At 53.5% G+C, this 56,253-nt stretch carries 53 protein-coding genes, 1 tRNA gene and 1 pseudogene; 19 read left to right on the plus strand and 36 right to left on the minus strand.

From position 1 onward, the window contains the following. Positions 1-261: 261 nt before the first annotated feature. Genes VFG09_01765 through VFG09_01775 form a run of 3 tightly spaced genes read right to left on the minus strand, consistent with a single transcriptional unit; the run spans position 262 to position 1,852 of the window. Positions 262-1,242, minus strand: coding sequence for a 1-acyl-sn-glycerol-3-phosphate acyltransferase (locus tag VFG09_01765; protein ID HET6513859.1), 981 nt, complete (start codon positions 1,240-1,242; stop codon positions 262-264). 8 nt (positions 1,243-1,250) lie between these two features. Then, positions 1,251-1,595, minus strand: a complete 345-nt coding sequence (locus VFG09_01770; protein HET6513860.1) for a hypothetical protein — start codon at positions 1,593-1,595, stop codon at positions 1,251-1,253. Beyond that, positions 1,556-1,852 (minus strand): AMP-binding protein, encoded by a 297-nt coding sequence (locus tag VFG09_01775; GenBank protein HET6513861.1) that lies wholly within the window; start codon positions 1,850-1,852, stop codon positions 1,556-1,558. The genes VFG09_01770 and VFG09_01775 overlap by 40 nt, the downstream gene beginning before the upstream one ends. A gap of 457 nt (positions 1,853-2,309) precedes the next feature. Between VFG09_01775 and VFG09_01780 the strand changes: the two genes are divergently transcribed. Together VFG09_01780 and VFG09_01785 are read left to right on the plus strand one after the other, a co-directional pair. Beyond that, positions 2,310-3,449: an efflux RND transporter periplasmic adaptor subunit gene (locus tag VFG09_01780; protein ID HET6513862.1), complete on the plus strand. Its 1,140-nt coding sequence runs from the start codon at positions 2,310-2,312 to the stop codon at positions 3,447-3,449. After that, a complete protein-coding gene (locus VFG09_01785) occupies positions 3,446-7,858 on the plus strand; it encodes an efflux RND transporter permease subunit (protein ID HET6513863.1) in 4,413 nt (1,470 codons plus the stop codon). Before VFG09_01780 ends, VFG09_01785 begins: the two co-directional genes overlap by 4 nt. 417 nt (positions 7,859-8,275) lie before the next feature. Here VFG09_01785 and VFG09_01790 read toward each other — a convergent pair whose 3' ends face one another. The 5 genes from VFG09_01790 to VFG09_01810 all read right to left on the minus strand — a co-directional run bounded on the left by VFG09_01790 (position 8,276) and on the right by VFG09_01810 (position 9,925). Beyond that, positions 8,276-8,671, minus strand: a complete 396-nt coding sequence (locus tag VFG09_01790) for a putative toxin-antitoxin system toxin component, PIN family (GenBank protein ID HET6513864.1) — start codon at positions 8,669-8,671, stop codon at positions 8,276-8,278. Further along, positions 8,668-8,904, minus strand: coding sequence for a hypothetical protein (locus VFG09_01795; GenBank protein HET6513865.1), 237 nt, complete (start codon positions 8,902-8,904; stop codon positions 8,668-8,670). Before VFG09_01795 ends, VFG09_01790 begins: the two co-directional genes overlap by 4 nt. Positions 8,905-9,066: 162 nt before the next feature. Beyond that, the gene (locus tag VFG09_01800; GenBank protein HET6513866.1) at positions 9,067-9,333 is read right to left on the minus strand and encodes a PDZ domain-containing protein; all 267 of its coding nucleotides are present in this window, start codon (positions 9,331-9,333) and stop codon (positions 9,067-9,069) included. Then, positions 9,330-9,572, minus strand: coding sequence for a DUF2007 domain-containing protein (locus tag VFG09_01805; GenBank protein HET6513867.1), 243 nt, complete (start codon positions 9,570-9,572; stop codon positions 9,330-9,332). Before VFG09_01805 ends, VFG09_01800 begins: the two co-directional genes overlap by 4 nt. Beyond that, a complete protein-coding gene (locus VFG09_01810; GenBank protein HET6513868.1) occupies positions 9,572-9,925 on the minus strand; it encodes a hypothetical protein in 354 nt (117 codons plus the stop codon). Before VFG09_01810 ends, VFG09_01805 begins: the two co-directional genes overlap by 1 nt. 331 nt (positions 9,926-10,256) lie before the next feature. Between VFG09_01810 and VFG09_01815 the strand changes: the two genes are divergently transcribed. From VFG09_01815 to VFG09_01840, 6 genes are all read left to right on the plus strand, one after another. Further along, complete coding sequence (locus tag VFG09_01815) at positions 10,257-10,841, plus strand: D-sedoheptulose 7-phosphate isomerase (protein ID HET6513869.1); 585 nt, start codon at positions 10,257-10,259, stop codon at positions 10,839-10,841. Then, positions 10,819-11,355, plus strand: coding sequence for a crossover junction endodeoxyribonuclease RuvC (gene ruvC, locus VFG09_01820; GenBank protein ID HET6513870.1), 537 nt, complete (start codon positions 10,819-10,821; stop codon positions 11,353-11,355). The genes VFG09_01815 and ruvC overlap by 23 nt, the downstream gene beginning before the upstream one ends. 82 nt (positions 11,356-11,437) lie before the next feature. Continuing rightward, entirely contained in the window at positions 11,438-12,037 is a 600-nt protein-coding gene (ruvA, locus tag VFG09_01825; GenBank protein HET6513871.1) for a Holliday junction branch migration protein RuvA, read from the plus strand. Next, positions 12,034-13,062: a Holliday junction branch migration DNA helicase RuvB gene (ruvB, locus tag VFG09_01830; protein ID HET6513872.1), complete on the plus strand. Its 1,029-nt coding sequence runs from the start codon at positions 12,034-12,036 to the stop codon at positions 13,060-13,062. The genes ruvA and ruvB overlap by 4 nt, the downstream gene beginning before the upstream one ends. Before the next feature lie 346 nt (positions 13,063-13,408). Continuing rightward, positions 13,409-13,594: a hypothetical protein gene (locus VFG09_01835; GenBank protein ID HET6513873.1), complete on the plus strand. Its 186-nt coding sequence runs from the start codon at positions 13,409-13,411 to the stop codon at positions 13,592-13,594. Positions 13,595-13,639: 45 nt separating this feature from the next. Further along, positions 13,640-14,296 carry a class I SAM-dependent methyltransferase gene (locus VFG09_01840; protein ID HET6513874.1) on the plus strand — a complete coding sequence of 219 codons (657 nt, stop codon included), beginning with the start codon at positions 13,640-13,642 and terminating at the stop codon, positions 14,294-14,296. Positions 14,297-14,329: 33 nt separating this feature from the next. Here VFG09_01840 and VFG09_01845 read toward each other — a convergent pair whose 3' ends face one another. Further along, positions 14,330-15,796 carry a DUF438 domain-containing protein gene (locus VFG09_01845; GenBank protein HET6513875.1) on the minus strand — a complete coding sequence of 489 codons (1,467 nt, stop codon included), beginning with the start codon at positions 15,794-15,796 and terminating at the stop codon, positions 14,330-14,332. A gap of 300 nt (positions 15,797-16,096) precedes the next feature. Between VFG09_01845 and VFG09_01850 the strand changes: the two genes are divergently transcribed. Then, positions 16,097-16,720, plus strand: coding sequence for an HD domain-containing protein (locus VFG09_01850; GenBank protein HET6513876.1), 624 nt, complete (start codon positions 16,097-16,099; stop codon positions 16,718-16,720). A 94-nt stretch (positions 16,721-16,814) separates the two neighbouring features. On the opposite strand, the gene VFG09_01855 is transcribed toward VFG09_01850, so the two are convergent. The 3 genes from VFG09_01855 to mqnC are packed head-to-tail and all read right to left on the minus strand — an operon-like array spanning position 16,815 to position 20,093. After that, positions 16,815-18,056, minus strand: a complete 1,242-nt coding sequence (locus VFG09_01855) for an NADP-dependent isocitrate dehydrogenase (protein ID HET6513877.1) — start codon at positions 18,054-18,056, stop codon at positions 16,815-16,817. A gap of 16 nt (positions 18,057-18,072) precedes the next feature. After that, the gene (locus VFG09_01860) at positions 18,073-19,014 is read right to left on the minus strand and encodes an FAD-dependent oxidoreductase (GenBank protein ID HET6513878.1); all 942 of its coding nucleotides are present in this window, start codon (positions 19,012-19,014) and stop codon (positions 18,073-18,075) included. A 41-nt stretch (positions 19,015-19,055) separates the two neighbouring features. Next, the gene (mqnC, locus tag VFG09_01865) at positions 19,056-20,093 is read right to left on the minus strand and encodes a cyclic dehypoxanthinyl futalosine synthase (protein HET6513879.1); all 1,038 of its coding nucleotides are present in this window, start codon (positions 20,091-20,093) and stop codon (positions 19,056-19,058) included. A gap of 74 nt (positions 20,094-20,167) precedes the next feature. Between mqnC and VFG09_01870 the strand changes: the two genes are divergently transcribed. From VFG09_01870 to VFG09_01900, 7 genes and pseudogenes are all read left to right on the plus strand, one after another. Then, positions 20,168-20,308: a hypothetical protein gene (locus VFG09_01870; protein ID HET6513880.1), complete on the plus strand. Its 141-nt coding sequence runs from the start codon at positions 20,168-20,170 to the stop codon at positions 20,306-20,308. A gap of 126 nt (positions 20,309-20,434) precedes the next feature. Beyond that, positions 20,435-20,926, plus strand: a complete 492-nt coding sequence (locus VFG09_01875; GenBank protein HET6513881.1) for a roadblock/LC7 domain-containing protein — start codon at positions 20,435-20,437, stop codon at positions 20,924-20,926. Between the two features lie 11 nt (positions 20,927-20,937). Beyond that, the gene (locus VFG09_01880) at positions 20,938-21,525 is read left to right on the plus strand and encodes a GTPase domain-containing protein (protein ID HET6513882.1); all 588 of its coding nucleotides are present in this window, start codon (positions 20,938-20,940) and stop codon (positions 21,523-21,525) included. Between the two features lie 37 nt (positions 21,526-21,562). After that, positions 21,563-21,880: a carboxymuconolactone decarboxylase family protein gene (locus tag VFG09_01885; protein ID HET6513883.1), complete on the plus strand. Its 318-nt coding sequence runs from the start codon at positions 21,563-21,565 to the stop codon at positions 21,878-21,880. A gap of 125 nt (positions 21,881-22,005) precedes the next feature. Continuing rightward, a complete protein-coding gene (locus tag VFG09_01890) occupies positions 22,006-22,449 on the plus strand; it encodes a disulfide isomerase DsbC N-terminal domain-containing protein (protein HET6513884.1) in 444 nt (147 codons plus the stop codon). 12 nt (positions 22,450-22,461) lie between these two features. After that, positions 22,462-22,785, plus strand: a pseudogene (locus tag VFG09_01895) (thioredoxin fold domain-containing protein). A 69-nt stretch (positions 22,786-22,854) separates the two neighbouring features. Next, positions 22,855-22,941 (plus strand) — tRNA-Leu (locus VFG09_01900). Positions 22,942-22,984: 43 nt separating this feature from the next. Here the strand turns inward: VFG09_01900 and rsmI are convergent. The 4 genes from rsmI to VFG09_01920 are packed head-to-tail and all read right to left on the minus strand — an operon-like array spanning position 22,985 to position 26,330. Further along, the gene (gene rsmI, locus VFG09_01905; GenBank protein ID HET6513885.1) at positions 22,985-23,803 is read right to left on the minus strand and encodes a 16S rRNA (cytidine(1402)-2'-O)-methyltransferase; all 819 of its coding nucleotides are present in this window, start codon (positions 23,801-23,803) and stop codon (positions 22,985-22,987) included. 29 nt (positions 23,804-23,832) lie between these two features. Then, positions 23,833-24,303 (minus strand): ferritin family protein, encoded by a 471-nt coding sequence (locus VFG09_01910; protein ID HET6513886.1) that lies wholly within the window; start codon positions 24,301-24,303, stop codon positions 23,833-23,835. 37 nt (positions 24,304-24,340) lie between these two features. Beyond that, positions 24,341-24,598 (minus strand): hypothetical protein, encoded by a 258-nt coding sequence (locus tag VFG09_01915; GenBank protein HET6513887.1) that lies wholly within the window; start codon positions 24,596-24,598, stop codon positions 24,341-24,343. A gap of 1 nt (position 24,599) precedes the next feature. Beyond that, a complete protein-coding gene (locus tag VFG09_01920; protein ID HET6513888.1) occupies positions 24,600-26,330 on the minus strand; it encodes an NAD+ synthase in 1,731 nt (576 codons plus the stop codon). A gap of 316 nt (positions 26,331-26,646) precedes the next feature. On the opposite strand from VFG09_01920, the gene VFG09_01925 reads away from it, so the two are divergent. Continuing rightward, a complete protein-coding gene (locus VFG09_01925; protein ID HET6513889.1) occupies positions 26,647-27,939 on the plus strand; it encodes a hypothetical protein in 1,293 nt (430 codons plus the stop codon). A 19-nt stretch (positions 27,940-27,958) separates the two neighbouring features. Here the strand turns inward: VFG09_01925 and VFG09_01930 are convergent, their stop codons facing one another. The 5 genes from VFG09_01930 to VFG09_01950 all read right to left on the minus strand — a co-directional run bounded on the left by VFG09_01930 (position 27,959) and on the right by VFG09_01950 (position 32,777). After that, complete coding sequence (locus VFG09_01930; protein ID HET6513890.1) at positions 27,959-28,405, minus strand: thioredoxin domain-containing protein; 447 nt, start codon at positions 28,403-28,405, stop codon at positions 27,959-27,961. A gap of 89 nt (positions 28,406-28,494) precedes the next feature. Then, positions 28,495-29,262, minus strand: a complete 768-nt coding sequence (locus VFG09_01935; protein ID HET6513891.1) for a DUF1189 domain-containing protein — start codon at positions 29,260-29,262, stop codon at positions 28,495-28,497. 285 nt (positions 29,263-29,547) lie between these two features. Further along, positions 29,548-30,375, minus strand: coding sequence for a hypothetical protein (locus tag VFG09_01940; protein ID HET6513892.1), 828 nt, complete (start codon positions 30,373-30,375; stop codon positions 29,548-29,550). A gap of 174 nt (positions 30,376-30,549) precedes the next feature. Further along, positions 30,550-32,295 carry a cation:proton antiporter gene (locus VFG09_01945; GenBank protein HET6513893.1) on the minus strand — a complete coding sequence of 582 codons (1,746 nt, stop codon included), beginning with the start codon at positions 32,293-32,295 and terminating at the stop codon, positions 30,550-30,552. A gap of 29 nt (positions 32,296-32,324) precedes the next feature. Next, positions 32,325-32,777, minus strand: a complete 453-nt coding sequence (locus VFG09_01950; GenBank protein HET6513894.1) for a DUF2721 domain-containing protein — start codon at positions 32,775-32,777, stop codon at positions 32,325-32,327. Between the two features lie 238 nt (positions 32,778-33,015). Between VFG09_01950 and VFG09_01955 the strand changes: the two genes are divergently transcribed. After that, positions 33,016-34,077, plus strand: coding sequence for a mechanosensitive ion channel family protein (locus VFG09_01955; GenBank protein HET6513895.1), 1,062 nt, complete (start codon positions 33,016-33,018; stop codon positions 34,075-34,077). 118 nt (positions 34,078-34,195) lie between these two features. On the opposite strand, the gene VFG09_01960 is transcribed toward VFG09_01955, so the two are convergent. From VFG09_01960 to VFG09_02015, 12 genes are all read right to left on the minus strand, one after another. Continuing rightward, entirely contained in the window at positions 34,196-35,641 is a 1,446-nt protein-coding gene (locus VFG09_01960; protein HET6513896.1) for an efflux transporter outer membrane subunit, read from the minus strand. After that, the gene (locus VFG09_01965) at positions 35,634-38,798 is read right to left on the minus strand and encodes a multidrug efflux RND transporter permease subunit (GenBank protein ID HET6513897.1); all 3,165 of its coding nucleotides are present in this window, start codon (positions 38,796-38,798) and stop codon (positions 35,634-35,636) included. The genes VFG09_01960 and VFG09_01965 overlap by 8 nt, the downstream gene beginning before the upstream one ends. 6 nt (positions 38,799-38,804) lie before the next feature. Continuing rightward, a complete protein-coding gene (locus VFG09_01970) occupies positions 38,805-40,022 on the minus strand; it encodes an efflux RND transporter periplasmic adaptor subunit (protein ID HET6513898.1) in 1,218 nt (405 codons plus the stop codon). Positions 40,023-40,162: 140 nt separating this feature from the next. Further along, positions 40,163-40,513 (minus strand): antibiotic biosynthesis monooxygenase, encoded by a 351-nt coding sequence (locus VFG09_01975; GenBank protein ID HET6513899.1) that lies wholly within the window; start codon positions 40,511-40,513, stop codon positions 40,163-40,165. A 272-nt stretch (positions 40,514-40,785) separates the two neighbouring features. Beyond that, the gene (locus VFG09_01980) at positions 40,786-41,070 is read right to left on the minus strand and encodes a hypothetical protein (protein ID HET6513900.1); all 285 of its coding nucleotides are present in this window, start codon (positions 41,068-41,070) and stop codon (positions 40,786-40,788) included. Further along, positions 41,067-41,717 (minus strand): PqiC family protein, encoded by a 651-nt coding sequence (locus VFG09_01985; protein ID HET6513901.1) that lies wholly within the window; start codon positions 41,715-41,717, stop codon positions 41,067-41,069. Before VFG09_01985 ends, VFG09_01980 begins: the two co-directional genes overlap by 4 nt. A gap of 1 nt (position 41,718) precedes the next feature. After that, positions 41,719-42,723 (minus strand): MlaD family protein, encoded by a 1,005-nt coding sequence (locus VFG09_01990; GenBank protein HET6513902.1) that lies wholly within the window; start codon positions 42,721-42,723, stop codon positions 41,719-41,721. A gap of 30 nt (positions 42,724-42,753) precedes the next feature. After that, positions 42,754-43,527 carry an ATP-binding cassette domain-containing protein gene (locus tag VFG09_01995; protein HET6513903.1) on the minus strand — a complete coding sequence of 258 codons (774 nt, stop codon included), beginning with the start codon at positions 43,525-43,527 and terminating at the stop codon, positions 42,754-42,756. Positions 43,528-43,535: 8 nt separating this feature from the next. Continuing rightward, positions 43,536-44,696: an ABC transporter permease gene (locus tag VFG09_02000; protein ID HET6513904.1), complete on the minus strand. Its 1,161-nt coding sequence runs from the start codon at positions 44,694-44,696 to the stop codon at positions 43,536-43,538. Positions 44,697-44,734: 38 nt separating this feature from the next. Next, on the minus strand, positions 44,735-45,175 hold the full coding sequence (locus VFG09_02005) for a hypothetical protein (GenBank protein HET6513905.1): 441 nt from the start codon (positions 45,173-45,175) through the stop codon (positions 44,735-44,737). A 155-nt stretch (positions 45,176-45,330) separates the two neighbouring features. Further along, on the minus strand, positions 45,331-46,683 hold the full coding sequence (locus VFG09_02010; GenBank protein ID HET6513906.1) for a carbohydrate porin: 1,353 nt from the start codon (positions 46,681-46,683) through the stop codon (positions 45,331-45,333). Positions 46,684-46,971: 288 nt separating this feature from the next. Next, positions 46,972-49,257: a hypothetical protein gene (locus VFG09_02015; protein ID HET6513907.1), complete on the minus strand. Its 2,286-nt coding sequence runs from the start codon at positions 49,255-49,257 to the stop codon at positions 46,972-46,974. A 478-nt stretch (positions 49,258-49,735) separates the two neighbouring features. Here VFG09_02015 and VFG09_02020 point away from each other — a divergent pair, with 478 nt between their 5' ends. Then, positions 49,736-50,500 carry a hypothetical protein gene (locus VFG09_02020; GenBank protein ID HET6513908.1) on the plus strand — a complete coding sequence of 255 codons (765 nt, stop codon included), beginning with the start codon at positions 49,736-49,738 and terminating at the stop codon, positions 50,498-50,500. Between the two features lie 42 nt (positions 50,501-50,542). Here the strand turns inward: VFG09_02020 and VFG09_02025 are convergent, their stop codons facing one another. From VFG09_02025 to VFG09_02035, 3 genes are all read right to left on the minus strand, one after another. Then, positions 50,543-51,271, minus strand: coding sequence for a hypothetical protein (locus VFG09_02025; GenBank protein ID HET6513909.1), 729 nt, complete (start codon positions 51,269-51,271; stop codon positions 50,543-50,545). A 58-nt stretch (positions 51,272-51,329) separates the two neighbouring features. Then, complete coding sequence (locus tag VFG09_02030) at positions 51,330-52,619, minus strand: anaerobic sulfatase maturase (protein ID HET6513910.1); 1,290 nt, start codon at positions 52,617-52,619, stop codon at positions 51,330-51,332. Positions 52,620-52,896: 277 nt separating this feature from the next. Continuing rightward, on the minus strand, positions 52,897-55,404 hold the full coding sequence (locus VFG09_02035) for an arylsulfatase (GenBank protein HET6513911.1): 2,508 nt from the start codon (positions 55,402-55,404) through the stop codon (positions 52,897-52,899). Positions 55,405-56,253: the final 849 nt, after the last annotated feature.

Genomic DNA, 56,253 nt, shown 5'->3' on the forward strand with positions numbered 1-56,253 from the left:
GCAACTATACCCCCGAAAAAATATCCCTATATCCTGTAAGAAGACCGGAAGATTCTTATCGAAGCGCCATAATCGGCGCAGCGGCTTAGTTCTTCACGCGTCATTCATCAACTCGCGCAGATGAATGACGCTTACTCGTACAAGTTTGGCAATTTTCATGTTTGGATTACCCGATCATCTAATGTGTCCAGGGGAAACCTTGCTCTTGTGACAAAAGGTCACAGTGCGGTTTTCAGGAAGAAAGGTTGCATCTGAACCCGGCTATGCTCTTACGCTTTCGGTGTCTCTTTCTATGAACCTCATGCAGAGAAAACACAAGAGAGCCGCAATGAGGATGGCAAGAGGAGTTACCAGAAGGGCCCTTCTCAATCCCCAAAGATCGGAGAGCCATCCCAGAAGAGTCGGCGAAACAGCGTCGCCCTGTTTGATCGCGAGTATGCCTACGCCCTTTTTGAACGACATCATTTTCCCGTCAAACGAACGCCCACCCTCCGGGAATATGCAAAGGATTCGTCTGTTTCTCAAGACATAGGAAGAGAGTCTCAGGGCGTTGCCAAGGAAAGTTCCCGGATCGATTGGGATTGCGTGTGCAAGCCGCCCTAAAAGGGAAAGGCCCCATCCGGTGAAGTATGTCTGGAAGCCCTGGAAGAAGAATATCTTGAAGATCCCCCGGGGAATAGATGAGACAATAGCAAATCCGTCAAGGTTGCTTACATGGTTGGGAGCGATAATAAACGGGGGCTCAGGGAGGTTCTCGACCCCATTGACGCGGAGACCGAAGAAAATCTTGAAGATAACTCTTGCGATTGAAAGAAGTACCGCAACTACCGCCCGTTCAAGAGCTCCCTGCTTAAAACCGATCCGTCTCTTGTCCTTTTCGGTAATCTCTCCTGAGAAGAGGTCCTCTGCCGGAGGTTTTTCGCCCTCCTCAATCCCTTTCGCCCTTAAATCTTTGATCTTCCGGACAAGTTCGTCCACACTCTGAACGTCGATTGCGAATGCCTCGGGCAGCTTCATGGAAAAAGCCTTCTCCATCGACACGACGAGTTCTATCTTTTGCAGGGAGTCAAGGCCGAGGTCGAGTTCGAGATTATCGGACCCGCGAACGGGAACCGGCTCCTTCAGTAGTGGCATAACGCACGTCACGATTATCTTGCCGACATCGTCGCTCATTAAAATCTTATCTTCCTCTCTCTTTTCCGACGCCTGCCCTTCCTTTCGTTTCAAGAGATCTTTGATCATGTGCCGCTTCAATTTTCCGAGAGAGTTCTCGGCAGCGGATCATGGCTGATGGTAAAGCCCTTCAGTCTCATATAGGGAGGAAGCTTCGCCGAAACCTTATTTATGTCCCATCTTAGGGAATCATCTATATTGCCTATCCGTTCTTTTCGCGCATAATCGAAGTTCGGGACAATGAAGGCATGCAGAGATTCCACCGATCCTCTCTCTTCAACGCCGGTAACACATATCTCTTTGATGAGAGGGACCTTAAGATATTCCTTCTCCGTGTCCTCGGGGTAGACCTTCTTTCCCGAGCTTAAGACGATCACCTCCTTCACCCGCCCTGTAATAAAGAGATAGTTGTCTTTGTCCACGTATCCTCGATCGGATTGAAGGTCACGACCGGCGATGTCTCGGTAAGACCGTAACCCTCGAGGATCGTAAATCCGAGGGCCTCCAAATCCTCCATCACCAGGGGATCGAGGCGCGCTCCGCCGCTTGCAAAAAACCTGAATCTCCCGCCGAACGCCCTGTGGGCTGACCCGAAAATCAGCTTTCCCACGTTTATGCCTATCGTCTTCCTCAGTCCGCCGCTTACTCTGAGAAGACCCAGAAGGAATTTGGACAGCACCGCGGGTACCTCTTGAAACTTTCTCAAGAAACCGTTTCTTATCAGCCCCCGCGAAACGGTCTTTTCTCAACACAGAACAGCGCATAGCTCTTTCGAGGACTTCACCGACAACCCTCGTGGTTCAATTTCTCGCAAACTTCTCTGAGATGGCTTGTTCACCTAAAGGACAGTGAACAAATACTGATATGGCACCTAATTACTAAGGGTCTCAGAATAGTCTGCACATTCTTGGCCGTCATTCCCGCGAAGGCGAGAATCCACTTTGAACAGAATGGATGCCCGACTAAGGCTCTCGGGCATGACCAATAATAGGGAGCACATCTGTAAATATTATTTTGAGACTGTTAATAACTTAACAGGCTAAGAATTGACATACTTTAAAGTTGCCGTTACTATTTGAACAGGAACTGGGCTGCTTGCAGAAACACCGCCGGAATCGATCAAGAAGGAGGAGAACATGACGAAAAGATTAAGAGCAACCTTCATCATCGCTTGCCACTCAATTTTAGCAATTTCACTGATGGCGTGTTCGGCTGATACTCACAAGCAAGCGAACAGTTATCCTGTTCCGGTTATAGTGGGCAAAGTCCAAAAAGTGCAGGAGCGCGAAACGGTATTCGTAAGCGGGACGGTCTCCACCCCAGACTCACCGGCAGAAGTATCATTTCTCGTTTCAGGCAAAGTTATCTTCGTCGGGCCGCGAGAAGGTGACTATGTCAAAAGGGGGCAGAGACTTGCATCTATCGATCCGATAGATTACCAGCTGGCGCTAACAACAGCCACGAAGCAAGCCGACATGGCCCGAATAGCGTTCGAACGCGCCGAAGATGAGCATCGACGGATGAAAATGCTGTTCGACTCAAAGAGCCTGGCTCCGAACGATTATGAAAAATACAAGGCCACATATGAATCAGACAGACAACAGTACGAGCAGGCCATAGCTCAAGAAAAAATATCCCGGAAACGTCTTACCGATGCAGAGCTCCACTCGCCGGTAAATGGATTTATTTCAAAGCGGTCCATCGAACCTGGGGAAACGGCAAGCCCAGGCCGGCCGGTCTTTGAAATCGTCGAACTGGACACAGTGGAGGCGAACGTCGGCGTACCGGAAACGGATATACACCTTGTGAAAATAGGGCAAAAGGTGTTTATCACGATTCCTGCTTTTCCGAAACAAGCTTTCGAGGGCACCGTTCGCATCATCAATGTCTCAGCCGATCCGGGCACGAGGACCTATATGACCCGCATCAGGGTGCCCAACCCTGGGCACGTGATAAGAATCGGGATGGTGGCGGAGGCGAAGATTGTAGGCGACCAGAAGATATCGATGATGACCCTACCGGGTGAAGCAATCGTCCGCGACGATCAGGGAGCGACGATGGTATTCATTTACTTTCCCAAGCAGCAGCGCGTCTATAGTAAGAGGGTGAAGATAGGCAGATTTCGCGGCACCGAAGTGGAGATTAAAGAAGGTCTCTCAGGAGACGAATCGATCGTTATTGCGGGTCAGGATCATCTCCTTGACGGGATGTCTGTTACGATAGCACCCCCCTCCTCAGAAAAGGCTTCTGACAAGCAAAGGGAATCGGCACAATGAACCCCATCAAGAGTTCACTTCGGTATCCATCCGTTGTCCTTGTTCTTGCGGCCATGGCCGTCACTGCCGGGATTTACGCAATGATGAATATGCAGAGGACTGAAGATCCCACGGTCACCATCCGCACAGGCATTGTGATTGCTCAGTATCCTGGTGCTACCTCGGAGCAGGTCGAGAAGCAGGTTACAAAAACGCTTGAAAGACATATTTTCAAGTTTCCTGAAGTCAGGAAGGAGCTGACCTACTCCACGAGCCGGCCGGGTCTTGTCATTATCAATGTGGAACTGGAGGACTATGTCAAGAATTCGGATCTTTTCTGGGCAAAGCTCCGCCATGAAATGATTGAAACCGCAAAGACAGAACTGCCCTCCGGTGTCCGCGGGCCGATCGTGAACTCTGATTTCGGCGACACCGTCGCGCTGCTCGTCGCCATCCACGGGGAGCGGTACGGGTACAGGGAACTGCGCGATTATGTTGACACGATACAGGACCGGTTCCGGACCGTGCGTATCGTGGGCAAGATGATGCGTTACGGCGAGCAGACCGAGGAGGTGTGGGTCACAGGAAGCCTCGCCCGCCTTGCCCAGTACTTTGTGAATCCGGAGCGCATCATCCAGGCACTGGAGCAGAGGAACATGATCACGGATACGGGAAAGGCCGAGACCAGCCGTTCAAAGATCCCGATGAAGACAACGGGACCGTTCACCACGGAAGACCAGATCGCAAATGTTCTGGTCGATGTCTCAAAGACGGGCGAGCCTGTCTATATCAAGGACTTCGCAAGGGTCGAGCGGCGCTACCAAGACCCGGTCTTCCTTGCCCGCTACGATGGAAAGCCGAGTGTGTTGCTGTCGGTCGAAATGCAGAAGGGCAAAAATGTCACCGAGTTGGGTGATCGCCTTGACGAAGTCATGACCCAGCTTCGTTCTCTGCTGCCTCCCGATTTGAAAGTCGATCTTATCGCGGATCAGCCGCATATGGTGAGGGAGCGCATTACCCACCTCGGCCGTGAATTCATGCTTGCCATTGGCTCGGTCATCCTCGTCACCATCATCCTTCTGCCGTTTCATGTCGCCCTTATTGCGGCAGTGGCCATCCCGGTCACACTCACTACAACGATAGGGATCATGAACGCCGTCGGTATTCCCTTACACCAGGTATCGATTGCATCGCTGATCGTCGTCCTCGGTATCGTGGTCGACGACGCCATCGTAATCGCAGACAACTACGTCGAGCTCCTCGATCATAAGATGACAATCGCGGATGCAGCGTGGCGCTCTGCGACGGAAGTTTTCGTCCCCGTTCTCACTGCGACGGTGACCATCATCTGTTCGTTTTTGCCCCTGCTCATCCTCACCGGCACAGCCGGTGAGTTCATCATTGCCCTCCCGCTCACCGTGACCATCGCTCTTAGCGTCTCCTTTATCGTAGCCTGCATGCTCACGCCTTTCCTCTGCAGGTCTTTTATAAAAAAGGGACTCCATGACGACGGAGGCCCGGCCAAGAAGAAATCTTTCAATCTCCTTGACAGTCTCCAGAACGTCTACGGAAAGGCGATCGTCTTATTTATGAGAAGAAAAGAGCTGGCCATGGCCGTCGGACTCGGAGCCATCTGTGCCGGCGCTTTGCTTTTCAAAATGGTGCCGCAGCAATTCTTCCCTTCTGCCGAACGCAACCAGTTTGTGATTGATCTCTGGATGCGTCAGGGTACGCGCATCGAGGCAACGGATGCCGCCATGGGCCGGATCGAAAAGTATCTGGCCACTCGTCCTGAAGTGGTCCATTACGCGACCTCTGTCGGACAGAGCTTCCCGAGGTTCTACTACAATGTCAACCCCCAACAGCCCGATGGCGCATACGGCCAGTTCATTGTCAATACCAAATCGGCAAAAGGGACGCCTGGCTTGGTGGCAGACCTGCGAGTGAAGTTAGCCGCTGTCGTTCCCGAAGCCATGGTTATCGTGAAGGAATTGAAGCAGGGGTCGGTAGAGGAGGCCCCCATAGAGATCCGGATTTCAGGCGACGACATTGCCACGCTGAAACAGATTGGAACGGAGGTTGAGAAAATCGTGCGGGCAGTGCCTTTTTCCAGGTATGTCCATCGTGACTACTTTAACGACTCCCCCATGGTTGATGTGGATCTGGAAAAGGAACTGGCCAATCGTCTCGGCCTGACCCATGCCGGGGTCTCTCAGGTCCTGTCAGGCGGGTTTGACGGCAAGCCGGTCTCGACCTTCTGGGAGGGAGACCGAGGGGTGACCATCCTCCTTCGCCTCAACAAGGACGAGCGCTCTTCCTTTGACGATGTCCGTGATTCGTACATGGAATCCCAGCTCACCCGTGCGAGGGTGCCATTGCGGGCGATTGCCAATGTTAAGCCTGAATGGCAGACCAGCCGCATCGTGCGCCGGAACGGCGTCAGGACATTGACGCTGCGCAGTTTCGTCAAAAAGGGGTTTTACGGCTCTGCTCTGTTTGACGCCGTTGCCCCGAAGATCGCTGCGCTCAAGCTGCCTCCAGGGTACCGCATCTACTATGGAGGAGAAAAATTCAATACGGATGACAACATGCCTCAGCTGCTCGCCGCCCTGGGGATCAGCCTGGTCGCTATTTTCCTCGTGCTTCTCATCCAATTCCGGAATGTGTCGGAGCCACTCGTCGTCATGTCATCGATACCGTTATCGCTTCTTGGTGCGGCGGTCGGATTGCTTGTGACTCGTAACCCCTTTGGTTTCATGGCATTTATAGGCCTCATGAGCGTGTGCGGTATCGTGGTGCGAAACGCAATCATCCTCGTCGATTATATTAAGGAGAAGATGGCCGAGGGGCACTCCCTCGAGCAAGCAGCGACAGAGGCCGGGCAACGTCGTCTGCGGCCCATCTTTCTCACGACGATGGCCGCAGCGGTGGGGGTGACTCCAATGATTCTTTCCCGTTCTGCGCTTTGGAGTCCCCTTGCCTCCGTAATGGCCGTGGGACTTATTTTCTCCATGTTCTTCACGCTTCTCGTCGTACCGGTGCTCTACGTGGTCGTCAGATCGCGTATCAAGAAGGCTCCCGCGGCCGCCGTCGTGGTAATCTTCGCATATGCACTTTTCGGATTGGGCGGAGGGGCGTCGGCAGAAGACTCCAGGCAGCCTCTTACACTCCCCGAAGCAGTCGAAATAGCCCTGAAGCAGAATAAAGTTATAAAGATCGGCCGGGCGAAGGTGGAAGAGGGCGACCAGAAGATCTTCACCGCTCGTTCCCAGTATTTCCCCCAACTTTCCAACAGCTCGAAACTGGTCACCCTGTCGAACAGTGACCTGGTAAAGATACCGGCCGGCAGTCTGGGAAATGTAACCGGCACCGGCCCGTTCCCAAGCCAGGATGTTTCAATTAATCAAGGTTCCAACACTTTTTTCCTCAGCGAGACCACCCTCGGTCAGCCGACCACGCAGCTTTTAAAAATCCATGAAGCCAATGAGATTGCCCGGGCAGAACGCGGCATTTCGCATGCTGAACTGAAGAAATCCGAAGATGAGATTGTTCTTGCCGTACACCAGTTGTATTACGGATTGCTGGTAGCGTACAAGCAAAGAGAGACCGCCGAGGCCATGCTTATTGCAGCCGAGGAGAACCTCAAGGAGAATGAGGATGCTGTCAGGGCCGGCAATCTTCTCGATGTGGCGGTAACGGCAGGCAGGGCGAACCTGCTCCAGTCCAGACAAGAGCTTCTCACTGCGGAGAACAGGATTGCCGACCTGTCCTCGGAACTGAATGATCTGCTGGGCCTTCCAAGCGCCTCTCCCCTGGCAGTGGCCGAGGCCGGCCTCCCGGAGCTGTCGGTGCCGCCCAGGGAATGGTCTTACGAGGAGGCACTGTCCAGAAACCCGGAACTGCGTGGCGCACGCGAAACCGTAGAAAAGTCGCGCCACGCGGTGAACGCCGCCCATTACGAATACATCCCCGACATAACGCTGTTCGCCCGCCACCTCTACCAGGATGGTGCGTCGTTTCTGAAACATAATGTCGGGCTTTTTGGCGCAGAAATGACCTGGAACATTTTCGACTGGGGCAAACGAAAAGGTGAAATCGGCCAGAGGAGCGCTCAACTCTTACAGGCAGAAGAAAACCTCGCAAGAATAGACAACCGCATCAAGGTGGAACTCGACAAGGGATATCGAAAGCTTGAACGGACCAAAACGATGCTGGACGTTACCCATGAGACCCTTCTCTTGTGGAAGGAGAATGAACGCCTCAGCGGAGACCGGCTCAAGGCGGGGACTGTGACGACAGCCAGGCATGCGGAAACTGTTGCGGCGCTAAAGAAGGCGGAAATGGAGGCGCTTCAGGCCTCCCTTGAACATCGCCTCGCGCAAACCGAGCTTAACAAAACAATTGGGCTGCTTACGCCATCCCCAGATTAGGAGAACAAGAGGACAAGGTTAGATCATAACGAATGGGGCGGAGGATGAGAACCATGAAGATGAAAAACTCATTGCTGTCGTTGCTACTATTTCTTTTTGTAGCCGTAGTCGTAGGAGCTGTCATGCTGGCTATGCGCGGATCCTTGCCGCCAATCGCCTTGCCGGTTTTAGTAATTGCAGGTATAGTGACCTTGCTCTTGATATTCAGCGTCGGACAGTCGCGCGACTAAAAAGTTCCTTTTCACATAGGACTCCTGATGAGAGGGACAGGACTCGTGACCAGGACATAAATTTGAGATTCAGGAGGTAGATTTATGGAAGATATCAACCGAATTCCCACCACGGGGCTGCTCGATCCTGGAAAAATACTCGCCGTTCGGTGTTCCCCAAAAGAAGACCCACTATAGGCCTCGCTCACTAACCTCTTCTCAAGAACCCAGTGAGGGAAATGATCCTCACGTGCCGATACTTCCTCAACATAAGCATGGCCTTGTCGCCGGTTACAATTGCTTCGGCGTTGCCCGCAACCGCACATTCGAGAATACGGTTATCAGAATCACCGTCGAAAACCTTCAGCCATTCAGAAGGACGCACGATCTCCCCAATGCCCACAAGGTTGACGGCCACACGGCTTAATGCCTCTGCGTCTTTGCTGAATTTTTTGGCCAGCACAGTGAGGACTTCATCGATGATCTCTCGAGAGATAATAAGGGTATCTTTGCCGTCAATGACCCTCAGCACCGCAGCGTCCCCCTTGCCGCCGGGTAGGGTCAATGCGGAGATGAAAATATTACTATCAAAGACAACCCTCATTTCCTGAGATATCTTTCGAGGTCCTTCTCTGTCAGTACCCCCTTGTCTTTCGCCTTCTTGGACCAGTATCCCTGCATATCCCGGAATTCACCTTTCAGTCTCTTTTGCCTAGCTACCCTAAGGGCATCCTGGATGACCGCGCTTAGCGTCTTCCCCTCTTCCCTTGCAAGTGTCTCGGCATCGGCAGCGAGATCCGGTGGCAGTGATATTGTTTTCTTGACTGCTGTCGCCATTGGTTTGCTCCTTTCTCTGGTATGAATAAATACTACCAACAGACGGGCTGTGGTGTCAATGAGTATCGCTCACATTGGGCGTGGAGGAAACGTAAAAACTATTTATTGCCTGCGGTACTCCGGACATGTGCAAGAGCACGAAACGGTCCGGATTTCAGTAACCTATTGAACCTCCTCAAGTTTGACCGAAATAGTCATCCTCTTTTCATCGCGAATTATTCCGAGGTCTATCACATCTCCAATTCTGTACTTGTCAAATTCGTTCCTCAAGTCATCATATGATGATACAGGCTTATTGTTTACGCTTATAATGATATCGCCAAGTATTATCTCGCCCCCCCTCTGGCGCGTCCCTCTGAGACCAGCTGCCTCTGCGCTGGTCCCTTTCTGAACATTGATAATAAGAATCCCATCAATGCATTGTGTCAAGCATCAGGGGGGCTCTCGTCGCCGGCGATCTCGCCTCTTATCACCTTTTCCGCAGTGTCCTGCTCTTCCTTCTTTACGAGGATTGTAATCTCGCCCATCTTCCCGATATTGACCGGATAGGGACTCACCTTTGAAGACCTCAGGACGACGGATATACCGCCGCTTTCGAGGAGATCCTTGATCATCTCGGCTTCAAGGGGATCGTAGGTTATAAAGACTTCAGCCCAGTCTTCATCCATCAATCATCATAAAACCTTTCGGAGACCGAGAAGTAAATCTTCCCGGCCCGCTCATAGAGCTCAGGCTCTATCTCCTCTTTTCCAAGAACGTACCGGGGCTGTGTAAGCAAGTATCCTATGGTCTTACCTTTATACAGAACGCTCTGGACGTCTACATTCCTGTAGCCTGCTCCATGCCGCATAAAAGTCATCGCATCGTCGAAGGAGCCCTTCGTCATCATTATGTTGGAAGAGAAAGGAACAACCTCTAAGTCGCTTTCAGGACTCTTCAGAAATACGGCCCTGTACTTGTTATCACTTCCGGAACTATAGACGTAGGTGATATAACTCACCTTTGGTATAGCATCGATCATTCTGACGTCCTCCATCCGGATAGCCTGGGCACACGCTGTCGACAGGATCAAACAAAGAACGAACAAGGATTTCGGGCATTTCATCGTATTCGCCTCCTTTTCAAAGTCTCTGTCTCAGCCATCCACAAGCTAACTATAACGCCTTATGGTAGCGCTGTCAAACGACGCAGGTGTATCGCTGACTTGAACGTCGCAATCAGCTGTCAGGCAGGCATGGAAGATTTTGGCAAGGATATTGACTTTAAAATGATGCATGATTTAGTCTAACAATACTGTTCATTCCACCGTCAAACGAACCATGGATGGGAAGTTCGCTGGAGATACTGTCCGGATGGAAGAGAAGATACTCAAGTCCTTCGAAGAAAGCATAAGCGTAAAAGAAAAATTCATAAAGACACACCTCGGGGTGATCGTGGAAGCCTCAAAGATGATTGCTGAAGCCTTCAACGAAGGAAAGAAACTCCTTCTCTTCGGAAACGGCGGCAGCGCCACAGACGCCTCACATATGGCAGCGGAGTTTGTGAACCGTTTCAAGAAGGAGCGGCCAGGGCTTCCTGCAATGGCCCTGAACACGGATGTTGCCGTCATCACCTCCATAGCAAATGATTACGACTATTCCGAGATCTTTGCCCGCCAGCTCAAGTGTCTTTCTGAGGAAGGAGACGTAGTCATTGCCATAAGCACGAGCGGCAGTTCAGCCAATGTGCTGAAGGCGATGGATGCAGCAAAACGAAAGAAGCTCAGAACGATTGTCTTCACGGGAGCAAAGGGCGAAAAGTTGGCTTCAAAAGGCGAGCTTGCCTTTATCGTTCCATCGGACAACACACCGCGAATACAGGAAACCCATTCCACGCTCGGCCATGTCCTCTGCCAGATGGTGGAGGAAATACTCTTTGAGACCCATAGGAAGAGATAGGGCCAATCGCTTGAAGGGTCTGCGGGTTATCGGCATTGACCCCGGAAGTCGTATCTGCGGCTACGGAATCGTAGAGTGCGAAACCGGATCCAATGGGAAGGACGGGTGCCGCTATGTAGCGTCAGGGAGGATCGAGATGTCGCCGGCTGACGCGCTCCACGCAAGGTTGAACGATATCTATTCGGCCCTTGCCGAGATCATCAGGGAATACCGGCCCGTTGAGGCAGTCATCGAGCGTGTATTCTTCGCGAAAAGCGTAAAGGCAGCTCTGCATCTCGGCCACGCGCGAGGGGTCTCGATGCTTGCGGCGACGTCGCAGGGACTCAGGGTTTACGAATACTCTGCGCTGCAGGTGAAGAAGGCCCTTGTCGGTTACGGAAGGGCGGAAAAGAGCCAGGTCCAGGCGATGGTCAGGGCATTCCTCGATCTGAAGATCGCCCTCTCCCCTGACAGTGCGGACGCACTCGCCCTCTCGATCTGCCACCTGAATACCGTGAAGTTCCCGAAACGGTGATGGGAAATCCGTTATCAGTTATGAGTGAGAGAATACTCCTGAAATATGTTTCACATCGCACGGTGCGCCTCGCGGGGTCACGATGATCGGGTCCCTGAGAGGAAAGCTCATATCGAAGAAGCCCGACAATGTCATTGTCGAGGCCTGCGGGGTCGGCTATCTTGTGAACCTGCCTGTGAACCTTCTCTCCTCCCTTCCTCCTGAAGGCTCTCAAGTATTTCTTTCGGTTTACACCCACGTCCGGGAGGATGCTTTACAGCTCTATGGTTTTCCCTCTGAGGACGAAAAGCGGATATTTACGACTCTCCTGGGGGTGACGGGCATAGGTCCGAAGATGGCGCTCAATATCCTCTCGGGCGTAGCGTTAAAGGACTTTCTCCATGCCCTCGACACTGAGGATGTGGCGATGCTCTGCAGGATCCCCGGTCTCGGCAAGAAGACGGCCCACCGGCTCATCCTCGAACTGAAGGAGAAATTGCCAAAGGTCCAGGAACCGAAGGACAGAATATTCGAAGACACTCTTTCCGCCCTCGTGAACCTCGGGTATAAGAAGTCAGAGGCCCAGGAATGCCTTGAGAGGGCGATGAAGAGGGGGTTCACAACGATAGAGGACCTGCTGAAGGAATCACTGAAATATCTCACGGGAGGAAGCGATTCGCAGCGCGGGGGGACACGAGGTTGAAGAGGATCGACGATTCAGCTTCCGGCGGAGAGATAAGTCCGGTCAAGAGTCAGGAGGACCAGAATTTCGAGGCTGTCATCAGGCCGAGGACCTTCGATGACTTTGTCGGCCAGGACAAGATCAAGGAGAACCTCAAGGTCTTTATCACGGCGGCGATGCAGAGGCATGAACCCCTTGACCATGTGCTCTTCGGTGGCCCGCCTGGACTGGGGAAGACGACGCTCGCCAATATCATCGCGAACGAACTGAACGTGAATATCAAGACGACTTCCGGACCCGTGCTCGAAAGGCCCGGCGACCTCGCAGCCATCCTGACCAATCTTTCGGAGATGGATATTCTCTTCATTGATGAAATACACCGTCTGCCGAGGATCGTGGAAGAGGTCCTCTACCCTGCCATGGAGGATTATCAGCTCGATATCATCATCGGCCAGGGGCCGAATGCCAGGACCCTGAAACTCAGTCTTCCCAAATTCACCCTCATCGGCGCAACGACACGGGCAGGACTCCTCACGTCCCCGCTGCGGGACAGGTTCGGTGTCATAAACAGGCTCGAATTCTATGGTCCCCGTGAGCTCAAGAAGATCGTCTTCCGCACCGCAGCGATCTTCTCCGTCGTGATCACCGACGAAGCAGCCCTTGAGATCGCGAGGAGATCGAGGGGAACGCCGAGGATCGCAAACAGGCTCCTAAGGAGGATAAGGGACTTTGCCCAGGTGAGGGGGAACGGTGTTATCAATATAGAAATAACGCGCCATTCCCTCGATGCCCTTGATATCGATGAGAGGGGCCTTGATGAGATGGACAGAAAATTCCTCTCGACGATCATAGAGAAATTCGGAGGAGGCCCTGTCGGCATCGAGACGATCTCAGCGGCCCTCCGGGAAGAACGGGACACCCTCGAAGATGTGTATGAACCCTATCTGCTTCAGGAGGGCCTGATAGAGAGGACTCCCAGGGGCCGCCTCGCAACAAAACTTGCTTACAAGCACCTTGGCGCAAAAGCCCCGGAAGGTCTGTTCTGATGGTACATGAGATTCGTTCCTGCGAGCGTTGATGCGTGAGGCGGTTCAATCCCGCAACCCGGCCTAACCCCTCTCTCCTTCTTCCGTCTTTCCCATCGTTATAGCAAAGTTTTCAGGTGTGTGTGGCAGGGGGTTGGTCCCTATATCCTTGTCAACCAGACGCCGGTCCCCGAAGCTCATGAACGACCAGGGGTAAAGGCGCTTGATATCCGTTGGTTGAATGATTTAGAATTCATTAAAAGCCTTGACTTATACGAGACAGCTTCTGATTTCAAGGAGGTGTGCCATGCTTCTGAGACTCTACTTTAACGACCCGCCGGGCAGGACATGAAGTCATATCAGTTCTGTGGTTGCAGAACTCAAGAAACGCTATACCTTCGACGTCGAGATCGTAAAGAAGACCGACACCGGCGTCGTAAAGAGAATCTTCGCGCTCAAATTTCCCTCCGTCGAGATCGACGGCGAGAGAATTGCTGAAGCGCGGGACATCACTATTGAAGAGCTTGAACAATACATATGTCAACGTTGTTGATGCTGTAACGGCAGCGAGTTATAACAGCCTGTTCGCCGCAACGCCATGACCCAGATCGCACCGCATTTCCACGAAAAAAACAGCCCCAATCTCGGGAGATACAGGATCACCGCAATGTTCTATGACCTCCTCGACCTCCCCTGGGAGTTGATGTATAAGAAGTGGAGGCCCGTCCTCGTCGAAGATGTGCGGGGGTCAGTGCTTGAGGCAGGAATCGGCACCGGGAGGAACCTGAGGTATTATCATCACAATGTGACCCTGACCGCCCTTGACCTGAGCGCAGCCATGCTGAAGCGGGCAAAGAAGCGGGCGAAGGATGCGGCCTGCAGTGTCAACTTTGTTTGTGATGATGCCTGTCTCATGAAATCCATTCCGTCAGTCCGTTATGACTGGATCATCTCGACCTTCCTCTGCTGTGTCATGCCTGAAGAACTTCAGCCCCTTGCACTTGCGCAGTTTTCCCGGGTTCTGAAACCCGGCGGACATTTCAGGCTTTTGGAAATCATCTATTCGAAGACGCCCGCTCTGCGAAAACGGCAGGAGCTCTTTGCCAATTTTGTGGAAAAGGTCTATGGGGCTCGCTTTGATCGCAACACCCTTCACCTCGTCGAAAGCGCTCCGAGGCTGAAGGTTACCAAGACTCGCTTTCTCAAAGACGACACCTATCTGCTCATCGAGGGAATCAGGACTGCCGATGATTGAGCAGCGCAAAAAGCCCATGACACGCCTCCTCCTCTAATCCCAGTCGAGCAGCCTCTGCTCGCCTTCAAGTTTCCGGATTCCCGTGACATCCTGGCTCACCTCCATCGTCCCTCTGTAAAAGCCCTTTGCGTCACGCACGGCAAAGTATCTGATATGGATGAACCTGCCCTTCATCTGGATCCAGAAATCGGCAACGTCTCTCTTTCCGCTCCTGAACTCATCGAGAATCTTCTGGACTATATGGAAACTCTTTGGGGGATGGCACTTCTGGACCTTCCTCCCGATGACGCCGGGACTCCGCGGAAAGACCCTCTCTCGTGTTTGGGAATAGTAGACAATCTCATCGTTCTCATTCACAAAGGAGATGTCAACGGGCAGATGGGTAAGGAGGAGGTCCACCTGTTCGGGGGTCAGCCGGCCGGTGCTGAGACTCAGTTCCCCGGCCGCAACCGCTTTCTCTGCAGGGGAAACCTCAACAACAGGCATCCATCCCTTTTCCGGCTCGACCCAGGCATATCCGATCTCCTCTTCACCCTTTCTCACCTTAACCCAATCTCCTTCGCTCAGCATCTCCAAAGCCATGGGGAAGAGGATATGCTCTTCCTTGTAGATCATATCGATGATACTTTGCAGCAGGTACTTGATCGTCCCGTAAACCAGTGGCACCTGGAGCTCGGCAACCTGTCCCCTCGCGTACTTCAGCGTCTGGCGTACGTCGTCATGGATGGCCCACATGACCTCGGAGGGCCCGGTGATTTCGTGCAATTCGAGGACCGGGAACAACTGGTTCTCCTTTCTGAGGTAGTGGAGGTTGATATCAGACAATCGGTCTATGAGTTGAAGGAGACTCTTCCTATGCTGTCTGAAGACCTCTTTCTCAGGGGTATCACAGAGTTTCTCGAGGACGCCCTTAATCTCCAGCACTATTCCCTCGGCAACCCTGTTCTCTTTCATGAAGGTATGGAGGGGATGTCCGGCGGGTGCGGTCGGCGCCTCCTGTTTACCGAGAGCCTCCTTGAATACCTCAACGTGAACATCACAGAGGCGCTTAATCTCGGTCTCCGGCATACCCTCCGCCATGAGGTTCTGCTCCATCCTCGCTATCTCCGAGGGATCGATATCCTTGATAAGCTCATGGAACCTTCTCTTCAGGACCTCCATATCAACGCCCTTATGAAGGTCCTTAATGATATCCTTTAAGATCTCTTGCCGTGCCTCGGCGCCTGAAACCGCTCCGACCTCCTCTCCGACTTCTCTCGCAACAGTGACCCGCTCTCCCGTCTTTGCCTTGATTTCAGCGGCGATCTCGGCAAGCAACTCGTTGAGTTCAATTCCCCCTATGGCGGCAACATGGGACAAAGGGGCCACCTTCCCTACCGTCTTTCTCATCACCGTACTCTGCAACATCTTGAACTTCGGCGACCTGTTGACGAAAAAGTCCATCAAGAAGGGATAATCCTTTAAGAGGTCATCGATCTTTGTCTTCCCACTCAGTTCCATCTCTTCCTCCCGGACGTTATTCAGTGCTGATCAGACCCTTTGTGCCTTTCAGAAAGAGTCAGCGGATCTCACTCACTTGAATTGTATCGAAGAACCTGCTGAAAGGCAACAGAGAGAATACCGTGGCCATTTAACCCATCTGATAGAGCGCCTGTCTTTGTTGTACAATAGTCTCATAGACTAACCTTCACGTTGCATAACACTACCTTCTCCGGGAAGGCGGGCACGCACAGGGCTTCGATCTATTCCTGCTTGACCGTTGTTTGCAACATTAAGGTAAATGTTTCCTGGAGGGATAGGATGAAAAGGATTGCGAATTTCTTATTCGAGGCTGGGATGCTTAAGCGCACGCCAAGGACCGGCTTCCAGTTCCTCGGTTCCGGTGCTGAATCGGTCGCGGAGCATATCTTCAGGACGGTCTATATCGGTTACACCCTCGGCCATCTTGCAAAGGACGTTGACACAGACAGACTCATCAAGATCTGCCTCTTCCATGATCTCTCTGAAGCGAGGACGGGCGACCTGAATTATGTGAACAAGAAATATGTGACTGCTGATGAGGAAAGGGCCGTTCATGACCTTGCAGACACATTGCCCTTTGGCGACGAGATCAGAGAACTGATCACGGAGTTTATGGAAGGGGAAAGCCTCGAGGCCCGCCTTGCTTACGATGCAGACCAACTCGAAATCATCCTTGCTCTGAAGGAATACAAAGACCTCGGCAATACCTATGCCGACGAATGGCTCTCTTTCGCCGTCAGGCGTCTTAAAACGGACACGGCAAAGGAGCTCGCAGAGACGATCCTCGAGACAGACTCTTCCCTCTGGTGGTTTTCCGACAAGGGCGACTGGTGGATCAGAGGGGGCAAGGAAGGAAAGAAGAGCGGATCAGCAAAAAAGGCAAAAAAAAAGACCAACAAATAAATCACAGAGTCACAAGGGAACAAAGAACAAAGACTCCGCCTCGTCACCCACCTGTTCAGTCCACAAATGTCGAGACCATGGGAAAACGATTTGGTTAGGCTGCCCGAAGGGTCTTCGTCAACCTATCGGCAACAGCGTCAATAAACTCTTCAGTGAGCGCGTATTTGTCCACTTTCGGTTCGGCAATGAGCATGAGATCCTTTGTCATGATCCCGCTCTCGACGGTCTCGATAACGGCCTTCTCGATGGTACCGGCAAAACGGACAACCTCGGGGGTATTGTCGAGTTCACCCCTCTTCACAAGCGCGCCGGTCCACGCAAAGATCGTCGCGATGGAGTTCGTCGAGGTAGGATTCCCCTTCAGGTGCTCATAGTAATGTCTCTGCACGGTGCCATGGGCCGCCTCAAACTCATACTTTCCGTCGGGAGAGACGAGTACCGAAGTCATGAGTCCGAGGCTCCCAAAGCCCGTCGCTACCATATCGGACATCACGTCGCCGTCATAATTCATACACGCCCACATCATCCCGCCCTCAGATTTTATGATCTGCGCGACGGCGTCGTCGATTAGGAAATAACGGTACCGGATACCCTTCTTCTCGAACTCCAGCCTGACCTTCTCGACCTCTTCTCCGAAGACATCGCGGAAAAACCCGTGGTACTGTTTCGAGATCGTGTCCTTTGTCCCGAACCAGAGATCGATCTTCTCGCTGAGGGCATAATTGATGCAAGCCTTCGCAAAGCTCCTGATGGAAGACTCCGTGTTGTGCATGCCCATGACGACGCCGCGGCCCTTGAAAGCGCAGACCTTTACGGATTTCTTCCCATCCCCCTTTTCAGGAGTAAAAACGAGTTCAGCGGTGCCAGGCACGTCGACGACGAACTCGGCACTCTTGTAAATATCACCATAGGCGTGACGCCCGATGATTATCGGTTTCTTCCACCTGCTCACCGCGGGAGGAATATTCTTTATGATGATCGGCTTCCTGAATACCGTGCCGTCCATGATCGAACGTATCGTGGCATTGGGGCTCTTCCATTGCTCTTTCAGACCATATTCCCTGACCCTGGCTTCGTTCGGCGTAATCGTCGCACACTTCACTCCTATGCCTATCTCCTTCGTCGCCTCGGCCGCCTCCACCGTAACCTTGTCATCGGTATCGTCACGGTGTTTGATACCCAGGTCATAATAACGGAGATCAACGTCGAGGAAGGGCGTGATAAGCTTCGCCTTTATTGAATGCCAGATGATTCTCGTCATCTCGTCGCCGTCCATCTCGACGATGGGATTCTTCACTCTCAGTTTCGTAAACAGAAAACCTCCTTTGCCCGGCAAGGAGCGCTCTGATCCGTCATCCCCAGTCGTATCTATGCCTCCTTTTATGGTGTATATGCTGCTCGGCTGAGAGGGCGGCGACACAGCCGTTCGCCGCAGCCAGGACGACCTGTCTAACTTCCGTGCAGGTGACATCGCCGGCTCCGAAGACCCCGGGGATAGACGTCTCCATCATTCTGTTGGTAACGACGCATTCGATTTCGCTGAGCTCCACGGTGTTGCCGAGAAAATCAATAATAGGCTTGCTCCCATGGAGATAGATAAAGACCCCTGACAGCTCGAGGACCTTCTCATTCCGGTCGCTGTCGAACATCCGTAACTTTTCAACAACTTCATTCCCCTCTATGGCTGTTACACTATGCCCTGTCAGGACCCTGACCTTTTCTGCCTTCAGAACAGGATGATCTTCTGCCACTTTCAGTTTCTTCGAAGGAGCGATGAGGTACACAAGATCGGCAAACCCTGTGAGAAGTCCTGTCTCCTTCACCGCCTCCTCTGAATCGCCAATGACACAGACAGTCTTTCCCCGGTAAAAAGCAGCATCACATATGGCGCAGTAGCTCACACCCCTGCCAAGAAACTCGGCCTCACCCTTTATCGCAGGCTTTCGCCCCATCGATCCCGTGGCGATAATAACCGTCCTGCCCTGATACATGCCGTCCATGGTGTAGACCTCTTTTGTCTCGCCGTCGAGTTTGACTCCCACCACCTGTTTTTCGACATACTCGGCGCCGAACCCGATGGCCTGTTTCCTGAAGATATCGAGGAGCTCCTTGCCGCTGAGAGGTTCCATGAGCCCCGGGTAGTTCTCGATCCTGCTTGAATAGGCGATGGCGCCGGCTGATGCCGACTTATCCAGGATGATGGTCCTGAGGTTCGCCCGTGCTGCGTACTGGGCAGCAGTGAGTCCGGCCGGGCCACCTCCGACAATCACGACATCATATATGGTATCTGCCATGGAAAATCCTCCTCTCCGCAAGAAAGAGATCGACCATGAATCTAGAATCGTCTCATGATGTTGTAGCAGGTGTCCCTTTGAGCAGGTCTGAACCCCGCCGATTGAATGGCGCCGATGATGTCCTTCTTCGAAACCCTGAAGCCCACCCCCGTTGAAGCAACAACATTTTCTTCGATCATGGTCGATCCGAAGTCATTCGCGCCGAATCTCAGGGCAACCTGTGCAAGCTTCAATCCCTGGGTGACCCACGACGCCTGAATGTTCTCCACGTTGTCAAGGTAGAGTCTCGAGAGCGCAAGGACCCTCAGATAGTCGACGGCCGTTGCAGAATGGACTTTTCTTTGCCGGTTCAACTCCGTATTCCCCGGCTGAAAAGACCAGGGGATAAAGGCGGTGAAACCGCCTGTCCTGTCCTGAAGGTCGCGTATGCTGTCAAGGTGCTCAAGAATATCTTCAGGAGTCTCGACACTCCCGAACATCATAGTCGCCGTCGTCCGCATGCCGAGACGGTGGGCCTCCCCCATGACCTTCAGCCAGACCGGCGATTTTATCTTCCGGGGACTCAGGATCTCCCTCACCCTGTCCGACAGGATCTCTGCGCCTCCGCCCGGGATCGAATCGAGGCCTGCCTTCTTCAGGATGACGAGCGTTTCTCTGATTGTGAGGTTATGCCTGTCAGCAAGATAGGATACCTCGGGCGGTGAAAAACCATGGATATTCACTTCATACCGTTCTTTGATGACCCTCAGCAGATCGACATAATAATCGAGTCCGAGGTCAGGATGAAGTCCTCCCTGGAGGAGGATCTGCGTTCCACCGAGAGCAACCGTTTCCTCTATCTTTTTGAAGAGTTCCTCCATGGGCAGAACGTAGGCATCCGGGCTGTCAACGTCGCGGTAGAATGCGCAGAAGGTGCATCTGTTGATACAGACATTGGTGTAGTTGATGTTCCTGTCAACAACAAAGGTCACAATACCCTCGGGATGGAGGCTTCTTCTCATGGCATCAGCAAGCTCCCCGAGTTCAAGAAGGTCGGAATGCTTCAATAATCCTAAAGCTTTCTCTCTCGTTATTCTCATGCTTCAGTGCGGTACCGTAACTGCATGGACACGGAAATCTCCTGCATTATACCAAGCATTTCCCCGAAAATGCCATGGCAAAACGTGACACCTCCGGGCTGTCTTGGCTGATTACGTTCTTCCAGGGAGACGACAGGGGAGAGACGAGACCCGAAAAGTACCATGATTCACCGTTAACTCTTGCCGTTACAAACAACTGTCCAGTCATGGATTGAAGCACGCCTTCCCAAAAACGCAAGAGTTTTATGCAACGAAAGGTTAATTCGCCAAGGAAGATCTTCGGTCATCGAGAGCGACACAGGCTTGATATTAAACTCATAATGTGCTATTTTTGATGTGTCATGGAATCCAATCTCATCATGTATGAAGATGAGTTCAGACGCATCGATGACGAACTCAAGAGACTATATCATCAGGCCAATGCGAAGGTCCTTTTCCTTATCGACAAGAACGGTCAGCTCATCGCCTCCGCGGGTGATACGCACGATATAGACACGACAGCCCTCGCGTCTCTGACAGCGGGAAATATTGCCGCAACAGGCGGCATGGCTCGTCTCCTGGGGGAGAAGGAATTCAGCGTCCTTTTTCACGAAGGGGATAAAGACAATATCCATATCTCCCTCGTCGGCCATAGGGTCATCCTCGTCGTAATCTTTGACCAGAGATCCTCTCTCGGTCTCGTGAGGCTGAGGGTCAGGAAATCCACGGAAACGCTCGCAAAGATCTTTGACGAAATAACCCAAAAGGCCGACAAGGACAGAAGCGAGGGGAGACTGGACGAGTCCCCCTTCGCCGAAATCAGCGATGAGGACATCGATAATCTTTTCAGGTAGGATACGGCCACGTGTCTTTTATAAATTATTCCTCTCGTGAGATAAACTGCAAGATTGTCTACTATGGTCCCGGACTCTGCGGAAAGACCACAAACCTCCAGTTCGTCTATAAACGGACAAAGCCCGATCAAAAGGGCAAACTCATATCACTCGCCACAGAGACGGAGCGGACCCTCTTTTTTGATTTTCTTCCCCTTGCCCTGGGAGATATCAAGGGATTCAGGGTAAGGTTCCATCTCTACACCGTGCCAGGTCAGGTCTTCTATGCTGCGAGCAGAAAGCTCATCCTCAAGGGTGTGGACGGTGTCGTCTTTGTCGCCGACTCCCAGATCGAGAGGATGGAGGCGAATATCGAAAGCCTCGAAGACCTTAAGATAAATCTTGCCGAACAGGGCTATGAACTCGAAAAACTGCCTTACACGATCCAGTACAACAAGCGGGACCTGCCCTATGTGGCGCCGGCCAAGGAGATGGATTCCCTTCTGAACCCGACCCGAGTGCCGTCCTTCGAAGGAGTTGCAGTAACAGGTGTCGGGGTCTTCGAGACGCTGAAGAGCGTCGCGAAACAGGTCCTCTTTGAATTAAAGAAGCACTATTGACAGGTTAGCGCACTTTTCTTACTGAAGGAGGTGTCCTATGGCAAAGTATCCCAGGAATTACCTGATGATCCAGAAAAGGTTCTCAGCCCTCATGAAGGCCCATGAGGAGGCCGGCAGACTGGCCAAAGAGTCAGGACCCATCGATGCCAAGACAGCCAACCTCATCCAGCTCGCTGCCAGCGTTGCACAGAGGTCCGAAGGTGGTGTCCATTCCCACGCACGGAGGGCCTTGAAAGAAGGGGCAACGAAGGAAGAGATTTACCAGACCATCGCCCTCCTCATAAGCACGATCGGGTTTCCGACTGCTGCTGCAGCATTCTCCTGGGTAAGGGACATCGTCGAAAAGAAGAAGTAAAATCCTCCTGCCAGGGTAAGAGCCTTACGGAGCGTCCCTCTCCTCGGGAGAGGAACATCTGTTCATTATTCCCTTGTGGATGCATCTTCTTTTATGGTAGAATCTACAAATTTCCGGAGGTGAATATGCAAAAATTCTTTCTTGCGGTCATGGTCACCTTCTTGCTCTTGCCATTCTCCAATTCCTATGGCTTCAGCGAGAAAGGCCAGGACTGTTCAAAGTGCCACACCCTGAGCAAAGACGAGGCATTATCATTGTTGAAGGAGTTGGACCCAAACCTGAAGGTCCTTGAAGTAAGGACCCTTCCTGTTCAGAGCCTTTGGGAAGTGTCACTTGAAGGTCCGAGAGGGAAAGGTGTCGTATATCTTGATTTTTCAAAAAAGTACCTTATATCAGGCCAGATTATCGCTCTCAAGGAGAAAAGAAACCTTACCCAGGAAAGGTCAGAGGAACTTAACAGGATAGTCCTGACCAAGGATGACGTATCGAAAATCCCTGTGGATGATGCCCTCGTGATGGGCGACAAGGATGCAAAACATAAAGTCATCGTCTTTGACGACCCTGAGTGACCATTCTGCGCAAGACTTCATCAGGAGATGAAGAAGGTTGTTGAAGAAAGAAAGGACATAGCATTTCTTATCAAGATGTATCCCCTGAGCATGCACCCAGGGGCATACGAGAAGGCAAAGGCGATCGTATGCGAAAAGTCGATTGCCCTTCTTGAGGACGCATTCGAGAAGAAAGAGTTGCCGAAGGCAAAGTGCGAAACAAAAGTCCTCGATGAAAATATCAAACTTGCAGAGAAATTGGGCATCAGGGGTACGCCCGCACTGATCTTCCCTGACGGTAAAGTCCTCCCCGGTGCGGTCGACGCAAAGACCATCATCTCACATTTTGATAACTGACGGGCCTCGCCTGCAGAATTGATCGATAAGGATCATGGCAGGATTCACGATTGAACCTCTGTTTCTCTTGCCGAAGTGGCGGAACTGGCAGACGCGCTAGGTTCAGGGTCTAGTGGTCGAAAGGCCGTGCGGGTTCGAGTCCCGCCTTCGGCACCAATTTTTTTTGCGGCATTCTCCGACCGTGAAAATCTTTCCAGCATCATCCTCCAAGACTCCTGCCATAGAGTTCGTTCTTGCTCAATCCGTATTGCTGTGCGACCGTCTTCACCGCCTCTTTTCTTCCCACGCCCTTCTTCATAAGCATCTTCACCTCATCCAATGCCTCATCAAAAGACAGGGCCTCACCTCTCTTCCCTTCAACGAGAATGACGTACTCGCCTGCGACGGTACTGCCGGCAAGGAGATCGAGGATCTCGGCAATGCTCCCTCTCAGCACCTCCTCATGCATCTTTGTTATCTCTTTTACGACTGCCGCTTTTCTTTCGCCGAATATCTCGGTCATGTCCTCGAGGGTCTCGAAGATCCTGTGCGGCGCCTCATAGAAAACGAGGACTCTCCTCTCCTTGCTCAGTTCGGCGAGTGCCTTCTGCCTCTGGCTTCTCCTGGGAGGCAGGAACCCCAGGAAGGTGAATTCCTTGAGCGGAATCCCTGCTACCGAGATCGCGGCGATGAGGGCCGAAGGACCGGGAATTGATACGACGTCAATGCCTTCCTCCACCGCCTTTCCGATAAGGACACTACCCGGGTCTGATATTCCCGGCGTTCCAGCATCGGAGACCAATGCAACAGAGAGTCCTGCATGGAGCTTGCCGAGTACCTCTTCGGCCCTGACTTTCTCTTTCTCGCCCCAGTAGCTTATGAGGGGTTTTGTGATGCCATAGTGATTCAGAAGCTTTAAGGAATGTCGCGTGTCTTCGGCAGCGATGACATCAACCTCCTTCAGCACCCGCAAGGCCCTGAGGGTTATGTCCTCAAGATTCCCTATGGGTGTTGAAACGATGTAAAGGGAGCCTGCCATCTCAGCTTATCAAACAAGGGGAGAATCGCCTACTTCGTGAAACTGCTCTTGAACTTGTTCAGCCACATGATATGGCTTCTTTCTTCATTGATTATCTCCTCAACAATCTCGTGCTCCTTCACGGCCTCCCGAATACCGTAGAAGTAGAGGAGGGTCTCCTTCTCGAAACCGATGGCGAAATTGACGGCATCTTCCACGGTCTTTACCCCTTCCAGGGAAGGAAGGGATTTGTTCTTCCCGAGGAAAAACTCCGACTCAACGATAGCCCTGAGGTACTGCTCTGCATCTTCCCAGTTCTCCGGCTTATCATCCTCCGTGATGTCAAAGAGTTCCCTGAATCTCTTTTCATGGAGAAGCTCTTTTTGGGCAAGCTGTGTAAAAAGATCCCTGAGACCTTTGCTGTCCTTGAATTTTTCCGCTGTTACCGTATAAAACTGATACCCCAACTTTTCTGTCTGCACCGCCTGATCAATGACTTCACGAATCGAAAACCGTTCCATGCATCATCCTCCTGTCTCGATGAACTTTTCCTTCCGTTTATTCGGTCTCTACCGCGAGCAGCTTCCGCAGTTTCTTGTCTGCCCTGACGATCTCATCGACACTGTCGCCGGTGAGGTCCCACGTATACTCGCCCTTTGCGGTCCTGTGAAGTTTGATCTTCACGGGCTTTTGGGGCTTCACCTGCTGTATCTCGGGCTGCTTCTTCACCTGGAAGTCCGTCTTCTCGGCAGCAATCGCGCTGAAGGAAAGCAACAGCATTACACCAATAACCACGATCCTCATGAAAAAGGTCATATCAGTAACTCCTGTACCTGTTCGTGATGGGGAACCGCCTGTCACGGCCGAAGGCCCGCTGCGTTATCTTGATGCCCGGAGGGGATTGCCTCCTTTTATACTCGCTTCTGTCGATCATCTTGATCACCTTCTCCACACATTCAACTTCGCATTCCAGCGGCAGCATCTCCTCGAAGCTCCTGTCATCCTCGACGTAGGCCCTCAGGATCGGATCGAGGATTCCGTAAGGAGGAAGGGTGTCGGTGTCCCTCTGATCGGCCTTGAGCTCAGCAGAAGGTTCTTTCTCCATGACCCGTTGCGGTATGAGGTCCCTTCCCTCTTGTGCATTTCTCCACCTGCTCAGCTCATAGACCATGGTCTTGGGGACATCCTTAATGACAGCGAATCCCCCCGCCATATCACCGTAAAGGGTCGCGTAGCCGACGCTCATTTCCGACTTGTTCCCCGTCGTCAGAACAAGCCAGTTGAATTTATTTGAGAAGGCCATAAGGATGTTGCCCCGTATCCTTGCCTGGAGATTCTCTTCGGTTGTGTCCTGCCTGAGGCCCTGGAAACTTCCTTCGAGGGTCTTCAGATAGCCGTTATAGATATCGGTGATCGGGATTTCGAAAATCCTTATCCCGAGGTTCTCGGCGAGCCTGAATGCATCTTCTCTGCTCTCCCGAGACGTGAAGGGAGAGGGCATGAAGAGGCCCACGACATTCCCCTTTCCCAACGCATCCACCGCGATTGCTGCGACGACGCTCGAGTCAACGCCGCCGCTTAACCCGATGACGACCGCTTGAAACCTGTTCTTGCTGACATAGTCCGAGGTTCCGAGGACGAGGGCCTTATAGACCTCTTCGATCGGATCCAGGCTTGGTATGGTACTCCTGGTATACGGTGTCCTCTTCTTCAGTTGCTTCTCCCTCGATATGACAACCCTCTCGACCGCCGGTCCTTCGGAACTCACAATCTCATGCCTTCTCCTGGGGTCATGGAGTCTCTGCATGAAGACGGAATCGAGGTCCAGATCGACAACAATGAGGTCTTCCTCAAACTGCTTCCCCCCGCAGACAACTTCGCCGCGTTCATCCAGGACAAGGCTCTGTCCGTCAAAGACCAGTTCGTCCTGTCCGCCAACGGCGTTCAGATAGGCGATGATGACGGAGTTGTCCGAAGCCCTCGTGGAGAGCATCCTTTCTCTGAAGGCTGACTTGCCCATATGGTAGGGCGAGGCATTGATATTGATAATAAACTCGGCCCCCGCAAGTGACTGGGAACGCGCAGGACCTTCAGGATACCAGATGTCCTCGCAGATATTTACGCCGAATCTTACGTCGCCGAGGAGGTATACCGGGAATCTTGCGCCGGCCTGAAAATAGCGGAATTCATCGAAGACCCCATAATTGGGAAGGTAGACCTTGTGATAAATATCGGTGATGGCCCTGTTATGAATGATTGCGGCAGCGTTGTAAATATCGTCCTTTCTGTCTACAAAGCCGATGACCACGGTCGTGTCCCATACTTCTTCCTTGATCTTCTGCAGGGCCTCGAGGTTGTCCTTTATGAACTGCGGTTTGAGCAGGAGGTCTTCCGGAGGATACCCTGTGACAGCGAGTTCGGGGAAGGCAATGATGTCAGGGGAATGCCCACCTGCCGTTCTGATGGCGTCTATGATCTTTTCGGTATTGCCCTCCAAATCCCCGACCGTAGAGTTAATCTGGACGAGGGCAAGTCTCACCGTCTTCATGCATAAATGATATAGAAAGGGACTCGATTTGTAAAGACAATCGCGGAGCATCGTCTGGTCAACGAGGGACAGCGGTGCATCAAGAAGGGCGTGACCATGAGATGCGGTCCTGGGTCCAGGGTGACGGCAATTCCCCCGGCCCAAACCGGTCAATTTATATTATAATGATGGACAAAGAATTTCCCAGGGAGACCTGCCACACCTTTGCGGATGCTTCCAAAACTTTTTAGTGAGTTTAAAGAGGTATAGGTTCTCTTGATCAGCGTAAGTGAGAATGCGGGGTTGAACGAGCAGATTCCCCTGAAGGAGGCATGAGATGTCCGAACTGAAAAAGATGTATAGGACCATTATGGACGACAATTTCCCTGATGAGATGACGATTACCTTTGGGGGACAGACACTGTTTTACCGGAAGAGGGCCTGGAAGATCCCTGACGAAAAGACCGGTGAGCTCGTAGAGAAGGGCCTCCGCTACGGGGAAAATCCTGACCAGCAAGCAGCGCTCTATGAGCTTGTGAACGGCAATCTTGTCCTCGGTGATTGCGCATTCATCGCACCGGGTAACGGCCTCGTAAGCAGCATTACCGAGGCTGATATGCTTCAGGCCGGGAAGCATCCCGGCAAGACAAATCTGACGGACCTCGATAACGCACTGAACATCCTGAAATTCCTTTCCGACAGGCCCGCGGCCGCAATCATGAAGCATAACAACCCGTGCGGAGTCGCCTATGGCAGGACCGTTGCCGAGGCCTATGGCAGGGCCAACATGGCCGACAGGATCGCTGCCTTCGGGGGCTGCCTCGTTGTGAACAGGCCCATCAATAGAGAGACTGCCGAGATGGTGAGGGACAATTACCTCGAGGTTGTCGGCGCCCCTGATTTCGAGGAAAGGACCGTTGAGATCCTGGCAGCGCGGAAAAATCTCAGGATAGTCCGTATCGGGAAGATCAGTGATCTCGAAAGATACCGCTCTCTCCGTTTTGTCGACTTCAAGTCATTGATCGATGGCGGACTCATCGTCCAGCAGTCCTCCGTTAACAGGATAAGGAGCAAGGACGATTTTCTGCCGGCCAAGGCCGTATCAAAGGCAAAGGAATATCAGATCGAACGGCAGCCTTCGGAAAAGGAGTATGACGATATGCTCTTCGGTTGGAATGTGGAGCAGGGAATTACGTCAAATTCCGTGATCTATGTCAAGGACGGTGTTACCGTCGGTATCGGCACCGGCGAACAGGACCGTGTCGGCGTCGCTGAGATAGCGGTCTTTAAGGCATATACCAAGTTTGCTGATGCCCTCTGTTTCAGAAGGCATGGCATTCCCTATAAAACCTTTGAGCTTGAGGCATCTCAGGGCAAACGAGACATTGCAGCACTCCGTGAAATCGACGAAGAGACGAAGAAGAACAAGGGGGGACTCATAGGTTCGACCATGGTTTCCGATGCCTTCTTCCCCTTCAGAGACGGCGTCGATGTGGGGATCAAAGAAGGCATAACCGCTATTGTCCAGCCCGGAGGTTCTGACAGGGATTTCGAGTCTATCGAGGCCTGCAACCAGGCCGACCCGAGGGTCACGATGGTCTTCACAGGCCAGCGGGCCTTCAAACACTGATCCCGGCATTTCATGGTGCTCAAATCCCTAGGGCAGACTGGATCCATGCCTCCATCTCCTGCCTCGGCAGGGCCCCGTGAAGCTCGTTGATCTTCACTCCGTTTTGATAAACTATAAAAACCGGTGTCGATCTGATCTCAAAGCGGTTCGCAAGGAACCCCTCTCTCTCGACGTTGACCAATGCGACCTTCAGGATCCCCGCCTTACGGCCTGCCAGCTCCCGGATAAAGGGCATGATCGCCCTGCATATACTGCACTGCTCCGCCCAGAATTCTAGGAGCACGATCCCGGGCCATCTAAGGACCTCTTCTTCAAAATTTGACGCAGTCACTTCTACAGGCGTCCTCGGGAACTGGAGATAGGCCCTGCATTTGCCGCAACGCGGACGGTCGGCCAATTTATCAGCAGGCAGACGGTTTACCGTATTACACGCCTTGCATCGCAGAAATACCGGTCTTTCCGTCACAGGCAAAATTCCCTTTCATTAATCAGTGGCCACGGAACAGTCTTGATCATCAGTCGCTATCTCCATAAGACCTTTTCAAACAATGAGGACTAATGCTCGGCATTTGCTTTAACAGCAAAGAAGAGATACCCCATCGTAATGGCGAAGCTGATGAGCCACCACAGAGGTACCTTCACCTCAACATAATTGTAAAAGGTATCGAGGATGATCGCCGGCGTCATTGATACCATGGCGAGGCTGATCACGGCAGGATAAGACAGAGGCACCCTCAGATTCTTCGCAAAGACCATTCCCATCACCCCAAAGATAAGGGCCTGGAGGATCCTGAAGAGAAAAGAGAAGAGAAGGGCAAAGGGGTAGAGCACGAAAGCAAAATTCTCGGTAAAGAGATCTACCCAGTCATAGATCTTTGCCTGGTCGATGCGAAGATTATCGATTTCCGAGAGGTCCAGCGTCCTTGTCTCGGCAGGGCCCTTTCTGATGATCAGCTTTGTGGACGTCATGAGCACCATGGCCTCAGAACCGCTCAAAGAAGTGACCTGTCCGGTCGTATCAATGATGATGAGGGGGGCATTGGTTTCAGGGTCCTTTATGACGTATGGCATGGGCTCATCAATGGAGACCTTGCCCTTGGTAATCGCAATGACAGGGACCTGCCGGATGATCCCGGGGGCCTCCCGTTTAAGATAATCTGAGACCTGGGATTGAATCTTAAACATCCCCGGTATTGAACAGACGGCCAGGAGGAGGAAGAGGTAGAGGAAAGAGGTCTTCTTCCAGTTCATCGCCACGTCCTGATAGAGGGACCTTGAATAGAAGGACATAAAGAGCGGATGTATGGTCGTGTATCGCTTCATAGATGCCCCAGTGATTTTACACGATTTGGAATAAATCCTCAAAGTGTCCCGATGAGGTCCGTCTCTCTTCCTGCGAACGATTGGGTTCCCTGATGAGGGAGGTGCGCGACGTTGCCGATATAGGGGTGCCATGCTGGCCAAGTATCCCTATGACTGAACAATGTTCTCGAGCGGCATGATCCATTGATCTCATTCTCCCAGGGCCGATAGGAATGTGCTTTTTCAGCATAGCGAAACTTTAGCACGGAGGGGCTGAACTCGGATATGTCTCTGGATATTTGGACTTCAGGGAATCATAAAAGTATAGCCCCCGCCAACAGAAATATTGAACTCTTCACCAACGGAGACCGGGATTGCGAAGCCTCCAAATCTCAAATCAGGCAGGTCGAAGCTGACGGCAACACCGCCACCTATCTCGATCACGCCTTGCAACGTTACGGCAATAAACGGCCCGCGATAATCCTCCGGAGATGAGGTATACAATCCAAGCGCCAAATTGCCGGATGCTCCGACAGAAGCTCCGAACGACAACCCCACCGAGCCATAACGCCTTACATTGGCGATTTTCTGCAACTCAGCAACAAACCCGAGCGCCCCATTCACACTCTCCACCGCAGCAACATTGCCCCCAAACTCGACGGCGAAAGATCTTATCGACTTGCCGGCCGCGTCGCTCAGCGGCTCACGAAGTTCCGGTGATGCAGCGATTCGTCTCATCGCTTTGACGACCTTTGGGCTCATGCCCCTTTGTGAGGCCTCATGGCGAAGCACGTCGACGTCACTGCCAAGGATCGAGAGAACTTGAGGCCACGCCTTCACCAGCGACTTGATGATGCCTGCATACCCCTGAATCTTTCTCGCTGCCAAGGACTTGAGCGCTATCTCTTGACCTGAACTAATGACACTTTGAATTTCTTGCCCGGCGGCATCGAGCTCCTTTTCAGCATCCTTGACGGCGTAATGGAACACGTCGGACACAAAATGGCCGCCCGATTGCGCAACACCGGAACCGACATGGAGCATGGTTGTGGCAGCACCGGTCACACTCGACGCGACCGTCTTTCCAGCCTTTTTCACAGCATCGCTAACGCTCCTGAACGGATCAAATGCCATAATTCTTCTTTCTCTGAACTGTGCCGCGCCTCAGGACATGCTTTATGAGCCGACTGATGTGGCCGGCAGAAGAATCATTCTTCTGCAAGCCTGCAGTCGTGACATCCGCCGGGATCTGAGACGGCTTGATGGGTAAGATCCCCTGAAACATCTGTTGTCGCATGTGTTGGATCCTCATCCTTTCTCACCCGCGGCCTCCCTGGCCTCGGGAATGATGCCGCCAACGCCGCGCATTCTCCCATAATCATCGGCTCTCAGCGAGCTGATGATCGTTTCGGTATCATCCGGTCCGACGCCAAGCTCACCCAGGACCGACTTCCCGAAGCTCAACGTGCCTTCGGGCGTGAGGGCGACCACCTGCGTCGCTCCCATTTTCCTCAACTCCTCTCGCTGAAACAGATAGGTCACGGCTGTCATGACCTTGACGCTCGGATAGAACTGGCGCAGAGTGCCGGTGATCAGCTTGACCGCGGAATAATCTCTCGTCGTCACGATCACGGCGCGGGCGCGCGCGATCGCCAGGGCATCCATCGTGGCCGGGTCGGTGACATCTCCGTAGTACACCTTGTGCCTCTCTTTCTTTGCCTCGGCGAGACGATCGTGCTTGAGCTCGAAAGCCACATAGGGAATGCTCGCCCGCTCAAGCATCATGCAGATCACCCGGCCGACGTAACTGTACCCGACCACAACGACATGATCGTGCGTCGACTCGCTCGGCGCCTTGAGAGGCTGGCCGGGTTTTGGCTCTGCAGGAAAGCGTTCGGCCAGTTTGTACCCGAGATTAATCAGTACGGGCGACACAACAAACGACAATGAGATCATTATGAGGCCCATCGCATAGACCCGATCTGTCAACAGGCCGCTGCTATGGGCACTCGAAAAAATGATGTAGGCGATCTCGTCAAAAGGCGCCAGCAGGAGGCCGGCCAGAAGGGATGTGCGAAACCCCAGGCGAAAACCCAGGCACAGGACAACGACAATAGCGATCTTTGTCAGGAGAAACATCAGCAGGTAATACAGTAGTGGGCCGCCAAGCGCGACGACTTCCTTGAGATCGATCGACATACCTATGGCCATGAAGAACACTCCGAGCAGCAGTCCTTTTAGCGGCGAGACCGAAGCCTTTATCTGAGGGGCGAACACGGAGGCGGAAAGGATCATCCCCACCATGAAGGCGCCCAACGCGCTCGACAGGCCGACCGTGTCCATGATCCAGGCAGCCGTGAAGACGGCGGCGACGACGGTCCCATTGAACACTTCTATGCCCTGTTTCCGCGCTGCAAAGGCCAGGACCTTCGGCAGAGCGTAACGGGCGAAGAGGTAGACGGCAGTAAGCGCAGCGCATACCTCCAGCGTCTTGAGGGCCGTTGGCGCCAGGCCGCTGGGCAGAGAGCGAGCGGCGAGGAGCGGGATCACCGCCAGCACCGGTATGGTTAAGAAGTCCTGATAAATCTCCACGGCCATGACCGCCCGGCCGACCGGGCTCGCACTTTCGGCATGCTCCTCCAGGCTCGAGACGGCGACGGCGTCCGAGCTCATCGCAAGACCCAGGGCGATAATGAGCGCTGCTTGCCAGTGGATAGGGGCGAGTACAAGCAGCAGCCAGGCGATGGCGGCGGTCGTGAGGAAATACTGCGCCGTGCCCAAACCGAAGAAAAGACGGCGCATTGATGACAGCCGCTTCGGTTGTGTGTCGAGCCCCACGAGGAACAGCAGCAAAATCACACCGATCTCGCCCGCAGTCCGCAGCTCATCGATGTGACCGGTTAAAAGCGGCCTCGGAGAATAGGGACCGAGCGCCATACCGACGACGAGCAGCGCTACGGTGGGGCCCAGGCTCAGTTTCTTCGCTACGCTGCTTGCGACAATGGTCGCTGCGATCATCACCGCAACAGCCAACAGTATTCGGTCGATGTCCATAGCTTCTCGTCCCGGGTTCGTCCCTTTTGCTAAGGTGTCTGCTTCATCCCGATCCGGAGGTTCTTGACAGCGATAAATATCTCTCCCAGAAATGCCAATAGCGCTCCTATGAAAGCCAACATGGCGGCCACAAAGAGAAACGCGACCACGTCGGCGGCGAGATCGATCGAGAGAAATACCCCCGCAAACATGGAAGCGATCACCCAGCATATCAAGAGTCCGCCTACAGTACCCAGAGTGAGTGCATGGTTGACAAATTTGGCACGGCGGGAGAGCACAGATAGTTCCGAACGGATTTCGGCCTCTATATTCTTAGGCACTGATGTGAGACGTTCTTCAAGAATGCGCGCCCGGTCAACGATGCGGTTTAATCGACCGGTAAGGACGGCAAGCACCGTCCCGATTCCCGTAAGCAGGAAGACAGGCGCGACCGAGAGCTGGATTGTTTTGGCGATAAGGCTAAGATGGGGCTCGGGGTTCATGAGGGACACCTCCAATAACCGTTATATTCCATGGAATTTGGTCTCGACGCCTTCACGATGAAGACGTAAGAGTATGAGTTTGTATTCCAACGACTTCCTGAAGAAATTATAACAGAAGGAAAGCGCCGTGACGAGGCCCGTGCGGGGCCAATCCGAGAACAGACCAGCAGGACATTTTCTCCACCCCTGATCGGCTCTTACATTCGATGCGATTGACAATGAGAGGCGTTATGATATAGTGGGTTCAGGAACTCCCATGACAAGTGATCCCCTGACAGTAACATCTCAGATAATCATTCCCTTCGCCGTCATAGTCGGTGGAATCGTCCTCGGCATTGTTCTCGAGATATTGGTAGTAGGGGAGCTCAGAAAAAAAGTCGCAAGAAGTGAAGACAAGGCCAGCAAAGTTGCTCTCATGGCGTTTCGATACATGATGATTCTCTCATGCTCTATTCTCGGTGTTTATGGATCGATACATCTCTTCCCCATGAACGCGACTCTTTTCAATCTTTTGAAAAAAATCCTTCATGTGCTGATGATAGTGACTGGAACCATCATTGCGTCAAGGTCTGCGGCTGCTTTCATCAACATATACATAGAAAAAACAAAGGTAGCTGTTGCCGGATTTACTATTTTTATCAACATCATAAGACTATTGGTTTACCTGATTGGCTTCATGACGATACTCGATTCTATCGGGGTATCTATCGCGCCGATACTCACCGCAATGGGCGTGGGAGGGCTGGCAGTAGCCCTGGGCCTTCAGAGCACGCTTGCCAATCTTTTTTCAGGTCTTCATATTATCGCCTCAGGCAAGCTCAGAGTCGGCGATTATATCAAAGTGAGCACCGGCGAGGAAGGATATGTCAGCGATATGACTTGGAGGGAAACGGAAATCAGAACGTCTTTGGATAATATTATCGTCATCCCGAATTCCAAGCTCGCCTCTGCGAGCGTCACGAACTATACTCTTCCTCACAAAGAAAGTTTTATGATCGTTCAAGTTGGTGTCAGTTATGACAGTGATTTGAAGAAAGTGGAAGCAATAACCGTTGCAGTTGCAAAAGAGGTAATGCGCGAGGTGCCCGGCGGTGTCCCGGAATCTGAACCCTTGATACAGTACAGCAGATTTTCTGACTCACGCATTGAGTTTTCACTGCAGCTGCGCGTCAGAGATTATGACAGTCAGTCCCGCATTCAGCATGAATTGATCATGCGGCTTCACAAAAAGTACGAGCAGGAAGGAATAGTCATTCCGTATCCTATCAGGACAGTGTTCATGAAGGAATTGCAGGCATAGAGGATTTCCTCACTGCAGGAATCTCATCGTATGTTCAGGGCTTCGATCCATGCCTGCCCGACAGTTGTTTGCAACAAACACCACAAGCTATTCCTGGCTCACAAGCTGTCCGCCTTTGTCACTCAGCAGAGGGAGGTTGGGGCGCTTCCGCTGTCAGAGCGTCTGCCTTCACTACCCATCCGCCCCCCATCGCCTTATAGACGTTCACGGATGCCTGGAAAAGGGACCCCTGTGTCTGGGCTTGCGACAGTTCCGAATCGTAAAGTCTGCTTTGAGCATAGAGCACTTCAAGGTAGCTGGCGTATCCATTGTCGTAACGCACTTTGGCAAGGCGCACATAATCGCTAAGGGCCGCAACCTCCTCATCTTGCGACGCTATCTGCTCCCTCGTCCGCTTCTGAGCAACGAGCGCGTCCTCTACCTCTCCGAAGGCCGTCTGGATGGCTTTTTGGTAGCTGATCAGCGCCTGTTGCTGCACTGACTCGGCAGACTTGACCTGGCCGGCAATGGCTCCCGCCGTAAAGATCGGCATGGAGACGGGCACCGCCCAGCTCCAGGTCTTCGCTTTCCCCTTAAAGAGATCGTCGAGATCATTGCTCGCCCATCCGAAGAGACCGGTAAGGGAAATGGTGGGGAAATAAAGCGCCTTTGCAACGCCGATATTGGCATTGGCAGCGATAAGGTCCTGTTCGGCCTGGCGAATGTCGGGACGGTTCACAAGGATGTCCGAGGGCAGACCCGCAGGCACGGCAGGAAGCGCAAGTTCATCGATCGTCTTCCCGCGGGGAATGGGGCCGGGGTTCCGCCCGAGAAGGACATTCAGGGCGTTCTCCTGCTGGGCGATGGCCTTCTCGAAGAACGGAATATTCGAGAGGGCCTGTTCATACTGGGATTTCGACTGGCTTACCTCTATCTCCGAGACAGTCCCGTACCGAAACCGCAGCGTGAAGAGATCGAAAGACTCCTTGAAATTCTGTGAAGTCCGTTTCGTCAATTCAAGCTGTTTGTCAAGGTCACGCAAATTGATATAGGAATTCGCGACGGACGTGACAAGGGTGAGGATGACCGTTCTGCGCGCCTCTTCGGTGCTCAAAAGTTGAGCCCGTGCCGCCTCTGTTGCACGCCGCAGCTTCCCCCACAGATCGATCTCCCAGCTCGCATTGAGAAATAACTCGGAACTATTGAACGTCGGAGTGGTCCCGGGGGTGTTTTCGATGGGACTCGGCCCTGCCAGCTCGCTCACTCGCTGTCTTCCGTAGCTTGCGCCTGCGCCCACCTGGGGGAAGAGCGCGGCACGTGTTGTGCCGTATTGTCCGGCGAACTGCTCCACTCTCGCGGCAGCGATTTTCACATCCTTGTTCTCCTGAAGGGCGATCTGGATGAGTTCGTTGAGGACGGAGTCGTTGAACTGCTCCCACCAGGCGGTGTTGGCAACGTCCTTTGCCTCTTTTTCTTCGAAACGCCATGTCTGAGGAGTGTCGATCTCAGGGCGCTGATAGTTCGGTCCCATCATGCAACCGAAAAAGCTGAGCAAGAAGAATGCTGACAGAATTAGCTTACGCATGGCCTTCTCCCTCCTTCTTCGGACCTTCGCTTTTTACCGGTTCATGTTTTCCCCCGCGGTGCGAAAGTTTTTCGACCACATAGAAGGTGACCGGTATGATGAATATAGCGATAGCCGTCGCCGCGCCCATGCCGCCGATGACCGCAGTACCCATGACCTGACGAGAGATTGCACCCGCCCCCTTGGCGATAGCCAGAGGCACGCAGCCCAAAAGGAAGGCAAAGGATGTCATGAGGATCGGCCTCAGCCTGAGTTTGGCGCCGTTAAGGGTCGCATCCATAAGCGACTCACCCTTTTCGTACTCCATCTTCGCGAACTCAACAATGAGAATGGCATTCTTGGCAGCCAATCCGATCAGCATGACCAGGCCTATCTGGGCATAAACGTTATTTTCGAAAGACCGCCACATCAAGCCGGCGAAAGCCCCGGCAACGGCGATGGGGGTGCCGAGGAGGACCGAAAAGGGAAGGGACCAGCTTTCGTACTGTGCCGCAAGAATCAGGAAGACGCAGAGGAAGGAGAATCCGAAGATCGCTGCAGGTGACACCCCTTGCTGGGCCTTCTTCTCCTGGAATGACATACCGCTGTAGTCGTAACCCATCTCCCGCGGCATGGTCTGGCTGAAGACTTCCTCGAGGGCCTTCATGGCCTGTGTAGAGCTGTACCCGGGAGCGGCACTGGCGTTGATCTGCGCGGACCGGTAGAGGTTATAGCGCATGGTGAATTCAGGGCCGGAAATATTTCGCACCGAGGTGAGCGTCGAGAGCGGGACAGTTTCTCCCACACTATTGCGCACGTAGAATTGGCCGATGTTGCTGATGTTGGTCCGGTAGTCGCCCTCAGCCTGGAGGAACACCTGCCACTGGCGGCCGAAGCGGTTGAAGTAGTTGATGAAGCCGCTCCCCATGAAGCATTGAAGGACTTTATACACGTCCGATATATTGACCCCCTGCTTGAGGACCTTGTCACGGTCCACGTCCACGAAAAGCTGCGGCACCGTGGGGCGGAATGTTGAGCTGACAGATGCGAGTTCGGGGCGCTTTCTCGCGGCTTCCATAAACTTTTGAGTATTGGCCGCGAGAAACTCGATGTCCTTGCCGGCCCGGTCCTCGAGGATGAAGGTGACTCCGCCCGAGGTGCCTACTCCCATAATGGCAGGGGGCGGGAAGGCAAAGCCGATGGCCCCCGGGATGCCGGCCATCTTCTTCGAGATCGAGGCCTTGATCGCCTCGTACTTCTCTTCAGGCTTCTTCCGCTTGGACCACTCCTCCAGGGAGATGAAGAAGAAGGCGCTGTAGGTATTCTGGACCTGACTCAGCATGCTGTAGCCGATGATCGAGGAACAGTACTTGACGCCCGGCGTCTTCGTGATGATCTCCTCGGCCTGCCTGGCCACTTCGCTCGTCCTCTGCAGAGAAGAGGCGTCTGGAAGCTGGATGCCGGCGAAGATGAACCCCTGGTCCTCGTCGGGGAGGAAGCTGGAGGGAAGCGTCTTGCCGAGGAAGCCGGCTGCTACCGCGACCCCTGCAAGGAAGATGAGACTGATCATACTCTTTCGAATAGCTGCGCCGCAAAGCCCGACATAGCCGTCGGTAGCCCGACCAAAGACCCGGTTGAACCAGTCAAAGAACTTCTGGAGCGGACCTCTCCCCTTCTTCTTGGGCTTCAGCAGGAGCGCACAGAGGGCCGGGGATAGTGAGAGGGCGTTGAAGGCCGAGATGATGACCGATACGGCAATGGTCACCGCGAACTGCTGATAGAGCTGGCCGGTAATCCCGGGGATGAAGGCTGTCGGTATAAAGACCGCCGCCAGGATGATGGCAATGGCGATGACCGGGCCCGAGACCTCCTCCATCGCCTTGAGTGCAGCATCCTTGGGTGACAGTCCTTTCTCGATATGGTGCTCAACAGCCTCGACCACCACGATGGCGTCGTCCACCACGAGGCCGATGGCCAGGACGAGTCCGAAGAGGGAGAGGGTGTTGATCGAGAAGCCCAGCATGGGAAAGAGGGCGAAGGTCCCCACGAGAGAAACCGGCACTGCCAAAAGTGGAATCAGGGTGGCCCGCCAACCCTGGAGGAAGATAAAGACCACGAGAACAACAAGGAAGAGGGCCTCGAAGAAGGTCTGCTTGATCTCCTGCATCCCTTCGGTAACCGCCAGGGTGGTGTCCAGCGCCACGACATACTCCAGATCCGGCGGGAACCTCTTCTTCACCTCCTCCATCAGCCTCTTGGCGCCGTTGGCTGCGTCAAGGGCATTGGACCCCGGCATCTGGTAGAGGGCGATGAGGGCGCAGGGCTTTCCATTCAGACGCCCCTCCAGGTTATAGGTCTGGGCGCCCAGTTCGACGCGGGCCACATCCCTGACCCTTACAAAGGAGCCGTCCGGGTTGGCGCGGAGCACGATATCACCGAACTGCGCCTCGGTCTGGAGCCGTCCCTGAGACCGGACGGATAAGGTGAACTCCTGCCCCTTCGGTACAGGCTGTGAGCCGACCTGGCCCGAGGGGTTCACGGTATTCTGGGCCTTGACGGCGTTCATGATCTCCGGGATAGTGATGTTGAGCTTGGCGAGCTGATCAGGATTCACCCAGAGCCGCATGGCGTATTGCCCGGCGCCGAAGATCGTGACGCTGGCGATCCCCGGTATCCGTGTCATCTGGTCGTTGATGTTGATGTAGGAATAGTTGGCGAGAAAGATATTGTCATACGTGCCGTTCGGGGAGTAAAGGGCGAACATGATGAGGGGGGACGAGGTGGATTTCTGCACCGTTATCCCGTAATTAATGACATCCGTCGGGAGCTGTGACTGCGCCTGGTTCGTCCGCATCTGGGAGAGGATCTGGTCGGTGTTGACGTTAGTCTTCAAATCGAAGTAGTTATAGAGGGTCATGAGCCCATTGTTGGTGTTGATGGAGTACATATAGTCCAGGTAGTCGACACCGGACATCTGCTGCTCAATGGGAGTTGCCACCGACTGCTCAACAGTGAGGGCATCGGCTCCGGTGTAAGTCGCGTTTACCTGGATCGCCGGAGGGACGATATTGGGGAACTGGGCGATGGGAAGCCTTGCAGCGGCGACGAGGCCGCCGATGACCATGAGAATTGAGATGACCATGGCGACTATGGGTCTGTTGATAAAGAATTTCGACATGGCCGATTACCTCTTTTCAGCGGGAGCAGAGGCAGGTTTTGCCTCTGTCTTGCCGGACCCCTCTGGAGAACCAGCCGGTTTCCCGGGCTCATAAGGCTTCGGTGCGACCACCTGTCCCTCTTTCACCTTCTGGACACCTTCGATAACCACCTTCTCTCCGGGCTTCAGCCCCTGAGTAATGATGTAATCAGAGCCAACCTGTTCGGCCACCGTCACCGGTTTGATTGTGGCTTTATTGTCCTGCCCAACGACCGCAACGAGGTTTCTCCCCTGCATTTCAGCCACTGCCCGCTGAGGTACGAGCAGGGCGCCGATCCTTTCATCCACCACCGCACGGACCTTGCCAAACTGCCCCGGCCTGAGAAGGTTGCCCGGATTGGGGAAGAGGATGCCAACCTTTATGGTCCCTGTCCTGACATCGACCTGGCGGTCTGCAAAGGCAAACTCGCCTTTGTGCGGATAGACTGCTCCGTTGGCAAGGATCAGCTCAATCGGCCCGCGCTGTTGGTTCTTCTTTCTCGCTTCAGCAAGACGCAGGTACTCCTGCTCGCTGATCTGAATATAGACTTTTATGGGGTCCACGGTCGAAACCGTGGTCAACTCCTCCATCGCACCCGGACCCACGAGATTGCCGATCTGTGCCTTGGCAATGCCTGCGATGCCGTCAACGAGGGAGGTGACCTTTGTGAAGCCGAGCTCCAACTGCGCCTTGTCGACGCTCGCCTGTGCGCCAAGGACCGCCGCGTGCGATTCCTGCTCGAAACCGGTGGCGTCGTCAAGGTCCTTCTGGCTCACCGCATTTTGCTCAGCAAGGGGTTTTATGCGCTTCAGATTTGCCTTGGCAGTGTCCCACCGCGCCTGCTGTGCCCCGAGTGCTCCCTTAGCCTGTTCAAGGGCCGCCTCAAAGGTCCGTGGGTCGATCTCGAAGAGGACCTGTCCTTTCTTTACGATATCGCCCTCCTTGTAATTCTGCTTGATGAGATAACCCTGGACCTGTGCCCGGATGGTTGCATTGATAAACCCGTCGGTAGTGCCGACCCATTCAGCAGAGATAGGGACATCTTTCTGAACGACATTCGCCACTTCAACAACCGGAGGAGGAGGCGCTACCTTCTCTTCCTTCTTGCAGTCGCTGAGGAGCACTGCTGAGCACAAGACCACGGCCGTCGAAAAAGACGCAAACGATGAGACCCTCGCAGATACCTTTGCCCAATCGAGTTTCATGAGAGAAAGCCTCCTTATTTCAGATCGTTCTTCAGGACCAAGCATTTTCCATCCCTCTCTATCGTTGTCAAACTGCGCGCCCTTTTGGTAAGAGCAGGCAGACCGACTCAGCGCGATTTTTCCATCAGGCTCCCCGCGCCCTACTCTTCAACTCTTATCTCCTCTCTCACGGCAGTTCTTGCCTTTTCTATGGTCTCGACGCCGGTGGCGTTCAGTATCGAATAGAACTTGATCTCGGGCGGGGCGGATGCCATTTCAACAACAAGGAGTATCTTCTGGTACTCACTCGATCGGAGATGACTCGCAAGGTCTTTTTCATCGTTCCAAATTTCTTCGATCATAACATCATTCTCCGAATCCACGTCCCGGTAAACATTGCAGCTGAGACATCCCGAATCAAACCTGACACGCTGAACAACGGAACCGAGAATTTCAAGCGCTTCATCGAGCTTCTTGAACGGGATCGTCATCCTCGCCATCGCATAGATCAATGTCTCGCTCCTTCCCCCTGTGGCTTCCTTATCGTGTAACGGCTTCTCTGAACATCCTGTTCGAACAGATGAACCGCTTGATCGCTCATCATGCAGTGATCCCCTCTTCCAGAAGCAATTCGCCTGCCGTCGCCAAGACGTGGTAAGTTTGTTGAACTAACTCAGCTTTATAGAAGGGTTTTCATGCAAAGGCTAACGGCAGAAGGAATCCGACAGGGATTCACCGTTGCCGATATTTCGGTAAAGCTGCCGATATTTCGGCAAAACGTCCCCTACTGCCTGGTATATCGTCTTCCCGTTGCGTCTATGCAAATTTGTGAGCCATCCTCAGAGATATAGCAGCCCGTACAGTTTCCTTTGCAGTCATCGTAGACCGTGTTGCACGTGCCTGCCGCAACGGAACCGGTAAAGACTTCCACATCGCCCACCTGGTGGTTGTCGTCAGGGTCACCGACATAACAAGATACCGATATACTCTCTTCACCCTGAGCAGAAACGGGATACCCCGACAGGAGGCACAGGAAAACGGCCCCAAAGATGAGGACCTTCTCTCTCATCCCTTCTTCCTCATTTCATCGTCACGCTGAACAACAGCCTTCATCTCCTCCGCGATATTCCGACTCAGGCTCTCGAGGGCCTTGCTCATAGCATCAATGAGGTCATCATAACTGCTGCCGCTCACCTGTTCGCTGATGCCGAATTCTCTGTGGAATAACAACCCTCTGTCCTTTCCGAAAATCCCGCTGAGCGCCCGCAAGGTCACTGAGCCCCCCGGAGTTCCCTCGAAACGGATTATCTGCACTTCGATCCTGTATGAACTTGGCACCTTACTCTCAAGGAGCGGTGACCAGCGCATAACGGAAAAACGGTCCCCCGGGAGTTGCGATGAGATGCCATCCACAAGGGCCAGAATGATATCGTTCTCGAGCGAACCCGCCCACCGGTCGAATTCGGAGAGTTTAAGCTCGTTCTGTCCTGAACGGGTTACGATCTGGGGGCGGTCCAGATAGTCTGGTATGCGAATAGGACCTACGGCAACGATCACATTGCCCTGGCTTGGGCTATCCTGCTTCGCCACAGTCTGAGGGTTTACCGGATTCAACTGATAAAACCTCGACGGCGGTGAACTTGCACATCCGGTCAGGACGATCAGGAAGGCCCCGAGGATAGATGATGAAAGCCGGCAAGAGAGCATTGTTCTCATTTCATTCTCCTTTAGAAGGATTTTTCCCTTTTATGAAGGCTTCAGGATGGCGGTCGATGTAGTCCGTCAGAGAACGGAGGGAGCGGGAAAGGGCGGTCATCTGTTCGGCAGACCTGTTGATCTCATAACCGAGATTTGCATTCTGTGCAGTGATCTCCTTCACCCCACGGACTGCCTGCTGCGTCTCTTCCAGCGCGAGTCTGGCCGCCTTCAGGGTGTCCTTTATGCTGGATGCGATCTCTCCCGGAACCCCCTCTTTGAAGGCAAGGGTCTTTTCTGCCTGGGCAAAGGTGCCCCGGGCAGCATCAGACGTGCTCGTTAAGCTCGCAGTGAGGGGACCTATCTGGGTGTCAATATTCTTCACGAGCTTATCGACGCTCTTGAGCGTCTGGTTCAAAGACTCAAGACTTCCATGGAGTTCAGGGGAACGGACTATCTCGTTTATCCCAGCAAGCGTCCTGTTGAGGTTCTCCGTTATCTCCTTCAACGGCAGATTTTGGATCGTCTTCTGCAATTCCTCCATTTGCGTAGGGATTGTCGGGATCTCGTGATATTTCTTATCGAGGCCGACCAGTCTGATCGGCTTTTCAGGATAGAAATCGACGCCTATCATGAGCAGCCCGGTCACGAAGCTCTGCAGTTCGAGCCTCGCCTTCAGACCCTTGTCCAGGAGGGCCCGGTAATACTGATAGGGTTTCGTCTTTTTCTGTTCGCTAATTCCTGAGAATTTTTCAGGATCGATTTCGACGTAGACAGGGGTCACGACGGACAGGGTCTGGGGATCGAAACGGAGAGCGATATCGGTAACTTCGCCTATCTTTACTCCACGGAAGGTCACCGGAGCGCCCACCTGAAGCCCTTTCACCGATGCATCGAAGAACATAACATACTGCATCGTTTTGCGCAGGAATTTCCCGGAACCGAAGATGAGGACACCGGCGACAACCAGGGCTATGGCGCCCACAACAAAGGCCCCGATGAGAGTCTTGTTCGTTTTCTTGCTCATATCATTTCTCCTTGAACGTGTTGCCCTTTGTCACTTCACCGCTGCTTCAGCCTCTCCCCTTGCGAGAAAATTTCTCACCCGCATGTCCGGCGAATGGTCGCGCAGCCACTTCGGGTCCCCTGTCGCTATCATCGTCTTTGTAACGGGGTCAAGGAAGACCGAGTTGTTGCCGATGGCAAAGATGCTTGCCAGCTCATGGGTCACAACAACGACCGTTGATCCGAGACTCTCCCGTAGTTCGAGGATCAGGTCGTCGAGGAGCTTTGCGCTGAGCGGGTCGAGTCCGGCCGACGGCTCATCGAAGAACAGGATGTCCGGGTCCAGCGCCATGGCCCTCGCAAGCGCGGCCCGCTTTTTCATGCCGCCGCTGATCTCGGAGGGGTAGAAGTCCTCAAAACCTGAAAGGCCGACAAGGGAAAGCTTGAGCGAGACGAGTTCCTTTATCGGGTCTTTGCTCAAGTCCGTATACTCCTCAAGGGGAAGTGCAACATTTTCTGCAAGGGTCAGAGAGCTCCAGAGCGCGCCGCTCTGGTAGAGTATCCCGAAGCGCTTCATGATGCGCTCCTGCTCCTCGCTCTCGGCGTCCCAGAAACTCACGCCGTCATAGAACACCTTTCCTTTTGCGGGCCTTACGAGCCCAACCATATTCCGAAGGAGGGTGGACTTGCCGCAGCCGCTCCCACCCATGATGATGAAGATATCCCCTTTATTGATCGTAAAGTTCAGGTCGTGCTGGATGACGAAATCTCCGTAGGCCATCGTCATTTCCTCTACCACAATCTTTGCCTCTCCCTTTTCCATCATCTCTTCCCCTATATCCCGATAACATTACAGACAACGGTGATGATCGCCGTTGCAACGATGATGCTCACGATCGATGTGACGACCGCCGATGTCGTTGCGTCTCCAACGGCAGAAGCGCTTCGACCGCACTGTATTCCCCTAAGACATCCCGACAACGCAACAATGACGCCGAAGACAGCTCCATGAAACAGCCCGATCCAGAGATCATTCAACCTCACCGATGCCTTGGTCTGGTTGAAATACTCCATCACCCCGAGGTCGAGCATACCGACGCCAACAAGAAATCCCCCTAAAATGCCCATAAGGTCGGCGTAAAGGCAGAGGAGCGGCATCATGAAAACGAGGGCCAGCATGCGCGGCAACACAAGAAACTCCATCGCAGAAAATCCCATGGTCTGCAATGCGTCGATCTCCTCATTCACCTGCATCGTTCCCAGCTGGGCAGCAAAGGCTGCGCCCGTCCTGCCCGACATGATGATCCCGGTCATGACGGCGCCCATCACGCGGACCATGGCGATACCGACGAGACTGGCGACATAAATCTGGGCGCCGAATATCTTGAGCTGTATCGCGCCCACAAAAGCAAGAATGAGGCCGACGAGAAGACTGATCAACGATACAATGGGGAGTGCCTGAGCGCCGCATTCCTGCATGGTAAGAAAGAGGTCCGACCGCTTAAACCTCGCCTTGCCTGCAAAGAAACGCAGGACGGCAATAAGCGCTTCTCCGATAAAGGCGAGCATTTCTTTGGTCGCTTTCCAGAAAGCGACTGCCGACCCGCCGACTCCCTCCAGAAAAGAGATCTTGGCTGCCTCCCTCCTTGCCCCTTTCCTTTCAGGCACCGCAGAGGCGAGGTCGAGCAGTCTTCGCACTCCCTGTGGGAGTCCTTCTTTTTCAACAGGGATATTGCTCCCTGAACAGAGACCTATGATATGAGTGAGGAAGGTCAACAGACCGCTGTCCCAGCCTCCGAGCCCCTCCGTGGCAAAAAGAAGGCGCTCCACAGGGGTCCCGGAGCCGATCTGTTTCTGGACCTCATCAACGGAGGGAAGCTTATTTTCGATCTTCCAGTCTCCCGAAAGAGCGACGACAAGGCTCTTTCCGTCGGGCCTTTGAAACCTCAGTTCAGGCACCGCTCTTTTCTCCACATCGTGCTGCACTGCTGACATGGTTAATTCTCTCAGTGCTCTCCTTGCTCGTCGAGAACTCACTTCTGCTCAATCGTGCACTGCACCTTGAGCCGCTCGCAGAGACGATTCATAATGCGCTGTCCCAGTTCCTGTTCCTGCTCTTTCTTCTTTTCCTTTTCCTCTTCCGTTTTGATGGAGGTGATGACCGTCACCTTGCTGTTGTAGGTTCCCGATTCCTCAGCCTTTAATGAGGCTGTCTGCACACCATCCGTCACTTCGAGATAGCGTTTATCTTCTTCCTTCTTAAGTATCTGCACATTCTTTTCCTCTGCCATTTCCACCGCCATGTTGAAGACCTTTTCCGGCGGCGCGGGCATCTCAGCCGTCAGCTTGGACTGGTTTGCCTCTCTGACCTTCATTACAATAATGGGGACAGCGGCGATACAGGACAGCATCGAGAGCGCGGTTACGAGGATGACCGCCAAAGACAGTCTTTTCTTCAATTCACGTTTTCTCATTGAGAAATCCTCCTTTTCTGTTTTGACTGCACCCAGTCATTCATTTCGGGCATCAAATGCCACCGTGCGATCACCGTTCATATCTTCTTCATGACTCCTCCTTAATCTTTCTTGCACACTTTATTAAAGCCTATCACAGAATTTTGACAAGTCAATCAGAAAATCACCTGGAGCCTCAGGCCGGGGACGACTGCCGTATCTATGTCCTCCCTGACAACCGTCGGCACCGGTCTTCCAAGGATGTCCCCTGTTCTGAGCTTGATGACCTCTTTCTGGCTAGGCCTTATTACCTGTATGTCGGGGCTCAGCTTCATCCACGGCGTTATGGCGAAACTGTAGTATGCCTCAAAACCCTGCTCATCCCTCAGAAACTCTCTGGTCTCACGGGGACCGGTGAAGTTCGGATTCTTGACATCCATATAGTAGTATCCAAGTCCGAATTCATCAAGGGGCCGGCGGGGAATTACGCCCTTTCCACCCAAGCCTATGCTGAAGAAATAGTGAACGGGGTTCGGATTACCGTCCGAAGCCCCAAAGCGGCCGAACATGCCGATTCCCTGACCCGAACCTTTTCTCGGCTCATACACGTACTGGTCGAAGTTATAGAAGAACGACCAGGAGTTGTCCTTTTCCTGAATGCTGCGATTCTCTACAAACAAGCGCAGGCTCTGACTAATAGAGGTGTAGTTCTTGGTCGAATAGGTTGCAGTGACTGATTGGTGCCCCGTCATCCCGAAGAAGTCAGTCCTCAACCGCCCTGACGCTGCATAAGTGGTGTTGCCCTTGAAGAGGTCATTGAAGCCGTCGGAGTTTGCCCTCCCGTCACTGCTCATAGCCATCACCGTTATGAGGGCAGCATTGGGGTCGCTGGTTGGGAGTACTATGAGGCCCGCACCGAGTGTGGAATACGGTACGGTCACGAGTGCTACCGGGTTTATGTTGAATGCAAGGTTGAAGAACTGGGTGTCCCCTTTGCCGTGGGCAAACTCGTTTGCATCTCCTGAGGTGGTGTCCATTTTCCCCGTTGTCACTCCGACATAATGCGAAAAGAACTGGGTGAAGGTCACATTGGGAATATTGAACTGATCGCTGTTGGGCATCGGATATATCTGATTGCTGTTGACAGCCATGAGCGAACCGGTCTTGGCGTTGATGGAATTGCCGAAAGTGCCCTCCGCCTCCACCGTCAAGAACCCTCCCGGCCACAACCCCATTTTCTGCGTATCCAGGTTGAGCGTGAGATTCCCCCGGCCTCCGTACTCCCATCCTATGCTCTTCCCCCCGCTGACGTTGCCCTGACCGATCTGGGTGAGATTCAGATCGAGGGTCACGCCCTTCTTGGCCAGATCATTACGGGCCCCGCCCCAATCGCCGGTCAGGGTCGATCTCGACCACAGGTCACCGGAGTAAGTCTGGACCCCTTCCTGTGCAAATGCCTGAGTGCAGAAAAAGATCCCCAACGATTGGAATACGATTGTCACAATAAATGCTTTCTGCCGTCTCTTCATGTTCTAGTCTCCTCTTGAGATGTGGATGTACGCCCCAGGGGCGCACTATTTTCCAAGACTGCACGAAAATTATCCCTACAGTCGCAAAACCATTATGTTAGGTAAGGCAGGAGTGGTGAGAAGCCTTGTATTGCGATACCTTTGATGGTTACCGACTGCCGCCGGTTGCTCAATACAAGAGTCACTTTCGGTGAAGACCTCTGAGTGCCGCACCGCCGGAAGCCCATCGCATGTGCAGGGCTTCGATCCATGCCTGCCTGACAGTTCTTTGCAATACTACGGTTATCCCTAGCGACGACCACGACCGCCTCCGCCAAAACTTCTTCCGCCTCCGTCGCCCCAGCCTCCGCTGGACCGCTGAAATTGCTGGAATCGCTCGCTCGACTGCGCACCCCTCTGTCGGTTCTGCGCCTCTTGTTGCAGTCGCTCCATCTGCTGACTGCCTTCAGAACGCTCGGAGGACGAAGGGTGTTGCTGCGCAGAGGTTCCCTGAGTAGAGGTCGGTTTCTGCTGCGTCGTGCTTGTCGGGGTAGCTGGTTTCTGCACGCTGCTCCAGCTTCCGTTGTCATATTTTTCCCATCCGGAACCTGTATTCTTATAAACGTTGCCGTCATGGCCGGCATACATGTCGCCGCTCGCGGTCTTGCCCGCGGCGGTTGTTCCGTATGCAGTAGATGCGCCCGCTGCTTTCCCTCCTGAGGATGTCTGCACTGATCCGGTCGTCCCTTGAGCAGTGGTGTAGTGCTGCGTGTATGCCGTCTGGCCTCCCTTAGACACTACGGAGCTGCCCCACTGGGCATAGGCATTGGAGCCCTGCTTCGTAGCGCCATAGGTGCCGGTGTACGGGTTATACGCCTGCCCGACAGCAGCGCTGCCATAGGCGGTCGAAGCAGAGGCGGTGCGTGCGTACGTCCCTGTATACGGGTTGTACGATGCCGTTCTCGTAGCCGACCCATACGGGCCGTATGCCGTCTGAGAGACACCATAGGCGCCTGTCGCCGAATTGTAGTAAGACCCCGCGCCATAGGTGTACGGGGTCGGGTAGTACGCGGGATACCCATAGACAGGATAAGCGCCGACGTAAGGAGGATAGTAGTACCCCGTCCCTCCGGCGATAATGGCTCCCGTCGCTACCCCCATCACAAAGGCACCCGTGTATCCGGCGGTATAGCTGGCCTGCACGCTGCCATCTGTGGTAGTGACCTGCGTAACATAGGTTACGTTGTAAACCGGCGAACTGGGGGGAATGGTGTATATCACCTGAGGAACGGATTGGGCAGTCTGCCAGGGACCCTGGGGAGTCGTCGATACAAACCAGATGCCCTGAAGGCAAAGGTAGTAGAGGTCGCCCACCTGGATCACCTTTTGTGACGTGTTCGTGGCGTAATAGAGCGACGTCCCTTCGATGGGAACAAACTGAGGAGTCCCGTCATAGGTCACTTTGGCATTTGCCGCCGCAGCCGCAGGGTCCACGGTCACCGTCGTAGGGATCTGGGCCATCAGCACCGCGTCTTTTGCCTCCTCGGTCCCGGGGACTGATGCCAGCACCTGCGCGGCAGGACTGTTCGGCGGAATTTGGGCAAAGTCCACCGGAAGATTCGGCGTAGCAAAGGTCCACGGGCCGTCGAGGCTGTCGGCGCTGAACCAGCGGCCTGCGGTGAGATAGTAATATCTGTTCGCCGAGGTGTAAAGAAAGAGATAGCTCATGGTGTTCGTGGCATACTGGAGCAGGGTCCCCGGGATTTGGGCATAGGCAGGTTTCCCATTAAAGAGAATGATATCCGCAGGGCTGGTGCTGTAGTATACCGCCGGCACTACAGAATCGGATTTTGGAGGGGGCGGCGGGACAAATGCCTTCAGGGCGTTCCACTGTTCCTCTTTCACCACCCTCTTCATGTCTTTCGGCAATTTCTTCGCCCCCGCCCACGGCCCCTCAAGTGTCGGCGATGCAAGCCACTGCTCGCCCGCAAACAGATAGAACATGGAGTTCGTCGGGTCGAAAAACAGCGGCCAGCGTGTGTTGACGACATATTCGAGAGAAGTATTCCGGATTGCTCCGCGGACCGGCTGGCCGTCCACATCCAGGAGGATCGCCGGTTTATAGCTGACGAAGATTACCGGTGGATCATTTCTCAGTCGCATACCGGGCACGGATTCCTTTTTGGGAACGCACGCCACGAGCCGCTGAAGGGAAATGGAGACGGTCTGCGGCAGGAAAGTCCTTGCCAGTTCATTCATCCGTGCGGTGGTTTCGGCGTCCAGAGAGGGAAAGTGGAGCTGCACGATCTTTATGTTTGTGAGCAGCACCATCTTGTTGACGGTGTCGACTTCTGTGTGGGCTGTCATCACCCCCACGCCGACAACCTGCTTCCCGCCTTGAGGAGTGAGCGTGAAGGCCTGTCGCCAATCGAGCTCCGTGAAGTTCTTCCAGTCATCAACCTGCGGCTGGTACAGGATAAGCGTGTTTCCGTTTTCGATGCGTTGGCGGGGCCACCCCGGGTCCTGGGCAAAACTCGTTACCGCTGCAAACAGAATCAGTACCAAACAAGTGATTATGCATTCAATTGTTCTCATGTTCTCCCAATCTCCTTAGTTTGGTGGATCAAAACATTTCACTCCTCCTATTTCGGAAAAAGGAGCTGCACCTGAAAACTCAGGGAATGCTGGTACAACGTTTTTTCTTCTCATCTACGTCCTCCTCTCCTGTCGGAAACCCTCGCCAGGCTCGTCGCAAAAAATAAGAGTTGCTTCACCGTCTCCACTGACTAAAATTTCTGTGTGTCGTCAATGATCGAATGTACTCTATTCTTCTTTTATCATGAATCATGGGGCTAGTCAATTAAGATATTTGGTATTGCAGTTATCTTATGTCCTCTGCGGATAAGACATGAAACTGAGATGTCGGTTCTTCTCTCTCACGTTAGGTAGTTTGGAATAACAGGGCCCTCCTAATAATCGAAACCGACTCACGTGGGCAACGATTTCTAAATGACATTGCATGTGATATCATGTAGGGTATAATAGTAGTAATCATCAAAACTGGAGGCTGAAAATGAGCCCGATTGCAATCTTTTTGATCGCTCTTGCAAGCGTCTTCGGTAGCGCGCTTCTCGGCATGATCCTTCGCGCCTATCTGCCCGAACATCATCTGACCGCTGATTCGAGGGATGTCATGAAGATGGGGACCGGCATGATCGCGACGATGGCCGCTCTTGTCCTCGGCCTGCTCATCTCCTCGGCAAAGGGTACGTTTGACACGATGAACAACGGGCTCAGGCAGACCGCATCGAAGGTCATCCTGCTTGACCGCACCATGGCCCGTTACGGACCGGAGGCGAGGGAATCCCGCGCTGTTCTGCGTCGTACAGTCACAAACGCGATCAAGCGGATCTGGCCTGAAGAGAAGAACGAGATAGCATTTGAAAAGGCCGGCCATGTAGAGGGCGACGTAGAAAGTCTCGATGATAAGCTCCGACAACTATCCCCACGGAACGACGACCAGCGCCGACTTCTGGCGCAGGCCTTGCAGATCAGCGGTGACATCCAAGAAGGGCGTTGGCTCCTTATCGCCCAGGCAGGGCAGAGCTCAATCCCCATGCCGTTCCTCGTGCTGTTGATTTGCTGGCTCACCATCATCTTCTTTAACTTTGGGCTCTTCACTTCTCGCAATACATCGGTGATTATTGTTCTGTTTGTCTGCGCGGTGTCGGCCGCGAGTTCGCTCTTTCTGATTCTGGAGTTGGACCAGCCTTACGCAGGGTTGATCAAGATCTCCAGTGCTCCGCTGCTCAACGCCCTCGCACTTCTCGGCCAATAGACCCGGAGACATGGTGGTTCTTTTTTGCCTGCTTCATTTCTCCTATTGCTTTATGTAATTCAAGGTATTGATAGTAATCTGAAGCCCCTTTGACGGGACATTGATCGTCGTCTGCGCAAGGTAGTCCAGGCCTGTCGGCAGCGTCTGAAACACGGCGTTGATCGTCAATGGTGTCCCGTTTGAAACAGCCTGTACCTGGGCCTGCATCCGGTTCTTCGTCATCCCGTCACAGTTCATGGTCATGTGATCGCCCGGCTGCAAGAAATTTGAAACGTCAACGCGAACGCTACCGGAGCCCGGATTCACCCACACCTGTCCCTGCTGGATGAGCTGCTGGATCTGCGCTCCTTTTAACATAAGATAGCCGTTGGCTAATTGGGCCAGCTGCTGGACCTCTTCCTTCATCTCCTCCGCCTTCTCTCTCTTGATCCGGCCTCGCAGACCTCGTCCGGTGTCCTCTGACGGCTGTGAGCTGATCGGCGTGATCAGCGGCTGCTTATCAGGTCCAAAGGCGACCTGCGCGAGCTGTACGCTCTTGGTCTCCCCATTCACCTGCACCTCGGTCCGCTGCTGATAGGAATAACCGGTAAGGGCCTGCATGCTCTGACCTATCTGCTGACCGACGGCCGCGAGGATCTGCTGGTTCGCCCCGGGCTCCTGCGCAGAGGCCAAAGGACCGCTCAGGAGAAGAATTCCCAGCAGACAAAGAATACCACGAACCAGATGCTCCATTTTTCTCGCTTGCTGAACTTCACCGTTTTTCGCTCTCATTGTGTCCTCCTTATGGTGTTATTCATGATGCTGCGTGCCTTGCCCCTTGAAGCGTCTCTTACTTTTCATCAAGTTTTATCACCAGCGGCCCCTTTGCCGCGTCCATGATATACGATACGGGAAGCCCGTTTCCTAACAACTGCGTCATCGCATGCAAATACTTCCGGATGTGGAGAAAGAACTTCTTGTATCCTGGGCAAAGATAATGGAGACCCGGCTCATTGTAGTTGGTCCTTGCAAAGCGGTGCTTGGGGCATCCGCCCTGGCAGGCCGCCAAGACCTTACACTCCCTGCACCAGCGCGGCAACGCCGTTTCCTTGCTCACGCCGAAACCAGAGTGCAATGATCTCTCCACCATCTGTGACAGCGAATCAGTGACGACATTACCCAGTCTGTATCCGGGATAGACACAGTGATCACAGGCATAGACATCGCCGTTGTGCTCCATCACGACACAACGGCCGCACTGCTTTGCATGGATGCAGACCGGCGAAGGGTTGCCGATCCATGCGTTGAGCGCCCATTCGAAGTTCATGACAAAGACCTTGCCCACGTCGTGGCGCACCCATTCTTCATAGATCGCGATAAGAAAGTCGCCGTACTCTTCCGGGATCACAGTCCAGCGAGTGACCTCAGTCTGCTGCTCTTCTCTGTCAAGCGCTGCCGGCCCTGCAAGGCGAAGGCCATGGGGCGTACCGCATGCATCGGACATGCGCTCCACAACCGGTGTGAACTGGATGAACTCCACTCCCTCATTCCTTAAGAATCGGTATACCTCAAGCGGGTATTTAGCCGTCTCACGGGCAACACAAGTCAGCACATTATGTTCAACCCTGTGTTTCTGCAATAACCTCAGTCCCCGCCTGACGTCATCAAAAGTACCTTTTCCTTTGCGGTTCCGGCGGTAACGGTTGTGGACTTCCCTTGGACCGTCAAGGCTGATCCCCACCATGAAATTGTGCTTCTTCAGGAAGTGGCACCACTCGTCCGTGAGCAGCGTTCCGTTGGTCTGGAGGGAATTGGTGATCGTTTTTTGTCTCATAAAAGGCTTCTGCAACTCAATCACCCTCCTGAAGAAATCTATCCCCAGAAGGGTCGGTTCCCCACCCTGCCAGACGAATTCGACGACCGGAGCTGGCTGGGACGTGATGTAGTTCTTTATGAATGCGGAAATTACATCATCAGACATCCGGTATTGCTCTCCCGGACCGAAGAGGGCCTGCTTTTCGAGATAGAAGCAGTACACGCAGTCGAGATTGCAGAGCGGCCCGATAGGCTTTGCAACGACATGGATACCCCGGCCTGCGCCTTTGTGCTCTCTACCGGCATTTCCTTTCTTATCAGTCATAGTCCTACTATTCATCTCATCTTCTTCTATTATTAGGTTTGTTTCTCCACCGCCTGGAAATAGGTGCCGATCAACTAACCAAAAGGGATGCCCGACTAAGAACCTCGGGCATGACGGATAAGGCGCAGAACCTGTAAATATTATTATGAGACGGTTCATGACCAATCATCGAATTGGTGAGATCCTTTCGCTCTCGTGTATTCCTCATTGGCGTACCCAAATGCAATGATACAGGCAGTCCCGGACACATTCGAGACTGCCCGCATTCTTCATGATGCTAATCGCCCATCTTCTTGTCCCGCTGCGCCTGTTCGAGTTTCTTGATGTCCTCGGGCGAGAGCTTCGGCCGGTCGATGGTCAGGGTGATCTTGTTGATCTTGCCGGTGAAGGTAAAAGGCACCTGGTAATCCGCATCGTTGACCGGCGTTCCAGTATCGGAACCAATGTCAAGGCTCTCGTCCCACTGTAGAATGAACGGGACTGTGCGCTCCATCTTCTGATTCGCGACCTCCTTTCCGTCCACTTTCAGGACACCGGTGCCGCCCTGTCCGAGGCCGACTGGGCTGCCGAACGCCAGCGTCGCCGCACCGAGCCCGGCGTACTTGAAGTCGAACTCAATCATGTGATTGCCGGGTGTAAGTTCCGGCCCTTCCCACTTTATCCGCTTAAGGTCCACCAGGTTCCAGAGAAACACCGGCTTGCCCTTAAGCACATAGAAGCCGTAACCGCCAAAGCGGCCGCCTTGAGTGATAAGCATGCCTTCAGCGCCGCCCTGCGGGATCTCGACCTCGGCCTTGAAGTTATACGAACTGTTCAGGAGGTTCGGCGCGTCGCCGTTGGGGATTCCGGTAAGGGGGCGTGTCCATGTGAAAACGTTCCGGCCTGCGGTTAGGCTGGGCCGCGGCGTGATGATGCGCGTCTGGACCGAATTGTCGAGCGGCAGCACCTGGTACTTCTCCGCCTCCTTCCAGAAGAGATCCTGGAGCTCCTTCAATTTAGCCGGGTACTTGGCCGCTACGTCGTCGGCCTGCGTCCAGTCCTTCGAGAGGTCGTACAGCTCCCACGGGTATTCGAGGACGTTAAACTTCGGTGTAGCAACGTCCCAGGGTGGACGTACAACCTTGGTGCTGGCGATCCAGCCGTCGTGATAGAGTGCCCGGTCTCCGAACATCTCGAAGTACTGGGTCTTGTGAGTTGATTGCGCATTCTCATTCTTCTTGTCGAAAGTGTAAAGCATGCTGACGCCTTCGATAGGGCTCTGCTTGATGCCGTCCACGTATTCCGGAGCCGCGATACCGGTAGCTTCAAGGATCGTCGGGACGATGTCGATCACATGGTGGAACTGGTGACGGATGCCTCCCTTATCCTTGATTACCTTCGGCCAGGAGATCGCCATTCCTTGCTTAGTGCCGCCGAAATGTGAGACGATCTGCTTGGTCCAGGAGAAAGGCGTATCGAAGGCCCAAGCCCAGCCTATCGACATGTGGTTGTAAGTGCGGTCGGTACCCCAGACGTCATAAAAGTACTTAAGCTGGAGTTCAACCCCAGGGTTGGCGCTATTAAACATCGCGACCTCGTTGGGGGTGCCGTTGGGTTGCCCCTCGGCGCTTGTGCCATTGTCGCCCTCGATGTAGATGATCAGCGTATTGTCGAGCTTGCCCATGTCCTCGATTGCTTGAATCACACGGCCGATCTCGTAGTCAGCATAGGCCACGTAGGCCGCGAAGACATCCACCTGTTTGATGAACAGCTTCTTTTCATCAGGCGTGAGCTGATCCCACTTCTTGATAAGGTCGTCTGGCCAGGGGGTCAACTTGGCGTCCTGCGGGATTACGCCGAGCTTTTTCTGGTTGGCGAAGATCGTCTCGCGCAGCTTGTTCCAGCCCTGATCGAACAGGTGCATGGTGCTGATCTTGTCCACCCATTCCTTGGTCGGATGGTGTGGTGCGTGAGTCGCGCCAGGGACGTACTTGATGAAGAAGGGCTGATCGGGAGCCAGGGCGTTGATGCGGTTCATATAGTCGATGGCATCGTCCGCCATGGCGGTCGTCAGGTTCCAGCCCGGCTTGCCGACATAAGGGTAGATAGGCGTGGTATTGCGGACGAGGTTGCCCGGCTCCCATTGATTGGTGTCCCCTCCCATGAAGCCGTAGAAGTACTCGAATCCCATGCCGATGGGCCACTGGTCGAAGGGACCTGCCTGGCTCGACTGGAACTCAGGAGTGTTGTGGTTCTTGCCGAACCAGGCTGTGCTGTAGCCATTGTCCCTGAGGATGCGGCCGATGGTAGCCTTGTCTTTAGTGATAACGCTGTCGTAGCCTGGGAAGCCGGTAGCCTGCTCAGCGACGACGCCGTAACCTGTGGAATGGTGGTTGCGACCGGTGATAAGTGCAGCTCTGGTCGGTGAGGAGAGCGCGGTCGAGTGAAAATTGGTATAGCGCAGGCCGTCTCTTGCGATGCGGTCGAGTGCAGGAGTCGGGATTACGCCGCCGAAGGTACTGGCGACGCCGTAGCCCGCATCATCGGTCATTATCAAAAGGATGTTCGGCGCTCCCTTGGGCGGCACTACCCGCGCCGGCCAGTATGGCGTTGACTCCTGCGCGGTCTTCCCGATCTTTCCCTCGAACTTTTGCGGCGGCGGCGGGAGCTGCTTGCCGTCGATGGTGGTTGTGGCGCTGGGCGAACCCGGCACGCCAGTGGTCTCGACAGACAAGGCCGGCGATGCTGCTAACAGAACAGCACCGTTTAGGGCCAGGACTGCTGGTACAACTGTCTTTGTCTTCATTCCTACGTCCTCCTTTCTTATTTCATCTCCTCCTTTGTCTTAAACAGTTTCGCCTTACACTTTAATGAGAGATGAGATTTATTCGCCTTCAGGCATTCCATTATCCGTCCGCCTCCTGGTTGAACCCCCGGACAATACATCATGATATCGTCCTCACAGGCTTGATGCGCTTCCTTGACGGCCTCTTTCGCCTGCGCAAGATGCATCTTGCAAGCCGGCGAAAGTTGGGTCTCATTTTGCTTCAAACATCCTGCAATTCGTCCCTCACCTTGTTTCACATTCCCGCAGAACTTTGCTACGTCCCCCGCACAGGGTTTAGCTTCCTGTGCAAATGCTCCTGATGCCATCACAAATATTACGCACAATACCTAGAAAACGACTGACGACCTTTTCATGTCTGGCCTCCTTACTTTCTTGAGTTAACGCCCAAAGGGTGTTCTATAACGGCAATCTTCGTGTATGCGGTCAGAGCCCAGCAATCGCGACGTGGTCTCCTTTCTTTCTCCAAAGGGCGGCGTCCTTGGAGCGTTGGGTTTTTTGATTCCGCCACTGTTATGTCAACCTACTTCTCTCATAGCAGTCCGTTTCATAACAACCGCCGATGCACCAGCCTAAATGCATTCGTTTATCGCAGTCGGCCCATCATACGCACTAAAGATGTCCGGAGAAGTTTAGGAGTGAGGCAAGTAATTCTTCCTATCGCGCTGTATTATTAATGGTCTCATAATAGTCTGCACATTCTTGGCCGTCATTCCCGCGAAGGCGGGAATCCACTTTGAACAGAATGGATGCCCGACTAAGGATCTCGGGCATGACCAATAATAGGGAGCACATCTGTAAATATTATTT

This window comes from Thermodesulfovibrionales bacterium (genome assembly GCA_035686305.1).
Classification (GTDB): Bacteria; Nitrospirota; Thermodesulfovibrionia; order Thermodesulfovibrionales; family UBA9159; genus DASRZP01.

Coding starts and splice junctions, on each gene's coding strand:
- VFG09_01950 (HET6513894.1), bottom strand. CDS start 32,777: ATGAACCCCGAGCCCCATCTTAGCCTTATCGCCAAAACAATCCAGCTC.
- VFG09_01910 (HET6513886.1), bottom strand. CDS start 24,303: ATGGAACGGTTTTCGATTCGTGAAGTCATTGATCAGGCGGTGCAGACA.
- VFG09_01925 (HET6513889.1), top strand. CDS start 26,647: ATGTCCGAACTGAAAAAGATGTATAGGACCATTATGGACGACAATTTC.
- VFG09_01805 (HET6513867.1), bottom strand. CDS start 9,572: ATGGATGAAGACTGGGCTGAAGTCTTTATAACCTACGATCCCCTTGAA.
- VFG09_01790 (HET6513864.1), bottom strand. CDS start 8,671: ATGAGGGTTGTCTTTGATAGTAATATTTTCATCTCCGCATTGACCCTA.
- VFG09_01840 (HET6513874.1), top strand. CDS start 13,640: ATGACCCAGATCGCACCGCATTTCCACGAAAAAAACAGCCCCAATCTC.
- VFG09_01960 (HET6513896.1), bottom strand. CDS start 35,641: ATGCGTAAGCTAATTCTGTCAGCATTCTTCTTGCTCAGCTTTTTCGGT.
- VFG09_02010 (HET6513906.1), bottom strand. CDS start 46,683: ATGAAGAGACGGCAGAAAGCATTTATTGTGACAATCGTATTCCAATCG.
- rsmI (HET6513885.1), bottom strand. CDS start 23,803: ATGGCAGGCTCCCTTTACATCGTTTCAACACCCATAGGGAATCTTGAG.
- VFG09_01990 (HET6513902.1), bottom strand. CDS start 42,723: ATGAGCAAGAAAACGAACAAGACTCTCATCGGGGCCTTTGTTGTGGGC.
- VFG09_02035 (HET6513911.1), bottom strand. CDS start 55,404: ATGAAGACAAAGACAGTTGTACCAGCAGTCCTGGCCCTAAACGGTGCT.
- VFG09_01970 (HET6513898.1), bottom strand. CDS start 40,022: ATGAAACTCGATTGGGCAAAGGTATCTGCGAGGGTCTCATCGTTTGCG.
- VFG09_01810 (HET6513868.1), bottom strand. CDS start 9,925: ATGATCGATGCTATACCAAAGGTGAGTTATATCACCTACGTCTATAGT.
- VFG09_02000 (HET6513904.1), bottom strand. CDS start 44,696: ATGTCAGCAGTGCAGCACGATGTGGAGAAAAGAGCGGTGCCTGAACTG.
- ruvA (HET6513871.1), top strand. CDS start 11,438: ATGATCGGGTCCCTGAGAGGAAAGCTCATATCGAAGAAGCCCGACAAT.
- VFG09_01870 (HET6513880.1), top strand. CDS start 20,168: ATGGCAAAACGTGACACCTCCGGGCTGTCTTGGCTGATTACGTTCTTC.
- VFG09_02015 (HET6513907.1), bottom strand. CDS start 49,257: ATGAGAACAATTGAATGCATAATCACTTGTTTGGTACTGATTCTGTTT.
- VFG09_02005 (HET6513905.1), bottom strand. CDS start 45,175: ATGAGAAAACGTGAATTGAAGAAAAGACTGTCTTTGGCGGTCATCCTC.
- VFG09_01795 (HET6513865.1), bottom strand. CDS start 8,904: ATGGCGACAGCAGTCAAGAAAACAATATCACTGCCACCGGATCTCGCT.
- VFG09_01860 (HET6513878.1), bottom strand. CDS start 19,014: ATGGCAGATACCATATATGATGTCGTGATTGTCGGAGGTGGCCCGGCC.
- VFG09_01890 (HET6513884.1), top strand. CDS start 22,006: ATGCAAAAATTCTTTCTTGCGGTCATGGTCACCTTCTTGCTCTTGCCA.
- VFG09_01785 (HET6513863.1), top strand. CDS start 3,446: ATGAACCCCATCAAGAGTTCACTTCGGTATCCATCCGTTGTCCTTGTT.
- VFG09_01935 (HET6513891.1), bottom strand. CDS start 29,262: ATGAAGCGATACACGACCATACATCCGCTCTTTATGTCCTTCTATTCA.
- VFG09_02025 (HET6513909.1), bottom strand. CDS start 51,271: ATGAGAGCGAAAAACGGTGAAGTTCAGCAAGCGAGAAAAATGGAGCAT.
- mqnC (HET6513879.1), bottom strand. CDS start 20,093: ATGAGAATAACGAGAGAGAAAGCTTTAGGATTATTGAAGCATTCCGAC.
- VFG09_01765 (HET6513859.1), bottom strand. CDS start 1,242: ATGATCAAAGATCTCTTGAAACGAAAGGAAGGGCAGGCGTCGGAAAAG.
- VFG09_01945 (HET6513893.1), bottom strand. CDS start 32,295: ATGGACATCGACCGAATACTGTTGGCTGTTGCGGTGATGATCGCAGCG.
- VFG09_01985 (HET6513901.1), bottom strand. CDS start 41,717: ATGAGAACAATGCTCTCTTGCCGGCTTTCATCATCTATCCTCGGGGCC.
- VFG09_01980 (HET6513900.1), bottom strand. CDS start 41,070: ATGAGAGAGAAGGTCCTCATCTTTGGGGCCGTTTTCCTGTGCCTCCTG.
- VFG09_01965 (HET6513897.1), bottom strand. CDS start 38,798: ATGTCGAAATTCTTTATCAACAGACCCATAGTCGCCATGGTCATCTCA.
- VFG09_01875 (HET6513881.1), top strand. CDS start 20,435: ATGGAATCCAATCTCATCATGTATGAAGATGAGTTCAGACGCATCGAT.
- VFG09_01995 (HET6513903.1), bottom strand. CDS start 43,527: ATGATGGAAAAGGGAGAGGCAAAGATTGTGGTAGAGGAAATGACGATG.
- VFG09_02020 (HET6513908.1), top strand. CDS start 49,736: ATGAGCCCGATTGCAATCTTTTTGATCGCTCTTGCAAGCGTCTTCGGT.
- VFG09_01940 (HET6513892.1), bottom strand. CDS start 30,375: ATGGCATTTGATCCGTTCAGGAGCGTTAGCGATGCTGTGAAAAAGGCT.
- VFG09_01780 (HET6513862.1), top strand. CDS start 2,310: ATGACGAAAAGATTAAGAGCAACCTTCATCATCGCTTGCCACTCAATT.
- VFG09_01885 (HET6513883.1), top strand. CDS start 21,563: ATGGCAAAGTATCCCAGGAATTACCTGATGATCCAGAAAAGGTTCTCA.
- VFG09_01915 (HET6513887.1), bottom strand. CDS start 24,598: ATGACCTTTTTCATGAGGATCGTGGTTATTGGTGTAATGCTGTTGCTT.
- VFG09_02030 (HET6513910.1), bottom strand. CDS start 52,619: ATGACTGATAAGAAAGGAAATGCCGGTAGAGAGCACAAAGGCGCAGGC.
- VFG09_01815 (HET6513869.1), top strand. CDS start 10,257: ATGGAAGAGAAGATACTCAAGTCCTTCGAAGAAAGCATAAGCGTAAAA.
- VFG09_01920 (HET6513888.1), bottom strand. CDS start 26,330: ATGAAGACGGTGAGACTTGCCCTCGTCCAGATTAACTCTACGGTCGGG.
- VFG09_01845 (HET6513875.1), bottom strand. CDS start 15,796: ATGGAACTGAGTGGGAAGACAAAGATCGATGACCTCTTAAAGGATTAT.
- VFG09_01850 (HET6513876.1), top strand. CDS start 16,097: ATGAAAAGGATTGCGAATTTCTTATTCGAGGCTGGGATGCTTAAGCGC.